The sequence below is a fragment of the Acidimangrovimonas sediminis genome (assembly GCF_002871005.1).
Taxonomy (GTDB): Bacteria; Pseudomonadota; Alphaproteobacteria; order Rhodobacterales; family Rhodobacteraceae; genus Acidimangrovimonas; species Acidimangrovimonas sediminis.
Window position 1 is genome coordinate 55,764 of sequence record NZ_PHSN01000018.1, and the last position, 55,658, is coordinate 111,421.

Annotated in this window: 53 protein-coding genes (2 of these 53 cut by a window edge); 29 read left to right on the plus strand and 24 right to left on the minus strand. The window is 67.1% G+C overall.

The genetic code is table 11. The annotated features are described in order from the left end of the window. The 4 genes from CVV76_RS16935 to CVV76_RS16950 form a co-directional block, all read left to right on the plus strand. Window positions 1-941, plus strand: partial view of a glycosyltransferase gene (locus CVV76_RS16935; protein ID WP_102225865.1) — the 3' portion only. It extends 292 nt beyond the left edge of the window; the window shows 941 of its 1,233 coding nt (coding positions 293-1,233); the start codon falls outside the window, past its left edge; its stop codon occupies window positions 939-941. 72 nt (window positions 942-1,013) lie between these two features. Then, on the plus strand, window positions 1,014-2,000 hold the full coding sequence (locus CVV76_RS16940) for a glycosyltransferase family 2 protein (protein ID WP_408607891.1): 987 nt from the start codon (window positions 1,014-1,016) through the stop codon (window positions 1,998-2,000). Between the two features lie 22 nt (window positions 2,001-2,022). After that, window positions 2,023-3,720 carry a DUF5927 domain-containing protein gene (locus tag CVV76_RS16945; protein WP_102225867.1) on the plus strand — a complete coding sequence of 566 codons (1,698 nt, stop codon included), beginning with the start codon at window positions 2,023-2,025 and terminating at the stop codon, window positions 3,718-3,720. A gap of 4 nt (window positions 3,721-3,724) precedes the next feature. Continuing rightward, complete coding sequence (locus tag CVV76_RS16950; RefSeq protein ID WP_233192995.1) at window positions 3,725-5,167, plus strand: nodulation protein NodH; 1,443 nt, start codon at window positions 3,725-3,727, stop codon at window positions 5,165-5,167. A gap of 134 nt (window positions 5,168-5,301) precedes the next feature. Here CVV76_RS16950 and CVV76_RS16955 read toward each other — a convergent pair whose 3' ends face one another. From CVV76_RS16955 to CVV76_RS16965, 3 genes are read right to left on the minus strand one after another with little or no spacing between them, the layout of a single operon-like run. Continuing rightward, window positions 5,302-6,426, minus strand: a complete 1,125-nt coding sequence (locus CVV76_RS16955; protein ID WP_102225868.1) for a CaiB/BaiF CoA transferase family protein — start codon at window positions 6,424-6,426, stop codon at window positions 5,302-5,304. Between the two features lies 1 nt (window position 6,427). Beyond that, a complete protein-coding gene (locus CVV76_RS16960) occupies window positions 6,428-7,144 on the minus strand; it encodes a DsbA family protein (protein ID WP_102225869.1) in 717 nt (238 codons plus the stop codon). A gap of 13 nt (window positions 7,145-7,157) precedes the next feature. Continuing rightward, window positions 7,158-7,679, minus strand: coding sequence for a DUF721 domain-containing protein (locus tag CVV76_RS16965; RefSeq protein ID WP_233192996.1), 522 nt, complete (start codon window positions 7,677-7,679; stop codon window positions 7,158-7,160). Window positions 7,680-7,790: 111 nt separating this feature from the next. On the opposite strand from CVV76_RS16965, the gene mutY reads away from it, so the two are divergent. The 3 genes from mutY to cls are packed head-to-tail and all read left to right on the plus strand — an operon-like array spanning window position 7,791 to window position 11,510. Next, entirely contained in the window at window positions 7,791-8,861 is a 1,071-nt protein-coding gene (gene mutY / locus CVV76_RS16970) for an A/G-specific adenine glycosylase (protein ID WP_102225870.1), read from the plus strand. A gap of 55 nt (window positions 8,862-8,916) precedes the next feature. Beyond that, window positions 8,917-10,059 (plus strand): alkane 1-monooxygenase, encoded by a 1,143-nt coding sequence (locus CVV76_RS16975; RefSeq protein ID WP_102225871.1) that lies wholly within the window; start codon window positions 8,917-8,919, stop codon window positions 10,057-10,059. After that, window positions 10,059-11,510, plus strand: a complete 1,452-nt coding sequence (gene cls / locus CVV76_RS16980; protein WP_102225872.1) for a cardiolipin synthase — start codon at window positions 10,059-10,061, stop codon at window positions 11,508-11,510. The genes CVV76_RS16975 and cls overlap by 1 nt, the downstream gene beginning before the upstream one ends. Before the next feature lie 10 nt (window positions 11,511-11,520). Here cls and CVV76_RS16985 read toward each other — a convergent pair whose 3' ends face one another. From CVV76_RS16985 to CVV76_RS17000, 4 genes are all read right to left on the minus strand, one after another. Next, complete coding sequence (locus CVV76_RS16985; RefSeq protein WP_146010323.1) at window positions 11,521-12,615, minus strand: methyltransferase domain-containing protein; 1,095 nt, start codon at window positions 12,613-12,615, stop codon at window positions 11,521-11,523. Between the two features lie 220 nt (window positions 12,616-12,835). Continuing rightward, on the minus strand, window positions 12,836-13,963 hold the full coding sequence (locus tag CVV76_RS16990; protein WP_102225874.1) for a site-specific DNA-methyltransferase: 1,128 nt from the start codon (window positions 13,961-13,963) through the stop codon (window positions 12,836-12,838). A gap of 88 nt (window positions 13,964-14,051) precedes the next feature. After that, entirely contained in the window at window positions 14,052-14,678 is a 627-nt protein-coding gene (locus CVV76_RS16995) for a ribonuclease HII (protein ID WP_102225875.1), read from the minus strand. Between the two features lie 282 nt (window positions 14,679-14,960). Then, a complete protein-coding gene (locus tag CVV76_RS17000; protein ID WP_102225876.1) occupies window positions 14,961-15,302 on the minus strand; it encodes a hypothetical protein in 342 nt (113 codons plus the stop codon). Between the two features lie 197 nt (window positions 15,303-15,499). On the opposite strand from CVV76_RS17000, the gene CVV76_RS17005 reads away from it, so the two are divergent. The 7 genes from CVV76_RS17005 (at window position 15,500) to CVV76_RS17035 (ending at window position 23,368) form a co-directional block, all read left to right on the plus strand. After that, a complete protein-coding gene (locus CVV76_RS17005) occupies window positions 15,500-15,811 on the plus strand; it encodes a hypothetical protein (protein ID WP_102225877.1) in 312 nt (103 codons plus the stop codon). Continuing rightward, window positions 15,783-16,496, plus strand: a complete 714-nt coding sequence (locus tag CVV76_RS17010; protein WP_102225878.1) for a winged helix-turn-helix domain-containing protein — start codon at window positions 15,783-15,785, stop codon at window positions 16,494-16,496. The genes CVV76_RS17005 and CVV76_RS17010 overlap by 29 nt, the downstream gene beginning before the upstream one ends. Before the next feature lie 172 nt (window positions 16,497-16,668). After that, window positions 16,669-17,760 (plus strand): carboxynorspermidine decarboxylase, encoded by a 1,092-nt coding sequence (gene nspC, locus CVV76_RS17015; RefSeq protein ID WP_102225970.1) that lies wholly within the window; start codon window positions 16,669-16,671, stop codon window positions 17,758-17,760. A 37-nt stretch (window positions 17,761-17,797) separates the two neighbouring features. Next, window positions 17,798-19,039, plus strand: coding sequence for a saccharopine dehydrogenase family protein (locus tag CVV76_RS17020; RefSeq protein ID WP_102225879.1), 1,242 nt, complete (start codon window positions 17,798-17,800; stop codon window positions 19,037-19,039). 103 nt (window positions 19,040-19,142) lie between these two features. Continuing rightward, window positions 19,143-20,027, plus strand: coding sequence for a formyltetrahydrofolate deformylase (gene purU, locus CVV76_RS17025; protein WP_102225880.1), 885 nt, complete (start codon window positions 19,143-19,145; stop codon window positions 20,025-20,027). A gap of 219 nt (window positions 20,028-20,246) precedes the next feature. Continuing rightward, the gene (locus CVV76_RS17030) at window positions 20,247-21,380 is read left to right on the plus strand and encodes an HlyD family efflux transporter periplasmic adaptor subunit (RefSeq protein WP_102225881.1); all 1,134 of its coding nucleotides are present in this window, start codon (window positions 20,247-20,249) and stop codon (window positions 21,378-21,380) included. 2 nt (window positions 21,381-21,382) lie between these two features. Next, the gene (locus CVV76_RS17035) at window positions 21,383-23,368 is read left to right on the plus strand and encodes a glycosyltransferase (RefSeq protein WP_102225882.1); all 1,986 of its coding nucleotides are present in this window, start codon (window positions 21,383-21,385) and stop codon (window positions 23,366-23,368) included. A gap of 75 nt (window positions 23,369-23,443) precedes the next feature. Here CVV76_RS17035 and CVV76_RS17040 read toward each other — a convergent pair whose 3' ends face one another. Next, entirely contained in the window at window positions 23,444-24,646 is a 1,203-nt protein-coding gene (locus CVV76_RS17040) for a cache domain-containing protein (protein WP_102225883.1), read from the minus strand. A 283-nt stretch (window positions 24,647-24,929) separates the two neighbouring features. Between CVV76_RS17040 and CVV76_RS17045 the strand changes: the two genes are divergently transcribed. Both CVV76_RS17045 and CVV76_RS17050 read left to right on the plus strand, forming a co-directional pair. After that, window positions 24,930-25,550, plus strand: coding sequence for a hypothetical protein (locus tag CVV76_RS17045; RefSeq protein ID WP_102225884.1), 621 nt, complete (start codon window positions 24,930-24,932; stop codon window positions 25,548-25,550). Window positions 25,551-25,661: 111 nt separating this feature from the next. Then, window positions 25,662-26,786: a lysine-2,3-aminomutase-like protein gene (locus tag CVV76_RS17050; protein ID WP_102225971.1), complete on the plus strand. Its 1,125-nt coding sequence runs from the start codon at window positions 25,662-25,664 to the stop codon at window positions 26,784-26,786. Window positions 26,787-26,865: 79 nt separating this feature from the next. Here CVV76_RS17050 and CVV76_RS17055 read toward each other — a convergent pair whose 3' ends face one another. After that, window positions 26,866-27,237, minus strand: a complete 372-nt coding sequence (locus tag CVV76_RS17055; protein ID WP_146010324.1) for a hypothetical protein — start codon at window positions 27,235-27,237, stop codon at window positions 26,866-26,868. Between the two features lie 125 nt (window positions 27,238-27,362). Between CVV76_RS17055 and CVV76_RS17060 the strand changes: the two genes are divergently transcribed. Further along, window positions 27,363-28,136 (plus strand): alpha/beta fold hydrolase, encoded by a 774-nt coding sequence (locus CVV76_RS17060; RefSeq protein WP_102225886.1) that lies wholly within the window; start codon window positions 27,363-27,365, stop codon window positions 28,134-28,136. Window positions 28,137-28,299: 163 nt separating this feature from the next. Here CVV76_RS17060 and CVV76_RS24730 read toward each other — a convergent pair whose 3' ends face one another. Both CVV76_RS24730 and CVV76_RS17065 read right to left on the minus strand, forming a co-directional pair. Continuing rightward, window positions 28,300-28,698, minus strand: a complete 399-nt coding sequence (locus CVV76_RS24730) for a hypothetical protein (protein WP_146010325.1) — start codon at window positions 28,696-28,698, stop codon at window positions 28,300-28,302. Window positions 28,699-28,862: 164 nt separating this feature from the next. Then, entirely contained in the window at window positions 28,863-29,195 is a 333-nt protein-coding gene (locus tag CVV76_RS17065; protein WP_102225887.1) for a hypothetical protein, read from the minus strand. A gap of 136 nt (window positions 29,196-29,331) precedes the next feature. On the opposite strand from CVV76_RS17065, the gene CVV76_RS17070 reads away from it, so the two are divergent. The 4 genes from CVV76_RS17070 to CVV76_RS17085 all read left to right on the plus strand — a co-directional run bounded on the left by CVV76_RS17070 (window position 29,332) and on the right by CVV76_RS17085 (window position 32,323). Beyond that, complete coding sequence (locus tag CVV76_RS17070) at window positions 29,332-29,469, plus strand: entericidin A/B family lipoprotein (RefSeq protein WP_102225888.1); 138 nt, start codon at window positions 29,332-29,334, stop codon at window positions 29,467-29,469. A 199-nt stretch (window positions 29,470-29,668) separates the two neighbouring features. Continuing rightward, window positions 29,669-31,468: a translation elongation factor 4 gene (gene lepA, locus CVV76_RS17075; RefSeq protein WP_102225889.1), complete on the plus strand. Its 1,800-nt coding sequence runs from the start codon at window positions 29,669-29,671 to the stop codon at window positions 31,466-31,468. An 88-nt stretch (window positions 31,469-31,556) separates the two neighbouring features. Next, entirely contained in the window at window positions 31,557-31,760 is a 204-nt protein-coding gene (locus tag CVV76_RS17080) for a heavy-metal-associated domain-containing protein (protein WP_102225890.1), read from the plus strand. 263 nt (window positions 31,761-32,023) lie between these two features. After that, window positions 32,024-32,323, plus strand: a complete 300-nt coding sequence (locus tag CVV76_RS17085) for a hypothetical protein (RefSeq protein ID WP_102225891.1) — start codon at window positions 32,024-32,026, stop codon at window positions 32,321-32,323. A gap of 61 nt (window positions 32,324-32,384) precedes the next feature. Here the strand turns inward: CVV76_RS17085 and CVV76_RS17090 are convergent, their stop codons facing one another. Continuing rightward, window positions 32,385-32,852: a low molecular weight protein-tyrosine-phosphatase gene (locus CVV76_RS17090; protein WP_102225892.1), complete on the minus strand. Its 468-nt coding sequence runs from the start codon at window positions 32,850-32,852 to the stop codon at window positions 32,385-32,387. 27 nt (window positions 32,853-32,879) lie between these two features. Between CVV76_RS17090 and CVV76_RS17095 the strand changes: the two genes are divergently transcribed. Beyond that, the gene (locus tag CVV76_RS17095) at window positions 32,880-33,572 is read left to right on the plus strand and encodes an NAD-dependent deacylase (protein WP_102225893.1); all 693 of its coding nucleotides are present in this window, start codon (window positions 32,880-32,882) and stop codon (window positions 33,570-33,572) included. Between the two features lie 69 nt (window positions 33,573-33,641). Then, window positions 33,642-34,805, plus strand: a complete 1,164-nt coding sequence (locus tag CVV76_RS17100) for an alpha-hydroxy acid oxidase (protein WP_102225894.1) — start codon at window positions 33,642-33,644, stop codon at window positions 34,803-34,805. A 73-nt stretch (window positions 34,806-34,878) separates the two neighbouring features. Here the strand turns inward: CVV76_RS17100 and CVV76_RS17105 are convergent, their stop codons facing one another. Further along, entirely contained in the window at window positions 34,879-36,090 is a 1,212-nt protein-coding gene (locus CVV76_RS17105; RefSeq protein WP_102225972.1) for a citrate synthase family protein, read from the minus strand. A 250-nt stretch (window positions 36,091-36,340) separates the two neighbouring features. Between CVV76_RS17105 and CVV76_RS17110 the strand changes: the two genes are divergently transcribed. Next, window positions 36,341-37,717, plus strand: coding sequence for an MFS transporter (locus CVV76_RS17110; protein ID WP_102225895.1), 1,377 nt, complete (start codon window positions 36,341-36,343; stop codon window positions 37,715-37,717). A gap of 37 nt (window positions 37,718-37,754) precedes the next feature. Then, window positions 37,755-38,729 (plus strand): 2-hydroxyacid dehydrogenase, encoded by a 975-nt coding sequence (locus CVV76_RS17115; protein ID WP_102225896.1) that lies wholly within the window; start codon window positions 37,755-37,757, stop codon window positions 38,727-38,729. A gap of 106 nt (window positions 38,730-38,835) precedes the next feature. Here CVV76_RS17115 and CVV76_RS17120 read toward each other — a convergent pair whose 3' ends face one another. The 3 genes from CVV76_RS17120 to araD form a co-directional block, all read right to left on the minus strand. Beyond that, window positions 38,836-40,350, minus strand: a complete 1,515-nt coding sequence (locus CVV76_RS17120) for an aldehyde dehydrogenase (NADP(+)) (protein ID WP_102225897.1) — start codon at window positions 40,348-40,350, stop codon at window positions 38,836-38,838. 67 nt (window positions 40,351-40,417) lie between these two features. Beyond that, window positions 40,418-41,143, minus strand: coding sequence for a ribonuclease activity regulator RraA (locus CVV76_RS17125; protein WP_102225898.1), 726 nt, complete (start codon window positions 41,141-41,143; stop codon window positions 40,418-40,420). Between the two features lie 10 nt (window positions 41,144-41,153). Further along, a complete protein-coding gene (gene araD / locus CVV76_RS17130) occupies window positions 41,154-42,887 on the minus strand; it encodes an L-arabinonate dehydratase (RefSeq protein ID WP_102225899.1) in 1,734 nt (577 codons plus the stop codon). 293 nt (window positions 42,888-43,180) lie between these two features. Between araD and CVV76_RS17135 the strand changes: the two genes are divergently transcribed. Continuing rightward, window positions 43,181-43,828 carry a GntR family transcriptional regulator gene (locus CVV76_RS17135; protein ID WP_233192997.1) on the plus strand — a complete coding sequence of 216 codons (648 nt, stop codon included), beginning with the start codon at window positions 43,181-43,183 and terminating at the stop codon, window positions 43,826-43,828. Between the two features lie 206 nt (window positions 43,829-44,034). Here CVV76_RS17135 and CVV76_RS17140 read toward each other — a convergent pair whose 3' ends face one another. The 4 genes from CVV76_RS17140 to CVV76_RS17155 all read right to left on the minus strand — a co-directional run bounded on the left by CVV76_RS17140 (window position 44,035) and on the right by CVV76_RS17155 (window position 48,211). Then, window positions 44,035-44,361, minus strand: a complete 327-nt coding sequence (locus CVV76_RS17140) for a hypothetical protein (protein WP_102225901.1) — start codon at window positions 44,359-44,361, stop codon at window positions 44,035-44,037. Window positions 44,362-44,851: 490 nt separating this feature from the next. Continuing rightward, on the minus strand, window positions 44,852-45,793 hold the full coding sequence (locus CVV76_RS17145) for an NAD(P)-dependent oxidoreductase (protein WP_102225902.1): 942 nt from the start codon (window positions 45,791-45,793) through the stop codon (window positions 44,852-44,854). Then, window positions 45,768-46,853 carry an isocitrate/isopropylmalate dehydrogenase family protein gene (locus CVV76_RS17150; protein WP_102225903.1) on the minus strand — a complete coding sequence of 362 codons (1,086 nt, stop codon included), beginning with the start codon at window positions 46,851-46,853 and terminating at the stop codon, window positions 45,768-45,770. The genes CVV76_RS17145 and CVV76_RS17150 overlap by 26 nt, the downstream gene beginning before the upstream one ends. Before the next feature lie 152 nt (window positions 46,854-47,005). After that, on the minus strand, window positions 47,006-48,211 hold the full coding sequence (locus CVV76_RS17155; RefSeq protein WP_102225904.1) for an iron-containing alcohol dehydrogenase: 1,206 nt from the start codon (window positions 48,209-48,211) through the stop codon (window positions 47,006-47,008). A gap of 246 nt (window positions 48,212-48,457) precedes the next feature. On the opposite strand from CVV76_RS17155, the gene CVV76_RS17160 reads away from it, so the two are divergent. Then, entirely contained in the window at window positions 48,458-49,915 is a 1,458-nt protein-coding gene (locus CVV76_RS17160; RefSeq protein ID WP_102225905.1) for an aldehyde dehydrogenase family protein, read from the plus strand. A gap of 85 nt (window positions 49,916-50,000) precedes the next feature. Here the strand turns inward: CVV76_RS17160 and CVV76_RS17165 are convergent, their stop codons facing one another. The 4 genes from CVV76_RS17165 to CVV76_RS17180 form a co-directional block, all read right to left on the minus strand. After that, on the minus strand, window positions 50,001-51,011 hold the full coding sequence (locus CVV76_RS17165; protein WP_102225906.1) for an Ldh family oxidoreductase: 1,011 nt from the start codon (window positions 51,009-51,011) through the stop codon (window positions 50,001-50,003). Between the two features lie 36 nt (window positions 51,012-51,047). Further along, on the minus strand, window positions 51,048-52,322 hold the full coding sequence (locus tag CVV76_RS17170) for a TRAP transporter large permease (protein ID WP_102225907.1): 1,275 nt from the start codon (window positions 52,320-52,322) through the stop codon (window positions 51,048-51,050). Next, window positions 52,319-52,813, minus strand: a complete 495-nt coding sequence (locus CVV76_RS17175; RefSeq protein WP_102225908.1) for a TRAP transporter small permease — start codon at window positions 52,811-52,813, stop codon at window positions 52,319-52,321. The genes CVV76_RS17170 and CVV76_RS17175 overlap by 4 nt, the downstream gene beginning before the upstream one ends. An 89-nt stretch (window positions 52,814-52,902) precedes the next feature. Next, on the minus strand, window positions 52,903-53,889 hold the full coding sequence (locus CVV76_RS17180; protein WP_233192998.1) for a TRAP transporter substrate-binding protein: 987 nt from the start codon (window positions 53,887-53,889) through the stop codon (window positions 52,903-52,905). Window positions 53,890-54,172: 283 nt separating this feature from the next. On the opposite strand from CVV76_RS17180, the gene CVV76_RS17185 reads away from it, so the two are divergent. Both CVV76_RS17185 and CVV76_RS17190 read left to right on the plus strand, forming a co-directional pair. Then, entirely contained in the window at window positions 54,173-54,832 is a 660-nt protein-coding gene (locus CVV76_RS17185) for a GntR family transcriptional regulator (RefSeq protein ID WP_102225909.1), read from the plus strand. 287 nt (window positions 54,833-55,119) lie between these two features. Next, window positions 55,120-55,658, plus strand: partial view of a phosphogluconate dehydrogenase C-terminal domain-containing protein gene (locus CVV76_RS17190; protein ID WP_102225910.1) — the 5' portion only. Its footprint extends 295 nt past the window's final position; the window shows 539 of its 834 coding nt (coding positions 1-539); the start codon lies at window positions 55,120-55,122; the stop codon falls past the right edge of the window.

Below are 55,658 nucleotides of genomic sequence, written 5' to 3' on the forward strand. Positions count from 1 at the left end.
CCGAGGCCGACCTGCGTCGCCTCGCGCTCGACCGCGCGCGGCCCGCGGGGCTGACGCGGCTTCTGGGGCGGCTGCCCGAGGGGTTCGCCTATGTCAACGTCGGCCATGCCAACTTGTCGGCGCGGGTCTTTGCCGCGGTGAGGGAGGTGGGCGGACGTGTCTCGGTGCTGATCCACGACACGATCCCGCTCGATCATCCGCAATTCGCCTCTCCGGGCCTGCCCGAGGCTTTCGCCGCCCGGATCGCGGCGGTGGCCCGCGGCGCCGACCTGGTGATCTGCAATTCCGAGGTGACCCGCTCCGATGCCGCCCGCCACTTTGCCGCCACTGGCCGGGTGCCGCCGATGATTGTTTCTCATCTGGGAACGGACAGGCCGAGGCCCGACCCCGCGGCACTTCCGCCAGGGCTTCCGCCCGAGGTGATCGGGGGCGCCCCCTATTTCGTGACGCTGGGCACGATCGAGCCGCGCAAGAACCTCGATTTGCTGCTCGACATCTGGGAGGCGGCGGCGGGCGCACTGCCGCCACTCCTGATCGTAGGGCGGCGCGGCTGGGCCGGGGCGGCGACGCTTGCCCGGCTCGATGCGCCGCCGCCGGGGGTGCATCTGGCCGGCGCGCTTTCGGATGGCGCCGTGGCGGCGCTTCTGGCGGGGTCTGCCGGCCTGCTGTTCCCTAGCTTGGCCGAGGGCTACGGTCTGCCACCGGTCGAGGCCGCGGCCCTGGGTGTGCCGGTGCTCTGTGGCGATCTTGCCATCTACCGCGAGACACTGGGTGATTACCCCGTTTACGCGGACCCGACCGACCGCTATCTTTGGCGCGGAAAAATCGACGCCATGGCGGCACTTGCGAGCAAGACCAAGGGGAAGAGCAGCACGGTGCGGAGAAGCCCGCGCCTTCCGACCTGGGGGGATCATTTCAAGCCGGTGTTAAGCTTGACGTGATAGCCGGGCTTGATCCTTCGCTTGCGGCTGTCGGGAGGCTGGGGACGCTTGGGACTGTGGAATTCATATGTGCTGCGCCTCGCGCGGAGGCGCTGGCGGTTCCGTGCCTTCCGCAAGCGGCGCGAGCTGAAGCCAGTCGTCAACCGCACCGGCATCATCGGCCGCCACGACATCCTTGTCTTTTCGACCCTCAGGAACGAACGGGTCCGGCTGCCCTATTTCCTGCAGTACTACCGCGACATGGGGGTCAATCATTTCCTGTTTGTCGACAATGACTCGGACGACGGGTCGCGCGAATACCTGATCGAGCAATCCGACTGCTCGGTCTGGACCACCAAGGCAAGCTACAAGCGGTCGCGCTTTGGCGTCGACTGGCTGAACTGGCTGCAGACGCGGTACGGCCACAATCACTGGTGCCTTGTCGTCGATCCGGACGAATTCCTCGTCTACCCGTTCTGCGACACCCGCTCCATCCGGGCGCTGACCGACTGGCTGGACGCGTCGTCGATCCGGTCGTTCGGGGCGATGCTTCTCGACATGTATCCCAAGGGGCGGCTGGATGCGCAGCCCTACCGCGAAGGCACCGACCCGTTCGAGATCGCGAACTGGTTCGACAGCGGCAATTACACGATCCAGCGCAACCACCGCTTCGGCAACCTCTGGATCCAGGGCGGGCCCCGCGCCCGGGCCTTCTTTCCGCAGGAGCCGGAGCGTGCGCCGGCGCTCAACAAGATCCCGCTGGTGAAATGGCACCGGCATTATACCTACACCAGCTCCACCCACATGCTGCTGCCGCGTGGCCTGAACCTCGTCTACGACGAATGGGGCGGGGAAAAGGCTTCCGGCTGCCTTCTTCACGCCAAGTTCCTGGATACTTTCACCCGGAAATCGGCGGAGGAGCTGACCCGGCGTCAGCACTATGCCAACAGCCACGAATACCGCGCCTATGCCGCGGGCTTGAAGGACGATCCGGACCTGTGGTGCAAGTGGAGCGAGAAATACATCAACTGGCGCCAGCTCGAGATCCTGGGGCTGATGTCGAAGGGCAACTGGGCATGACACCGAAAGGGGACCCGGCGGCGTGAGCATCGGCTTCATCATGCTGTGCCACACCGCGCTGGACCGTGCGGCCGAGGTTGCCCGCCACTGGGCCGGCCGCGGCTATCCCGTCGTCCTCCACGTCGACCGGCGTGTCAGCAAGCAGGGGTATGCCCGGCTGACCCGACTGCTGGCCGATCTCGACAACGTCCGCTTTTCGGCCCGTCATCGCTGCGAATGGGGCACCTGGTCGCTGGTCGCCGCGACCCAGCAGGCATCCGAGCTGATGCTGCGGGAATTCGCGGGCGTCCGGCATGTCTACCTTGCCTCGGGTTCCTGCCTGCCGCTGCGCCCGGTCGAGGAGCTGGAGGCCTATCTTGCCGCCCACCCGCGGACCGATTTCATCGAATCCGTGACGACCGAGGATGTCGGCTGGACAGTGGGTGGCATCGACGTCGAACGCTTCACCCTGCGCTTTCCCTTCTCGTGGAAGAAGAACCGCGCCGCCTTCGACTGGTATGTGAGCTTTCAGCGCCGCATCAAGTTCAAGCGCCGCATCCCCGACGGCCTGGTACCGCACCTCGGCAGCCAGTGGTGGTGCCTGACCCGGCAGACGCTTTCGGCCATCCTGCAAGACCCCGACCGGGAGGCTTATGACGCCTATTTCAAGCGCGTCTGGATCCCGGACGAGAGCTATTTCCAGACCCTGACCCGGCTTTATTCCACGAATATCGAAAGCCGGTCGCTGACGCTGTCGAAGTTCGACTTTCAGGGCAAGCCGCACATCTTCTACGACGATCACCTCCAGCTTCTGCGCCGCTCGGACTGCTTCGTCGCGCGCAAGATCTGGGCGCATGCCGACAAGCTCTACGATACGTTCCTGCACGGCACCGGCGCCCAGCAGCCGAAGGCCGAGCCAAACCCGGGCAAGATCGACCGCCTCTTCGCCAAGGCGGTGGAGCGCCGGACCCGCGGGCGCCCGGGCCTTTACATGCAGTCGCGCTTTCCCAACGAGAACTGGGAGAACGGTCGCACCTGCGCGCCCTATTCGGTCTTCGCCGGTTTCACCGAGCTTTTCGAGGATTACGAGACCTGGCTGTCCAAGACCACCGGCAGCCGGGTGCACGGCCATCTCTACGCCGCCAAGCGGGTGGAGTTCGCGGGGGGCGAGACGGTCTACAACGGCGCGATGTCCGACAGCGCCAAGCTGCGCGATTACAACGCCCAGGCCTTCCTGACCAACCTGATCTGGAACACCCGGGGCGAGCGGCAGTGCTTCCAGTTCGGCCCCGCCGATACACAATACCTTGGCTGGTTCATGGCGCTGGACCAGAATGCCCAGATCTCGGTCATCTCGGGGGCATGGGCGGTGCCGCTGTTCCGCTCCAACCTCGATTTCGCGGCGATCCGGAAAGAGGCCGCCCGGCTGCAGAAGATCGAAGGCGATTTCCTGAACGTCCTGCGCTCGCCCTACGTCAAGGCCCGTATCCGAATCTGGACCATGGCCGAATTCGTCGAAAGCCCGATGGAGCCGCTGCAAAGCATCATCGACGAGATCAACCCCCGGGCGCTGCGCCGGCTGGCGGAGGCGCCCAAGATGGTTGACCTCACCGGCTTTGGCCAGTTCCTCCAGAACCTCAAGAACCAGGGCATGCAGCCGCTGCTGATGGGCGATTTCCCCGTGGGCGACCTGCCGCGCAGCCCCGGTGCCCGCCGTTCCCGGCCCTATCTGGTGAAGTGATCCCGTGACCGACCAACCCGCCGCAAGCCCCTCCGCCGCCATCTCCCCCGCTGCCGCGCGCCGCGGGCGGTTCGATTTCTTCGTCATCCTGGCCGAGATGCGGACCGGGTCGAACTTTCTCGAGGCGAACCTGAACGAGTTCGCCTCGCTGCGCTGCCTGGGCGAGGCGTTCAACCCGGTCTTCGTCGCGCACAAGAACCAGGACGACCTTTATGGCATCGACCTTGCCGCGCGCGAGGCCGACCCGCTGGAGCTGGTACGTCGGATGGTCGAACATTGCGACGGTCTGCCGGGGTTCCGCTTCTTCCACGACCACGATCCGCGGGTGTTGGAACACATCATGGCCAACCCGCGCTGCGCCAAGGTGGTGCTGACGCGGAACCCGCTGGAAAGCTACGTCTCGCTCAGGATCGCGAACGAGACGGGACAGTGGAAGCTGACCAACGTCAAGCATCAGCGGCAGGCGCAGGTGCGCTTCGACCCCGTCGCGTTCGAGAGCCACCTCGAGAAGATCCAGGCCTTTCAGATCGAGATCATGCACGCGCTGCAGATCACGGGCCAGACTGCCTTCTATATCGATTATGAGGATATCGGCGATGTCGAGGTGCTGAACGGGCTGGCCGCGTTCCTGGGCACCGACGAGCGGATCGAGGCGGTCTCGACCAAGCTCAAGGTGCAGAACCCCGAGGCCACCGCCGACAAGGTGCGCAACCCCGAAGAGATGGAGGCGGCCCTTGCCCGCCTCGACCGGTTCAACCTGTCGCGCACCCCGAACTTCGAACCGCGCCGCGGGCCTGCGGTGCCGGGATTCTGGGCCGGGGACGGGGCAGGCATTCTCTACATGCCGGTGAAGGCGGGGCCCGAGGCACAGGTCTGCGCCTGGCTGGAGGCCGCGGGCGGCGGCCTCGTCGGCAGCTTTACCCAGAAGTCGCTGCGCCAGTGGAAGCGGCGCCACGACGGGCACCGCAGCTTCACCGTCGTGCGCCACCCGGTGCCCCGCGCCTACGCGGCCTTCTGCGCCGATGTGCTGGGCGAGGAGAACCGCGACTTTCGGGTGATCCTGAAACGCTACCAGGTCGCGGTGCCCGAGGAAGGGGCGGATCTGGCAACCCTCCGCGCCGGCTTCGTGTCGTTCCTTGGGTTTCTGAAGAAGAACCTCGCCGGTCAGACCTCGGTCCGGATCGATGGCGCCTGGGCCAGCCAGTCGGTGGTGCTGCAAGGCTTTGCGAAATTCCAGGGACCGGACCTCGTGATCCGCGAGGAACGGCTGGCCGAGGGGCTGGCCTATCTTGCGGCGGAAGTGGGCATCGCCCCGCCGGCGCTGCCTGCGGATCCCGACGTAGCGCCCTATCCGCTGGCCGCGCTCTACGACGAAAGCGTCGAGGCCGCGGCGCGGGAGGCCTATCAGCGGGACTACATGTCCTTTGGCTGGGGCAAATGGGGGTAGGTCTGCACTGCGGGGGCATACCCTCGCACCCTCTGCATCCGCGGGGGTTTCACACCCCCGCACCCCCGTGGGATATTTTCACTCAGAAGAAGGCAGCGGGGGGCCGGCGGGGTGCCGCAGCGGGCCCGGACGGGTCATTCCAGCAGCTCCTGGTCGGCGCCGAGTTTCGGGGAGGGACGGTCGAGCGACAGGTCTGCCTCCGAGAAGGTGAAGGGGGAGCGCACGCCGGGGACGCCGTCGAGATCCAGTTGCAGACCGCGGGCCCGGATCTGCGGGTCGGCGAAGACTTCGGCCAGGTCGTTGATCGGGCCGGCGGGGATGCCGCGGGCCTCGCAGGCGGCCAGGAGGTCGGCCTTGGTCCAGCGGGTGGTCGCTGCGGTCAGGAGCCGGGTCAGTTCCTCGCGGTTGCCGACCCGGTCGGCATTGGTCGCGAAATCCGGCGAGGCGGCCATGCCGTCGAGGCCCAGCACGTCGCAGAGCCTGCCGAACTGGCCATCGTTGCCGACCGCGAGGATGATCCAGCCGTCGGCGCAGTCGAAGACCGCGTAGGGCGCGAGGTTGGGGTGGGCGTTGCCCATCATCCGCGGCGGCGTGCCGGAGGAGAGGTAGTTCATCGCCTGGTTCGCCATTACCGAGGTGGCAACGTCGAGAAGCGCCATGTCGATCTGCTGGCCGCGGCCCGTCGACTGGCGCTGGTGCAGCGCGGCGAGGACCGCGGTGGCGGCATAGAGGCCGGTGAAGATGTCGGTCACCGCGACGCCCACCTTCTGGGGCTGGCCATCGGGGGCGCCGGTCACGCTCATCAGCCCCGACATGCCCTGGATGATGAAATCGTAGCCCGCGCGGTGGGCATAGGGCCCGGTCTGACCGAAGCCGGTGATCGAGCAATAGACCAGCCGCGGGTTGACCGCCGAGAGGCCGGCATAGTCGAGGCCGTACTTGGCCAGGCCGCCGACCTTGAAATTCTCGATCACCACGTCGGCATCGGCCACCAGCCGCTTCACGGCCGCCTGACCCTCGGGCGTGCGGAAATCGCAGGTGACGGATCTCTTGCCGCGGTTGGCGGCGTGGAAATAGGCCGCCGTGCGATCACCCTCGCGCTCGATGAAGGGCGGGCCCCAACGGCGGGTGTCGTCGCCTTCCGGGGCCTCGACCTTGATCACCTCGGCGCCGAGGTCGGCCAGCGTCTGACCGGCCCAGGGGCCGGCCAGGATGCGTGCCAGTTCGACGACGCGGATGCCCTCGAGAGGAGCTGCCACGTTACTTCTTCAGCAGGCCGTCGAGGGTCTTGGAAAAGTCCTCGTAGCTCATGTTGTTGTATTTCTTGCCGTTGATGATGAAGGTCGGTGTGCCGTCGATCTGGTCTTTCTGGCTCAGGGTCTGGAACTTCAGCACCATCGCCTGCAGCATCTTGCCATCGGACAGGCAGGTCTGGATCTGGTCCTTCGACAGCCCGGCGGAAAGGCCGATCTTGGTCAGCTTGGCGATCACCTCGTTCGGGTCGTTCGAGGCGGCCCAGTCGCGCTGCTGGTCGTAGATCATGTCGGAGATGCCGTAGAACCGCATCTCGCCGCCGCAGCGGGCGATCGCGTCGGCCCAGAGGCCGTACTTGTCGAAGAAGAAGGCGCGGAAGGTGAACTTCACCTTGCCGGTGTCGATGTAGTTCTTCTTGAGCTGCGGGTAGACTTCCTTGTGGAACTCGGCGCAGTGCGGGCAGGTGAAGGCGCCGTATTCGATCACGTGGATCGGCGCGTTGGCGTCGCCCTCGGAATAATCGGGCACCTTGGGAAGATCGGCGGCCTCTTTCGCGCGGGCGTCGGACTGGGCCTTGGTTTCGGGCGCCTGGGTCGCGGCCTTGGTCTGGCCGGTGTCCGAACTGGTCTGGGCGTTCGCGGCGGGCGCGGCCACGCCGGTCCAGAGCGCGGCGGCGGCAATCAGCGCGGTCGCGCGCAGGACGCCGGGAAGGGTCTTCAGCATTGGTCTGCCTCTCTCATTTTCGGGGGCGAGTTAAGACGTTTTGGCCCAGGGCTTCAAGGGCGGCCCGAAGACCCGGGTCCTGCACCTCGCCCGAGGCCTGGGCCGCGCGCTGCCGCACCTCCGGCGGGGGCGCGGCGGGGGGGGCCTTGGGCGCGGGGGTGAATTCCACCTGCCCCTCGGAGAAACCGGTGGGCGCGGTCTGGGTGATCAGCACGCGGCTGATCGCGGCATAGCCGTAGCACGCGTTCACCCGCTCGACGATCCGGGTCTTCTGCATCTCGACCTCGGGCGCGCGGGCGCCGGTGGTCAAGAGCGTCAGCGTGGCGCCGAAGCCGTCGCGGGGGTAGGTCACCTTCACCGGGCGGGCGCAGGCGGCGATGTCGGCCCCCGCGATCTCGGCCCAATGGGTCAACAGCCGGGTGACGGCGAAGCCGCGGCTTTCGCCGGCCTTGCGGATACGTTCCTTCAACAGGCCCGAGGCCGGTTCGAAGCCGCGCATCCGGCGGGCAGGGGGCTTGTTCGAGGGCCTGGGCATGGTCTTCCTGATGATCCGGCTGTCAATCTCCGAGCCTCACCCTATTCTAAGGAGCGGCGGAGCGGAGACCAGAGGTTTGCAGGGGGACGTGGCATAAAATCGCGTGACGAAATGGCGGAGGCCAAGGCCGAGGAAAAGGCGGAGGCGGCGGCGCTCTTGCGCTGGTACGACGTGCATGCGCGGGTGATGCCCTGGCGCGTGGGGCCTGCGGCGCGCGCGGCGGGGGAACGCCCCGACCCCTACCGCGTCTGGCTGTCGGAGGTGATGCTGCAGCAGACCACGGTGGCGGCGGTGCGGGACTATTTCCACCGTTTCACTGCCCGCTGGCCGGATGTCGGCGCGCTTGCAGCCGCCGACGAGGCCGAGGTGATGGCCGAATGGGCAGGACTTGGCTACTATGCCCGGGCGCGCAATCTGCTGAAGTGCGCCCGCGTCGTGGCGGGCGATCTGGGCGGGACGTTTCCCGATACGGCTGACGGTCTGCGCGCCCTGCCGGGGATCGGGCCCTACACCGCCGCCGCCATCGCTTCGATCGCCTTCGACCGGGCCGAGACGGTGGTCGACGGCAATGTCGAGCGTGTGGTTGCCCGGCTCGACCGGGTCGAGGCGCCGATGCCGGGGTCGAAGCCGGAGCTCGCCCGCCGGGCGGAACGGCTGACCCCACCCGCGCGCCCCGGCGATTTCGCGCAGGCGATGATGGACCTCGGCGCCACGATCTGTACCCCGCGCAACCCGGTCTGCGCGCTCTGTCCACTGGAAGGATTCTGCGCCGCCCGCGCGGCCGGCGTGCAGGCCGAGCTTCCGCGCAAGGCGGCGAAGGCCCCGAAGCCCACCCGCCAGGGAATCGCCTATGTGGCGCGTACGGAAGACGGCGGCTGGCTGCTGGAAGAGCGCCCGGACCGGGGGCTTCTGGGCGGAATGCTCGGCTGGCCCGGAACCGACTGGGCCGAGGCGGCGCCCGCTGCCGCGCCGCCCGTGCCTGCCGATTGGCAGGACGCGGGCGAGGTGCGTCACACCTTCACCCATTTCCACCTGGTCCTGACGGTGATGGCGGCCAGCCTGCCCCCCGGGGCCGCACCGGAGAGGGGAGAGATCGTGCCGGGATCCCGCTTCGACCCCCGCGCGTTGCCTACCGTGATGCGCAAGGCGCATGCCGCCGCCCGCGTGCTGGTGGAGAATTGAGCGCGGCCCGCGTGCCGGGCTATAGTTCCGCCATGGGGCAGAGAGGACAGGGGCGATGACACCGGCGAACGACGTCGCAAGCTTGCGCAGCGCACTCCCCTTCTGGCTGTCGCTGGGCATGGTGCCGCTGGCGGCGATCGGCGCGATCTTCGGTGGCTGGACGGTGGTGTTGCTGCCGGTCTACGGCTGGATGCTCGTCACGCTGCTGGACGCGCTCCTCGGCCTGAACGAGGAGAACCCCGATACCGACACGCCCGAGGAGGGCCTGTTCTGGTACCGGCTGATCACCATGATCTGGTTCCCGATCCAGGCCGTCACGATCTATGCGATGATCTGGTGGGTCACCCATACCGGCCATCTCGGCGCGCTCGAGATCATCGTGCTGTTCTTCGGTGTCGGCGTGATCTCGGGCACCGTGGGAATCGTCTACGCGCACGAGCTTCTGCACCAGAGGAACCGGGTGGAGCGGTGGCTGGGCGACCTGTTGCTGGCCTCGGTCCTCTACAGCCATTTCCGGACGGAACACCTGCTGGTCCATCACCGCCACGTCGGCACCCCGCGCGACGCGGTGACGGCGCGCTACAACGAGGGGTTCCACCGCTATTTCGCGCGGGTGCTGCGCGATTGCCCGCCCTCGGCCTGGCGGGCCGAGGTGGCGATGCTGAAGCGCGCGGGCCGGGGCTGGTGGCACCGCTCGAACCCGTTCTGGCGCTATGCCGCGCTGCAACTGGCGACGCTGGCGCTGGCCTTCGCGATCGGCGGCTGGCTGGGCCTCGTGCTGTTCCTGTGGCAGGCTCTGGTCGCGGTCTGGCAGCTGGAGCTGACCAATTACATCGAACATTACGGCCTGACCCGCCGCTACCTGGGCGAGGGGCGGTACGAACACGTCCTGCCGCGCCACAGCTGGAACGCGGCGCATACCGCGTCGAACTGGCTGCTGATCAACCTGCAGCGCCATTCCGACCACCATTACAAGCCCGACCGGCGCTTTCCCCTGCTTCAGACCTATGACGAGGAGGAGGCGCCCCAGCTGCCCTTCGGCTATCCCGCGATGACGACGCTGGCGATGATCCCGCCGCTCTGGCGGCGCCGGATGAACCCGCGGGTGCGGGCCTGGCGGCGCAAGTACTACCCCGATGTCGAGGACTGGAAGCCCTACAACAAGGGTACCAACCCGATGCCGCGCGGCGCCGCCTGATGGACGCTCTCGTCTACGCCTTCACCCATACGACACTGGTCGTGGTCATCCTCGCCGCCTTCCAGGTCGCGGCGGTCTATTTCGCCTTCCGCGCGGTGAAGACGGCGCGCACCCCGCAGGGCGCGGTCGGCTGGGTGGTGTTCCTTTTCGCCGCGCCGCATTTCGCGGTGCCGGCCTTCCTGTTCTTCGGCCACGCCCGCTATCCCGGCTACATCCGCACGCGGCGGGCCATGGCGGGCATCATCGCCGCGCTGCGCCACGACGGAGAGGAAGAACTTCCCGCGCTGCCCGATCCGGAAGCCGCGGCGATCGCGCAGCGGCTGGGGGCGTTCGAAAGGCTGGTGGGCATTCCCGCGGCCCGCGGCAATGCCACCCGCCTGCTGATCGACGGCGACGCCACCTTTGCCGCAATGTTCGAGGCGATCGACGCGGCGCAGGATTACATCCTCATGCAATTCTACACGATCCGCGACGACGAGATCGGCCGCGCCATGGGCGAGCGGCTGATCGAGCGGGCCGAGGCCGGGGTGAAGGTACGGGTGCTCTATGATTCGATCGGGTCGAGCAGCCTTTCCTCATCCTATATCTCGAGGCTGCGCGAGGCCGGTGTCGACATTCGCAACTTTCACGCCATCCGCCACACGCGGAACCGCTTGCAGGTGAACTTCCGCAATCACCGCAAGATCCTGGTGATCGACGGTGCGACCGGGTTCATCGGTGGTCACAACCTGGGCGACGAATACCTTGGGCGCGACCCCAAGCTGGGCCATTGGCGCGACACGCATCTGAGGCTGGACGGCCCGGCCGTCGCGCAACTGCAACTCGCCTTCGCGGAGGATTGGCTCTGGTCCTCGGGCGAGAAGCTGGCGCTTGAATGGCGCCCGGACGAGGTGCCCGAGGATCGCCGGGTGCTGATCCTGTCGACCGGGCCCGCGGACAAGTTCGAGACCGGCAGCCTGTATTTCGCCAATGCCATCGGCGCGGCGCGCAGCCGGGTCTGGATCGCGACGCCCTATTTCGTGCCTGACGGCGATATCCTGACCGCGCTGAAGCTGGCCGCGATGCGCGGCGTCGACGTGCGCATCCTGCTGCCCGAGCGCCCCGACCACCTGCTGGTCTGGCACGCTGGCCTTGCCTATTTCGACGAGGTTCGCGCCGCCGGGGTGAAGGTGATGCAATACGGCAAGGCCCAGGGCTTCCTGCATCAGAAGGTGGTGCTGGTCGACGAGGATTTCGCTGTCGTCGGCAGCCACAACCTCGACAACCGCTCGTGCCGGCTGAACTTCGAGGCGTCGGCCCTCGTCTACGATGCGGATTTTGCGGCAGAGGTCGCGCAGATGCTGTCGCGCGACATGGATCTGGCCCACGCGGTCGACACGCCGCTGGCGAAGATGGGGTTCTGGCGGTCGAACTTTGCGCTTGCCGCGCGGGTCTTCGCGCCCGTGCTCTAGGCGGGGAACCTCAGACCGGAAACCCCCGGGCCCAGAGCGCGGCCAGCAGCGGCCCGAGGTAGCCGGTGTCGGGCGAGACCGGGCGGCGGCTGTCGTAGATGCCCACGCCGGACCGCTCCGCTGCATCGTGCAGCGCCTCGGCCGCGGCCTCGTCGGCGCCCACGACATGCACCGCCCCGGCGATCCGCGCCACCGGGCGCGGCTGGTTCGCGGGATCGAATTCGCGGTAGGGGGCGATCAGCAGGGTGCCCTCGCGCGCCTCGGTCACGATCCGCGCCTCGAGCGCGCGCATCCCGGCGTCGTCGCGCATCGGGCGGAAGAAGTAGATCACGTCATAGCTGCCGTAGCCGTCGAAGGTCAGCCCGTCGCCCTCGAACGCGTGGCACCCCGGGGTGCCCGCGCGCGCAAGCGTCTGTTCGGCGTTCAGCGCATAGCCCGGGTCGTATTCCAGCCCGTGGCTGACCTCGAAGAACTCGGCCGCCATCAGCACCTTGATCCCGCCGCCGCAGCCGACGTCGAGGAACCGCAGTGGCCGCGGGCGCCGCTGGGCGATCGCCACCCGCGACGCGGCATGGACGTGGGCTGCGAAATCCGATGGCGGCAGCGGGATGTCGGAGAAGCAGCCGTGATCCTCTGCGCTGGCGTTCTGGTCCGTCGGGTTGGCCAGCCGGTGCATCGCCATGAAGGCCGCATCCATCGCGCGGTAACGTTCGCGCAGCGCTGTATCTTCGGGCCGGAAGGCGGGGTAGAGCGGCACCCTGCGTCCCGCGCGCAGGTCGGCCATGGCCTCGGACGCGCGCAACCACAAGGCGCGGCGGTGCGCGAGACCGCGCATGTAGATCTGACGCTCCATCCGTTGCTGGTTCTCGCGCGGGCCGATCTCCGCGCTTGCTCCGGCCTGCGCCATCACCAGCGGGTGGCTGAACTGCAGCCGGAGGAGTTCCAGCCGCTGCGCCGTGCGGGTCGCTTCCTGCAACAGCGGGCCGAGGGTTTCGGGGGTCTCGGCATGGTCGGCAAGCACCCGGGCCACGCGACCCACCGAAACCGCAAGCTCTGCCTCGATCCGCCGCGCGTCGCGCTCAAGCACCGAAATGTCCATCGTCAAATGCGACCTCCCCAGGGCGGGGCGAGGCTAGCACGCGCGGGAGGCGAGGGTCATGCGGAAAGATCGGCGGGTTTTCGGGGCCGGGCGGGACAGGGCATCGCGCGGCCCCGTCAAAAAAAATGGCCCCGACCTGCAAGCAGGCGGGGCCAGTTGCGCCGTGCAGGTCGCACACGGCGCAGGCGGTAACTGCACGTATTATCCGGAAATCAGTGAGGCCAGATCAGTGAGGGCGATCCTGCATCTCGGCGCGGATCTGCTGGCGCAGCAGGTCGATCGGGATCATCTTGCCGTCGCGTTTGAAGTGCCAGTAGGTCCAGCCGTTGCAGCTGGGGGCGCCTTCCAGTTGCGCGCCGACCTGGTGGATCGAGCCCTTCACATCATTGCCGATCAGCGTGCCGTCGGCGCGCACCTTGGCCTTGTGGCGATTGCCGATGGAGAACAGCTCCTCCCCCGGGCGCAGCATGCCGCGTTCGACCACCTGGCCGAAGGGCACCCGCGGCTCGGCCCGCTTCGAGGTCGAGACCTCAAGCGCGGACTTGTCGAAGCGGCGCACCTTGGCGATCCGCGCCGTCGCGGCGTTGCGGTAGGCCTCTTCGCGCTCGATCCCGATGAAATCGCGGCCCAGCATCTTGGCCACGGCGCCGGTCGTGCCGGTGCCGAAGAACGGATCCAGCACCACATCGCCCGGGTTGGTCGTGGCGACCAGCACCCGGTGCAGCAGGCTTTCGGGTTTCTGTGTCGGATGCGCCTTGTCGCCGTTCGCATCCTTCAGGCGTTCATGCCCGGTGCAGATCGGCAGCACCCAGTCCGACCGCATCTGCACGCCTTCGTTCAGCGCCTTCAGCGCCTCGTAGTTGAAGGTGTACTTGCTGGCCTCTTCCTTCGATGCCCAGATCAGCGTTTCATGTGCGTTGGTCAGGCGCTTGCCCCGGAAGTTCGGCATCGGGTTCGACTTGCGCCACACCACGTCATTCAGGATCCAGTATCCTTGGTTCTGAAGTTCGGCGCCCAGGCGGAAGACGTTGTGATACGACCCGATCACCCAGATCGCGCCGTTCGGCTTCAGGATCCGGCGCGCGGCGGCCAGCCATTCGCGGGTGAAGCTGTCGTAGGCGCCGAAGCCCGAGAACTGGTCCCAGTGGTCGTCGACCGCGTCGACGCGCGAATTGTCCGGCCGATGAAGATCGCCCCGCAGTTGCAGGTTGTAGGGCGGATCGGCAAAGATCAGGTCGACCGAACCGGCAGGCAGCCGGTTCATGACCTCGATGCAGTCACCGTCGATAATCTGGTTCAGCGGAAGCGCTTGCGCCTCCGCGGCCGGCGAAGCGGCCTTGGTTTTCGTCTTCATCTCTGCCTCTGGGTGCCGCGCTTTTCGCGCTGTCGGTATGTGGACAAAGATGAGTCAAAGCCGATTCGCCGTCAATTTCTTTTTTGAATCAAGGGGTTGTTGAAAGTCCTTGATACAAGATATTGTGTACCGGCTTGAAGGAACGTCTATGATGAGGCGTAACCCCCAGATCTTGAAGAGCCTGCCTGTGGGCGGCCGTCGGGTAGCCCGCGTTCTGTTCCCAGCCGTAGCCGGGGTGCTGTTGCGCCAAGTCCACCATGATCCGGTCGCGCACCACCTTGGCCACGATCGAGGCCGCGGCGATCGACAGGCTCAGCGCATCGCCCTTGACGATGGCGGTGGCGGGCAGAGCCAGGCCCCTGGGGATCAGGTTGCCGTCGACCAGCACGTGCCCCGGCGGCACGGCAAGGCCCGCGACCGCGCGCTCCATCGCCAGGTGGCTGGCGCGCAGGATGTTCAGGGTGTCGATCTCGGCCACGCTGGCGTGGGCGACCGAGACTTCGGCCATCTCGTGGATCGCCTCGAAAAGCGCGTCGCGGCGCGCGGCGCTGAGCGTCTTGGAATCGCGCAGGCCCTCGGGGATGCGGTCGGGGTTGAGCACCACCGCGCAGGCGGTGACGGGGCCGGCCAGCGGGCCGCGGCCCACCTCGTCTACACCCGCGACGCGGGGCGCGCCGGTGGTGGTCTCGTGGGTCATGTCCGGGATGATCTGCATGATGGCGGGAGGGAAGCCCAACGCCCCGTCCGGCGCAACCTGAAAGTGGCCAGGCGCGGGCCTCCCTCCCTGACCGGCCCCCCGCGATGGCAGGGGAGGCCGGATTCCGGTGTCTCTCAAAGGCGGGGGGCGGACGGGCATATCCGCCCCCCGAAGAGGCGCGGCATGGGGAATAATGCCGCGCGGGGCGCCGGGGCTCTGACGGCCCCGGTCAAGGCTCGGTCGAGGTTTGGGCAAGGCCCCCGTCAGGGCCCTGTCAGGACCCTGTCAGGGGCAGGCCGCTCAGTGACGCCAGTCGCCGCGGTTCCAGTCGCGGCGACCGCGATCGTGATGGCCCCAGTCGCGGCGCGCCTCGCGGCGGTCGTGGCGCCAGTCGTGACGGTCGCGGTGCACGACGACGACTTCGCGGCGGCGCGGGGCGGGCGGCGCGACATAGACGCGACGCTCCTCGACACGGTGGCGGTGATTGTTGCGGCTGGCCTGGTCGACGATGACGGCCAGCGCGGTGGCCCCCAGCACGAAGCGGGCGACGTCGCCGTTATCGGCACGGGCGGGCGCCGAGGTGACGGCGGCGAGGCCGAGGGCGGTGACGGTTGCGATGGTCAGGGTCTTGAGCGTTTTCATCTGGTCTTCCTCTCGTGTCCGTATCCGGTCTGTGTGCGGCGCCTGACTGGTCGTGGTGCAGCGGGTGCCGTGGCGATGGATCGAACTTGGGGTCGAGGGGGAAAGTTAAGCAATATCGCCGCCCTGTTATCCGATAACAGCCGCCCGAACTCCCTGTGGTTATTGAATAACCGCGGGTTTCGGCACATGGTGGGCTCATGACACGCCGCATCCTCATCTCCGCCCCCGTGGTTCTTCTCGCAGCGCTTCTGGCTGCCACGATTGCCGCCCCGGCACGCGCCGATTGCTACGCCGATTACAAGGCGAAGAAGGGCGACCCGCTGCAGCTTTCCTACGGCGTGATCCAGCTTTCCGGCGGGGCCTGTGCCTCGCCCCGGGCCGCCGCGCCGGAGGTTTCCCGCCGCATCGCGAAAGGTGGCTGGACCTTGCTGACCGTCGTGTCCATCTTCGGGCCAGACGGACTGAACCAGAGGAAAGCGAGTGCCGGAGCCAACTTCCTCCGCTACTGACCCGGCCGAGACGCTGCGCGCGGGCAACCGCGTGGTGGCCTTCGGCATCATCGCGATCGTGGCGATCCTGCTGGTCGCCGCGGTGCTGCTGTTCATCAACCTGCCCGACGCCAACGCCTTCAACATGCGGGTGGAGCGGATCTTTGTGCAGAACGGCGATCTGAACACCCAGGGCGAGGTGAAGCTTCTGGAGATCCTGGCGCAGTCGGGCACGGCCTTTGGCGACGTGCTGGCGAGCTACCGCATCGTGATCTTCGTGCTGCTGATCTTTTCCACCGCGCTTCTGCTGGCGGCGCTGGTGTTCCTGGTGACGATCATCACGCTGAACCGGCGGATCTCGGCCATTCAGCGCACCGGGATCCAGGTGTCGTCGCTGATCATCAGCCGGGGGGATCGGGCGGTCTACCTCAACAACATGGAATTCAAGCTGACCGAGGCGGCGATCGAGACGCTCGCCGTGCTGGCCGAGGCGCGGATGGATGACGACGTGCTGTCGGGCGCCGAGATCGAGGCGGTGATCTCGGGGCGGTCGGCTGCCGATTGCGAAGAGGCGGCGGGTGCCACGCGGATCAAGCGGCTGCGCGACGCGCTGGGCAACCAGATGGTGAGCGAGCTTCTGGTCAAGAATATCGCGCGGCGGGGCTACATGCTGGCGATAGAGAAGGACGTGATCCGGATGGTGTGACGGGCCGCGGCTGGTCTGGCAGCCGCTGGTTCGGGAGCCGTTCCGGCAGCCGGGGGCCAGCCCCCGGACCCCCGGAGTATTTCGGCAAGAAAGAAGGGGACGGGTTGTGCCTGCGCGGGGGCGGCTTTATCTCGGGGCCGACCTTACGACCTTTGCCACGGGGGATCCGCCGATGCAGACGCCGTTCTACCTGATCGACAAGGCCGCGCTCCGGCGCAACATGGAGATCGTGCAGCATCTGCGCGAGGCATCGGGGGCCAAGGCGCTTTTGGCGCTGAAGTGTTTCGCGACCTGGTCGGTCTTTGACCTGATGCGCGCGTACATGGATGGGACGACCTCCTCCTCGCTTTACGAGCTGCATCTGGGGGCCGAAACCTTCGGCGGCGAGACCCATGCCTATTCCGTGGCCTGGGCCGATCACGAGATCGACGAGGCGGTGGGCCATGCCGACAAGATCATCTTCAATTCCATCGGCCAGCTGGAGCGGCACGCGGCGGCCTCGGCGGGGATCGTGCGGGGGCTGCGGCTGAACCCGCGATTCTCGACCTCCGGCTTCGACCTGGCCGATCCGGCGCGGCCGTTCAGCCGTCTGGGCGAATGGGACCCGGTGAAGATCGAGCGCGTCCTTGACCGGATTTCGGGTGTGATGATCCACTACAATTGCGAGAACCGCGATTTCGCGCTGTTCGATCAGCAGCTTTCGCGCATCGAGGCGGAATTCGGCCCGATTCTCGAGCGGCTGGACTGGGTGAGCCTGGGCGGCGGCATCCATTTCACCGGCGCGGGTTATCCGGTCGATGCGCTGGCCGCACGGCTGAAGGCGTTTTCCGAGCGGTTCGGAGTGCAGGTCTACCTTGAACCCGGGGAAGCGGCGATCACCAACACGACGACGCTGGAGGTCACCGTCCTGGACCTTCTGGAGAACGAGAAGCAGTTGGCCATCGTCGACAGCTCGATCGAGGCGCACATGCTTGACCTGCTGATCTACCGCGAGAGCGCGAAGCTGCCGCAGGAGGGCGATCACGCCTATCAGATCGCGGGCAAGTCCTGCCTGGCGGGCGACATCTTCGGCGAGGCGCGCTTTGCCGCGCCGCTCAAGGTGGGCGATCGGATTTCGGTGGCGGATGCGGCCGGTTACACCATGGTCAAGAAGAACTGGTTCAACGGCGTGAAGATGCCGGCGATCTGCCTGCGCGAGGAAGACGGAACCATCACCGAAGTGCGCGACTTCGGATACGAGGATTACAAGGCAAGCCTCTCCTGAGGCGACCCACCCTGACACGAGTAGGAGGGATTCCGGCATGAAGCGGAACGTTCTGATCATCGGCGCCGGCGGCGTGGCCCAGGTTGTGGCGCACAAATGTGCCCAGAACAACGACGTCCTGGGCGATCTGCACATCGCCAGCCGTACCAAGGAAAAATGCGACGCCATCGTCGCCAGCGTACACTCCAAGGGCGCGATGAAGGTGCCGGGCCCGTTCGAGACCCACGAGGTGGACGCGATGGACAGCGCCGCCGTGGCGCGGCTGATCCGCGACACCGGGTGCCAGATCGTCATCAACGTGGGCTCGGCCTTCGTGAACAAGTACGTGCTGGACGCCTGCATCGAGACCGGGGTCGCCTATATCGACACGGCGATCCACGAGGAGCCGGACAAGATCTGCGAAACCCCGCCGTGGTACGCCAACTACGAGTGGAAGCGCCGCGACGAATGCGCCGAGAAGGGCGTGACCGCGATCCTGGGTGCGGGCTTCGATCCGGGCGTGGTGAACGCCTTCGCCCGGCTGGCCGCGGACGATTACATCGACGAAATCGAGAGCATCGACATCGTCGACATCAACGCGGGCAGCCACGGCAAGTATTTCGCGACCAACTTCGACCCCGAGATCAACTTTCGCGAATTCACCGGCACGGTCTATGCCTGGCAGAAGGGCGAATGGACCGAGAACCGCATGTTCGAGGTGGGTCGGGAATGGGATCTGCCCGTCGTCGGCAAGCAGAAGGCCTACATGTCGGGCCATGACGAGGTGCATTCGCTGGCCGCGAACTACCCCAAGGCCGACGTGCGCTTCTGGATGGGCTTTGGCGATCACTACATCAACGTCTTCACCGTGCTGAAGAACCTCGGTCTTTTGTCCGAGCAGCCGGTCACCACCGCCGAGGGGCAGGAGGTGATCCCGCTCAAGGTGGTCAAGGCGGTGCTGCCCGATCCGGCCAGCCTTGCGCCCGGCTACACCGGCAAGACCTGCATCGGCGATCTGGTGAAGGGCACCAAGGACGGCAAGCCCGCCGAGGTGTTCATCTACAACGTCGCCGACCACAAGGAAGCCTACGAGGAAGTGGGCAGCCAGGGCATCAGCTATACCGCGGGCGTGCCGCCGGTGGCCGCCGCCATGCTGGTGGCCAACGGCAAGTGGGACGCGGGCGAGATGAAGAACGTCGAGGAACTGGATCCGCATCTGTTCCTTGGCCTTCTGAACGTGATGGGCCTGCCGACCTGCATCCGCGACAGCGAGGGCGAGCGTCCGCTGCACTTCGACTGACGGATTGCGCGAATGCGCGGTAAATCGTCGTTTGCAGACTTGTGACGCGCCGGGGGGCAGCGAATAGTCCCCCGGCACAGTATGCGCCAGAGGAACGCCCGACATGACCGCCTACACGCTTCGCGTCACCTGCCCCTCCACCCGCGGCATCGTCGCCGCGGTCTCGGCCTTCCTGGCCGATCACGGCTGCAACATTACCGACAGCGCGCAGTTCGACGACGCCCTGACCGGCAAGTTCTTCATGCGGATGTCCTTCGCCTCGGAAACCGGGGCGACGCTGGAAGATCTTCAGACCGGGTTTGCCCCGGTGTCCGAGAAATTCGGGATGGAGTCGGAGATCGTCGACGCCTCGCGGCGCAAGAAGGTGATCATCATGGTCTCGCGCTTCGGGCATTGCCTGAACGACCTTCTCTACCGCTGGCGGATCGGGGCGCTGCCGGTGGACATCGTCGCCGTGATCTCCAACCACATGGATTACCAGAAGGTCGTGGTGAACCACGACATCCCGTTCCACTGCATCAAGGTCACGAAGGAAAACAAGCCCGAGGCCGAGGCGCAGCAGATGCGGATCGTGCACGAGACCGGGGCCGAGCTGATCGTGCTTGCGCGCTACATGCAGGTGCTGTCGGATCAGATGTGCCGCGAGATGTCGGGGCGGATCATCAACATCCACCACTCCTTCCTGCCGTCGTTCAAGGGCGCGAACCCCTACAAGCAGGCCTATGAGCGCGGTGTAAAGCTGATCGGCGCGACCTCGCATTACGTCACCGCCGACCTCGACGAGGGCCCGATCATCGAACAGGACACGACCCGGGTGACCCATGCGCAAAGCCCGTCGGACTACGTGGCACTGGGGCGCGACGTGGAAAGCGCGGTGCTGGCGCGCGCGGTGCACGCGCATATCCATGACCGGGTGTTCCTGAACGGCGACAAGACCGTGGTCTTCCCCGCATCGCCGGGTGGCTACGCCTCTGAACGCATGGGCTGACCCGGCCCCGCTTCCGCAAAGACGAACAGGGCAGGCGCGCCGCAAGGGCACGCCTGCCGTAGTCGTGCCCACCGTAGCGCGCGGCGCCGGCGGCGGGGTTTCGCCGATTGGGCGGGTCGCAGATGGCAGGCCTCAATCTTGGCACATTCTCGTTAAAGTGTTTTCAGAATGTAGGTTTACGGCTGAGGGTCCGAGCAGTCGGGCAGTGGGGATTCGTCGATGATGCGCTACGTGAAGCTGGTTGTCGGCGTCATGCTGCTTCTGCTCGTCGTCTGGATCGTCGTCGGAGAGCAGCTTTCGGGGGCAAGCGCGGATGCGACGATCAACGCCCCCGTCGTCACGCTGCGGTCGCCCGTCGCCGGGATCGTCGACATGCCGCGGCGGCAGGTCGGCAGCTCGGTCGTCGACGCGGACGTGATCGCCACGGTGAACGATCCCGCGCCCGATCGGATCCGGCTTTCGGACCTGCAGATGGAACGGGACAAGGCCGCCGCGCAATTGCAGATGTTGCAGGCGCAGCTTGGGGCGAACTCGGCCCAGGTCGCCCGCATGAAGGCCCGCACGAGGAGCTATCAGACCGATCTCGAGGCCGAGCTGGAACTGGAACTGACCGCGGCGCAGAAGCGGCTTGCCCTGATGCAGCGGACGGAGCCGCCGACGAAGGGACAGGCCGGACATCCGGGCACCGCCGTGTCGCTCGACCTCAACCGCGCGCAGGAGCGCGTCGATCTGCTGACCAACCGCCTGTCGGCCGTGCGTGATGGGGTCTTCCTTGGCGACGGGTACAATGACGCGCCGTTTTCCGAACAGCACGCCCAGCAGCTTGGCGCGGCCGGGCTGGACCTGACCGCCCGGATCGTCGCGGCCAAGGCGGACGTGGCCGCGGTGGACCGCCGCCTCAAGGCCGCGCGGCAGGACGTGAGCCGCGGGTCGAGCGCCCGGATCGAGGCGCAGGTCGATGGCCTCTACTGGCAGCCGCTGACGGCCGACGGCAGCTATGTCAATCGCGGCGATCCGGTCGCACGGATGGTCGATTGCCGCGCCGAACTGGTCACCGCCTCGGTGTCCGAGAACATCTACCAGCGCCTCCACCGCGGCATGAGCGCCCGGTTCCGCGTGCTCGGACAGGACAAGACCTTCGATGCGGTGATCGTGCGGCTGGCCGGGGCAGGGGCCCAGACGGTGAATTCGGACATGGCCGTCGCGCCGAGCGAGAAGCACCTTCAGCGCTACGACGTGGCGGTGGCGGTGCCGGGCCTCGCCTCTGACCCCGATCTGTCCTGCGCCATCGGGCGCACCGGTCGGGTGTTCTTCGAAGCGCGGCCGCTGGACTGGCTGCGCGGCCTGTTCTGACGATGTATCCCTATCTCCATCTCGATGCGGTGGAAACGGCGATCGTCCATGTGCTCGGGGTGCTGGCACTGTCGATGGTGCTGCCCTACGTGATCCGTCCGACGCGGATCAGCCACAGGGTGTTTCTCTACCTCGGGGTCTATGTTTTCGCGCTGCGCTATGTCTGGTGGCGCGGGACCGAAACGCTGGCGCCGCCGGGGTTCACGCTGGATTTCCTTGCCAGCTGGTCGTTCTTCGGGATCGAGCTGGTGTCGATCGTCGGCGCGCTCAGCGCCTCGGTGATCATGATGCGCCACCGCGACCGCCGGGCCGAGGCGACGGCCAATACCGGCTGGTGGCGCCCGGACGGGGCGCCCCGCGTCGCGATCATGATCGCCACCTACAACGAATCGCTCGAGGTGCTGGAACGTACGATCGTCGGCGCCAAGGCCCTGCGCCACACCAACAAGCAGATCGTGGTGCTGGACGACGGCAAGCGCGACTGGCTGCGCGACTACTGCCGGGCGCAATCGGTGCGCTACATCCGCCGGCCGGACAACAAGGGGGCCAAGGCCGGCAACCTCAATCACGCGCTCGACGTGCTGGCCGCAGACCGGGTGCCGCCCGATTTCGTCTCGGTGCTCGACGCCGATTTCGTGCCGCACCAGGGCTTCATCTCGCGCACGCTGGCGCTGTTCCACGATCCCGAGGTCGGGCTGGTGCAGACGCCGCAGCACTTCTTCAACCCCGACCCGGTGCAGCACAACCTTGGCCTCTCGGCCTCGTTCCCCGACGAGCAGCGCTTCTTCTTCGACCACGTGCAGCCCGCGCGCGATGCCTGGGGCATCACGATCTGCTGCGGCACTTCGTCGATGATCCGCTGGTCGGCGCTGCGAGAGGTGGGCGGCTTTTCCACCCTCAGCGTGACCGAGGATTTCCTGCTGACGCTGGTCTTGCGCGATGCGGGCTATTCAACGGTCTACCTCAACGAGGCGCTGACCGAGGGCCTCGCGCCCGAGGGCCTCAAGGAATACGTGACGCAGCGCGGCCGCTGGTGCCTTGGGACGCTGCAGATCGCGCGCACGAAATACGGGCCGCTGGCGCGCAACAAGCTGCGGCTGCGCGACCGGTGGAGCGTTCTCGACAGTTCGCTCTACTGGTCGGCGTCGTTCCTGTTCCGCCTGGCGGCGCTGGTCTATCCGCTGTTCTACTGGTTCGGCAACGTCATCGTGGTGAATGCGCCGATGAGCGGCGCGATCGACTATTTCGGCTGCTACTATGTCTGGACGATGATGACGTTCAACCTGCTGGCGCGGAACATGATGGTGCCGGTCCTGAACGACGTGCAGCAGATCCTCGGGGCGATCCCGATCACCAAGGCCGCCGCGATTGGGCTGTTCGGGCGCCGCGACCAGGCCTTCAAGGTGACCGCAAAGGGCGGAGAGCGCGACCGTGTCGTCGTTCAATGGGGAATGATGCGGCCGTTCCTGATCCTCTTCGGGCTGACCTTCGCGGGCCTCTGGGCCGGGATCGTCAGCGACAGCTTCGCCTTCAACGACGCAGGCGACGGCAAGGTCGTGATCCTGTTCTGGTCGGTCTACAACCTGTTCGTGCTGGCCGTGACCATGGTGACCTGCGTGGAGCTTCCCCGCCAGGAGATGCACGTCGGCGACAAGCCCGAGCGGTCGATCGCCGTGCTCGACGGCACGCCACGGCGGATCTGGATCGTCGGGCTGACGATCGACACGGTGCGGCTGCGCGGCTTTCCCTACGGCGCGGGGGCGCGGGGCCGGATCCGCATTCGCGACGTGGGCGATGTCGAGGGCTACGTGGTGGCCGAGACCCGCGACGGCGCCCAGCTGCACCTGCTGCCCACCGCGGCACAGCGCGAGGCGCTGTTCGAACGTTTCTACGCGCAGGGCGACAGCCCCGGCGTCACCAGTGTCCGCCGCGCCGCCGTGCTGCGCGACATCACCGAGCGGCTGGCCCTGGGGCGGCGCGTGGGGTGAATGCGTGGAGCTCTGTGGCTGGGCCGGGGCGATTTGGTGCAAGCGGACGCTGGCGCCAGGAGGCCGATCCGCGGGTCAGCCCGTCCTGGTGATCCGCCGGCGCTTGCGCGCGGACTTTGCGTCTTCGCTGTCATCCTCGTCAAGGTCGTCGGCCTCGTCGGGCAGGAGCGGTTGCGCCTGCTTGCCGTACTTCACCTGATCGGTGCGGCGGTTCATCGCGCGGGAAGCCTGCGACAGCAACTCGTCGACCCGGGTCTGCAGAAGTGCGAGGGCCTCGCCCAGGTCGCGCGCCTCGCGGCTGCTGGAGAATTCCCGCGGGTAGGTCACCTCGCCCCGGGCAAAGCCCAGCAGGGCGCGCGATTGCTGCTCGATCGGCCCGAGGTAGACACGCAGTGCCGCGATCAGCACCAGCGCGATCAGCCCCGCGATCGCGAGAAAGGCCATCTGCGCCTTGTGCCATGCCGCCCGACCGAGCGGGACCGGCAGCGTGTCGGGGGTGCGGACGATCAGGCTCCAGTCGTTCGACGGGATCGTCGCGCGCAGGACTTTCGGCACCGTGGCGCTGACATAGCCCTTTTCGCGCGTCTCGACCGCGGACAGGCCCGTGGACAGGTTCAGGCGCGAGGCCAGGAGCGCGGCCTGCGACGGTGGCGCCGTCGAAATGCGCGTGGCCGAAAGGATGATCCGGCCGGTGGGATCGGCAATGAACGCGTCGAGGTTCAGCGCCTCGGCGGCCTGCGAAACGAAGGCCTGCATCCAGCTCATGCGCAGCCGGAACAGCACGACCCCGTCGAGGTTGCCCTGTTCGTCCATGATCGGATGGGACATGTTCATCACCGTCTCGCGCGCGTTGCCGCTGTCTTCGGTGACGGGCTGGCCAAGGTAGGGCCCGCTCAGCGTCTTCCGGAACCAGCGCGTCGCGGCGACATTGGTGCCAACCCCGGCCCCGCCGGTCGCGGCCAGCACGGTGCCGTCGGACGAGATCACCTCAGCGCTGGCGACCCGGTTGCTGGCCTGCGGGATCGTGTCCGTCATCGACTGCATCCGCGCGGCCGATCGCAGGTCGGTGTTATGGGCGATGGCGGAGATACTGGTCCATTCGCGTTCGAGCACGCGATTGAGGATCTGCCGCAGCGCCTGCCCGCTACGCTGTACCTCGGCGGCCTGTACCCGTTGTTCGAAACTGGTCCTGTAGCTGTCGAGCACCCACCAGCCGGTCGCGCCGAACACGACCGCGACGGCGAGGACGATCAGTGCAAGCTTGCTGGAGACGCGCATTCTGCCCCGCCCTGACAGGCATGATCGTTCCCCTGCCCGATGCACGATCGCATGCGGCACCAACACCAGCCTTAATCTTTCTTTAACCAAGTTGGCGGGTCATTTTCTGGGCGGAAATGTGGTCGTTTCGGCATATTTCGGCGCGACCGGATCACGTCGGCGAGATCTCGGAAGCCTATGCAAAACAAACGGAATTTCGCTGGATTGACGCCGGGACTCGGCGCAAGGTGGGCGCGTGCGGCACAGCTGCGCGCGAACGGACAGTGAAGGCAGGATAGCGCTGATGGAACGCAGACAGGACGCAAGGGCACGCACCGGCCCGCGGCGGCAGGGCAGGGTGGCCGCGGGGCTCGTGCTTGTCGCAGGGTTGGGATTTGCCGGCCCGGCGCTTGCCGACGGCAGCTTCTTCCAACTCGATCTTTCGGACAAGTCGACCACCGGCGTCCTCGCGGTGGAGCGCGGGTCGCTGCAGTTCGGGCTCAACCGATCCAAGTGGAACGGCGGTTTCCACTGGACCGGGCGGGTCACCTGGAAGTTCCCGGTCAAGGTCGGGTCGGTTCCGGTCACCTTCCGCGCCGGGCCGGCGGTTCAGTACAACCACGAGGACAGTTCATGGGACGGCGGCGCCGCGGTTGTCGCCGAAAGCTACAACCCGACGTCGTGGGGCAGCCTCTACCTGCTGGCCGATTTCAGCACGATCGACGCCAGCTATTTCGTCATGAGCCAGTTCAACCACAAGTCCGGCTTCAGCCTGGAGCTGGCGGCGATGGGCAACAATGACGGCTACGACGACAAGACGGTGGCGATCGACTACCGCTTCCGGGACTCCCCCGTCAGCCTGCGTGTCGGCCGCAAGATCCGCGCTCGGGAAACCTTCATCGGGTTTTCGATCAACACGTTCTGAGCGGCGGCCCCCGGGGAAGGGGGAATTTCGCGCCGCTTTGCCGCTGTCTTTTCCCGCGAAGTCTTCTATGAACCCGGGCCTGACGAGGCGAACGAACGCGGGGTGATGGTCATGGCAGGATCCGAGAGCGCGGAAGCCGAGAGCGCAGGGCGCAACCGTCGCGCGCCGCAGGAAACGCCACGCAGGCCGCGGGACCGCGCGCTGACCTCGGTGGCCGATCTGCGCGAGGCCGGTCTGTTCGACGGCGACCCGAAAACGCTCGAGCCGGTGGTGGAGGAGTTCCGCCTTGCCATCACGCCGGATCTTGTCGGCCTCATCGACCCCACGGCGCCCGACGATCCCATCGCGGCACAGTTCGTCCCTTCGCCCAGGGAGCTTGCTGTGGAGGCGTGGGAACTGGATGATCCGATCGGCGACGACGTCCACGAGGCCGTCAGGGGTGTCACCCACCGCTATCCCGACCGGGTGCTCCTGAAACCCACGCATGTCTGCCGTGTCTACTGTCGCTTCTGTTTCCGGCGCGAAAAGGTCGGCGATGCCGAGCAGCAGCTGACGGAAGGGGAGCTGACCGCGGCGCTGGATTACATCGCCGGGCACCCCGAGATCTGGGAGGTGATCCTGTCCGGCGGCGATCCGCTGGTGCTCTCCGATCGGCGCCTTCACGACCTCATGCGCCGGCTCGAGGCGATCGAGCATGTCAGGGTCATCCGGCTGCACACGCGCGCGCCGGTCGCCGCGCCGGACCGGGTTGGCGACGGCCTGCTGAAGGCGCTGGCCCTGCGCAAGGCGGTGACTGTCGTCATCCACTGCAACCATGCGCGCGAGCTTACGCCGGAGGTCCGCGCGGCGATCGCCCGGCTGGTCGGGGCCGGCATCCCGGTGCTTTCCCAGACCGTCCTGTTGAAGGGGGTCAACGATTCCGTCGAGGCGTTGGGTGAACTCATGCGGGCCTTTGTGGAGAACCGGGTGCAGCCTTATTACCTGCATCACCCCGACCTTGCGCGGGGCACCGGGCATTTCCGGGTGTCGCTGAAGCGCGGGCTGGGTCTGGTCCGGGCGCTGCGCGGTGTTCTTTCCGGTCTCTGCCAGCCGACCTATGTCCTCGATATCCCGGGCGGGTTCGGCAAGGTGCCGCTCACGCCCGGGTCTCTCGTCGACCGAGGGGCTGGGGTCTACGAGGTGCAGGACTTCCGCGGCGCGATCCACCGCTACACCGATCCCGGCGAGCAGCCCTAGGCGGGGCGTCCCGCGCCGCCCCGCCTGGCACCGTCCCGCATCGGGGCTCGGCCGGAGAAGGGCGCTTCAGATCGGACCCTCAGACCAGGCCGCGCCAGACGACGACGGTCAGGAAAAGCCCGAGGACGACCAGAAGGGCGAAGGCCGCGCTAGTGATCATCGAGCGCCAGAGCGCGGTGCGCCGCTCGCTCCGGCCGAGCGGGCCGAGGTGGCGCACCAGCGCGTCGTAGGCCTGGGCAAGCCGCGCCTCGTCCAGCTGCTGCGCGAGGCGCGGGTTCCCGGCCCGGTCCGCGGCGTCGGCCAGAAGCGCCGCCTCGGGGCGCAGCTTGCGCGGCAGCCGCTTTCCGCCACGGCGGATCTTGGTGGAAAGGTCCCGGCCCCGGACATGCAGCCGCGCCACCATCAGACCTGCCACGCGGTCCGCCATCTGCTGGATCGTCATTGCGCTCATGCCACCGGCCCCCTTTCGTCCGCGATACTAGCTGGCCATGCCCCGGGCCGCGAGAGGCAATCACCCCTTCGCGTGGTGCCGTTCGCCCCTGTTGCCCGGGCGGCGCGGCGGGTTATATGGCAGGCATGCTGACGACCATCATCCAGGGCACCCCGGGTGCCGCGCCGCCCCTGCTGATCGCCCACGGCCTGTTCGGGTCGGCCCGGAACTGGGGGGCGATCGCCAAGCGGCTGGGCGCCGACCGGCAGGTGATCTCGGTCGACATGCGCAACCACGGCACCAGCCCCTGGCGCCCGACGCACGGCTACGACGGGCTGGCCGGAGATCTGGCAGAGGTGATCGGGCTGCACGGGGGCAAGGCCGATGTCGTGGGGCATTCGATGGGCGGCAAGGCCGCGATGATGCTGGCGCTGACCCGGCCTGGCCTTGTCGGGCGCCTGATCGTCGCGGATATCGCGCCGGTCACCTACAGTCACACCCAGACCCATCTGATCCACGCCATGCGCGCGCTTGACCTCGAAGGGGTCGAGACGCGGATGGAGGCCGACCGTCGGCTGGCGGCCACGGTGGACGACGCCGCGACCCGGGCCTTCCTGCTGCAATCGCTCGACCTCAAGGCCGAGCCGCCGCGCTGGCGGCTGAACCTCGACGTGCTCGAATCCGAAATGGGGCGCATCGTCGGCTGGCCAGACGCGGGTGGGCGCAGCTTTGACGGCGAGGTCCTGGTGATCGAGGGCGGGCAGTCGGATTATGTCGGCACCGCCCGGCACGATCTTTTCCCGCCGCTGTTCCCGCAGGTGGAATTCGCGACGCTGGAGGGTGCGGGCCATTGGCTGCATGCCGAGAAACCGCGCGAATTCGAAGCACTGGTCGCCGACTTCCTCAACCGCCCACGCTGATCCGTCCTCGCAGAACTGCCCAGAGGTGACCTCGGCGTCAGCCGCGTTGCGTGTCTCAGCCGGCGGAGCGCATCACCCGGGCGAGAAGATTGTCGCGCAGCAGGAGCTGGTGGAAGAGCGCGGCCAGAATGTACAGCCCGATCAGGACCCGCAGAAGAGCACTTCATGCACCTCGCCCGCGGCGTGGAGATGGCCGAACCAGGCGACACGGCCGATGCCCATCAGCGCCAGCAGTACGAGGTAAAGACCCCAATGCACGACGGCCGCCGCGGCATTCCGCCAACCCGGCGTGCCGGACGGCACCTCGGGGGCGCCGCGAGTGCCGCGCCAGCACCAGAAGGCCGATCTCCGCGCCCGAAACGATGTGCCGAAGTGTCATCGCGTCGATGCCGCTGGCGACATCGGCCATGATGACGCCCCCCGACCCGGCGACGGTGGTACGGAAATGCTGGTGGAAGGCGTGCGAGACCGCGTCGCGAAACAGGACCCGCCAGGCGACGAGGATCACCACGATCCACTGCATGGCAATCTGTGTGCTGGAATATTCTGGGTCGACCGGCATGACCGCTCCTGCATCTGGCTTGTGCATGAGGGATCGGCGGTCGAAGGAGCGGGCGAGCAAGGGATCTGGCGCAGGCACAATCCGCTTCCGTCACGGAACGTTGCCCTGCGGGGACCTCGCCGCGGGGGTAATGGAGGGGGGCAGGGGTGTCCTGCCCCCTGTGGTCAGCTTCTGCCGCGCGAATGGCAGCGGGTCACCCGGCCCCGCATCTCGCCGCTGTCGCCGCGCAGCGAACCGGCGACCAGCCGGCACCCGGTGATTTCCGGGATCAGCGTGATCATCGTGGCGCGAATGCCCCGGTGTTCCCCGGAATGTGCATAGCCGAGGCGGATGATTTCCACCCGTTTCTCCTTTTGGAACAAGACGTAGGTGCGCCCATCGCGCACCACCTCTGTCCGCTTTGCCCCAATGAAATAAGGGGCGGGTGAGGCGCCGCATCCGACCAGCAGCAGCGCCATCGGAAGGAAGAGGAGCAGACGGAAGGAAAATTGTCGCATTCGTGATCCTTGGCAGGGAACCGGAGGGAACCAGCGTGGACCGAGCTTAGTTAACGGATCGTGAATGAACGCCTTGCCGCATGAGGGTAAAGCGCCTCACGGCAGAAGATAAACCAACAGGAACAAGGAGTTCCCCATGATCCGCATCGCTCTCGTTCTCGCCGTCGCCGTTGGCCTTGCCGGTTGCGACACCGTTGCTGGTGCCGGCAAGGATATCCAGAAAGGCGGGCAGGCGGTCACCAGCTCGGCCAAGCAGACCCAGGCGCAGATGTAATCGCGCGGGGGGTTCCCCATTCGGGGCCGGGCGGTTGCTCCCCGGTCCGGCCCCACCTTACCCGGCACCACCTTCGCCAGTCGCGCGCCTCGCGCGGCGGTCCCACGGCCCCGGGCACATGCAAGGCATGTGCAGATCGGGAGCCGCGCGGCGCTGATACCCCTTCCCGGCCCCTGTTATCCGGGATATATCGCCGCCCATGACCGAGCTTGACCGCATCAGAAATTTCTCCATCGTGGCGCATATCGACCACGGGAAATCCACGCTTGCCGACCGGCTGATCCAGCTGACCGGCACCGTTGCCGAGCGCGATATGAAGGCGCAGATGCTCGACGCGATGGATATCGAGCGCGAGCGCGGCATCACGATCAAGGCGAACTCCGTCCGGATCGAGTATCCCGCAAAGGATGGCAACACCTACATCCTGAACCTGATCGACACCCCGGGCCACGTCGACTTCGCCTACGAGGTCAGCCGCTCCATGCGCGCGGTCGAGGGCTCTTTGCTGGTCGTCGATGCCTCGCAGGGCGTCGAGGCGCAGACGCTGGCCAACGTCTATCAGGCGATCGACGCCGATCACGAGATCGTCCCCGTCCTGAACAAGATCGACCTGCCGGCAGCCGAACCCGACCGCGTGAAGGAGCAGATCGAGGACGTCATCGGCATCGACGCGCAGGATGCCATCCCGATCTCGGCCAAGTCCGGCATGGGTATTCCCGACGTTCTGGAAGCCATCGTTCACCGTCTGCCCGCGCCCAAGGGCGACCGCGACGCGCCGCTGAAGGCGATGCTGGTCGATTCGTGGTACGACGCCTACCTCGGCGTCGTTGTTCTGATCCGCGTCATGGATGGCGTGATCCGCAAGAACGACACGATCCGCATGGTGAAGACCAAGGCGACCTACAAGCTCGACAAGCTGGCGGTGCTGAAACCCCAGATGGTCGACATCGGCGAACTTGGGCCGGGCGAGATCGGCGTTTTCACCGCCTCGATCAAGCAGGTGCGCGACACCCGCGTCGGCGACACCATCACGCATGAGCGCCAGCAATGCGCCGCCGCCCTTCCGGGCTTCAAGCCGGCGCAGCCGGTGGTGTTCTGCGGCCTTTTCCCGGTGGATTCGGCCGAGTTCGACGCGCTCCGCGACGCGATCGAGAAACTGGCCCTGAACGACGCAAGCTTTTCCTACGAGATGGAAACCTCGGCCGCGCTCGGCTTCGGCTTCCGCTGCGGCTTCCTCGGGCTGCTGCACCTCGAGGTGGTCCGGGACCGGCTTGAGCGTGAATACGACATCGACCTGATCACCACCGCCCCCTCGGTCGTCTATCACCTGCACATGCGTGACGGCGAGACGCGCGAGCTTCACAACCCCGCCGACATGCCCGACCTGACCCTCGTCGACCATATCGAGGAGCCGCGGATCAAGGCGACGATCATGGTCCCCGACGAATACCTGGGCGAGGTGCTGAAGCTCTGCCAGGACCGCCGCGGCCTGCAGCTTGACCTGACCTATGCCGGGTCCCGCGCCATGGTGGTCTATGACCTGCCGCTGAACGAGGTGGTCTTCGACTTCTACGACCGGCTGAAATCGGTGACCAAGGGCTATGCGAGCTTCGACTACCAGATCACCGGCTACCGCGAGGATTATCTCGTGAAGATGCAGGTGCTGGTGAACGACGAACCGGTGGATGCACTGTCGCTGATGGTGCACCGCGACCGGGCCGAGATGCGCGGCCGCGCCATGTGCGAGAAGCTCAAGGAGCTGATCCCGCGGCACATGTTCAAGATCCCGATCCAGGCGGCCATCGGCGGCCGCGTCATCGCCCGCGAGACCATCGCGGCGCTGCGCAAGGACGTGACGGCGAAATGCTACGGCGGCGACGTCACCCGGAAGAAGAAGCTTCTGGAAAAGCAGAAGGCCGGCAAGAAGAAGATGCGCCAGTTCGGGAAGGTCGAGATCCCGCAGCAGGCGTTCATCAACGCGCTGAAGATGGATGGGTGAGCGGGCCTGAAAAGGCTGGCTCCTCCCCCTTGACCTTCCCCCGACTGGAACCCCCATCTGACGGGGGTGCTCACAGAAGGAGGGTCCCATGACCGATCTGACGCTCACCATCCCCGACATGTCCTGCGGCCATTGCAAGGCCGCCGTGGAAGGCGCCGTGACCGGTGCCGATCCGGCCGCCAAGGTCGCCGTCGACCTTGAGACGAAGACCGCCAAGGTGGAAACCGCGCTGGCCCCCGCGCAGGTGCTCGCCGCGCTGAACGAGGCCGGATATCCCGCCACCGCGGCCTGACCCTCCTTTTTCGCACCCGCATGCCGGTCACGGCGCCGGCATGGGAACCGAATGCGGTTCCTCGGCAACAATCCGCCGAGGAACCAGTGTACACCTCATATGCCGATCACACCCTGCCCGACCCGTTGAAATACAAGCGATTCTCGGGCAGGGTGTGTCTATCCGATGACAGCGCCGGGAAATAACGGCACATCACGGCAATGCGATAGGCACGAAACCGCGCACGCCCCCCGAAGGGACGGCGCAAGGCACGAGGCAGTGACATGAAGAAATTCCTTCTCTCGACCGTGGTGGTCTGCGCCACGGCCCCCTCGCTCTATGCTGGGGTCATTTCCAACGCTTGCATCAACTCCGACCGGCCCGCCACGGCGCAGCTGTGCAGCTGCATCCAGCAGGCGGCCGACCTGACGCTCGGCTCCTCCGACCAGCGCCGCGCGGCCTCGTTCTTCCGCGATCCGAACCTTGCCCAGGAAGTGCGCGCCTCCGCCTCGGACCGCGACAACCAGTTCTGGGATCGCTACCACAACTTCGGCCAGACGGCCGAGGCGATGTGCGCAAGCTGATCCGCGCCTGGGGCCCGCCCTTCTGAAACGGCCGAGCGTGTCGGGCCTGCGAGAGGGCCCGTCAGGCCTTGCGCAGCGCTGCGAGGAGGCCGTGCGAGGCTGCCTCGATCAGGTCCAGCGCACCGTCGAAATCGCGCGTGAAATAAGGGTCGGGCACCTCGTCCGGCCCGCCGGGGGCGTAGTCGAGGAACAGGCGCACCGGCGTGTCGTTGCCCGCGGGACGCTGCGCCTCGATATCCGCGAGGTTCTCGCGGTCCATCGCGAGGATCAGGTCGAACCGCCCGAAATCCGCCGCCGTCAGCTTGCGCGCCCGCAGGTCCGAGATGTCATACCCTCGTGCCGCCGCGGCCGCGCGGGCCGGGGCGTAGGGCGGCTTGCCGATATGCCAACTGCCGGTGCCGCAGGAATCGGTCTCCAGCCCTGCGCCGGTCTGCGCGGCCAGCGCCCGGACGACCCCTTCGGCCGACGGCGAGCGGCAGATGTTGCCGAGACAGACGAAGAGGATACGTTGGGGCGTGCCGGAGGTCATGCGGGCGTTGTGTCAGAAAGGGCGGGCATGGAAAAGATCGTTATCCTCACCGGGGCGGGCATCTCGGCCGAAAGCGGGCTGGGGACGTTCCGCGACAAGGACGGATTGTGGACTCGCTACGACCTGAATGACGTGGCCACCCCCGAGGGCTTTGCCCGCAACCCGTCGCTGGTGCACGATTTCTACAATGCACGGCGCGCCAATTGCGCCGAGGCGGATCCGAACGCCGCCCACTACGCCCTTGCGCGGCTGGAGCGCGAGCACCGGGGCGAGGTGCTGATCGTCACCCAGAACGTCGACGACCTGCATGAGCGCGCGGGCGCGTCCGCGGTGATCCACATGCACGGAGAGCTGCGCCGCGCGCTGTGCGCCGCCTGTGGGCACCGCTGGAACGCCCCGGCGGTGATGCGCGCCGCCGATCCCTGTCCCGCCTGCGGACGTGCGGCGACGCGGCCCGACATCGTCTGGTTCGGCGAATTCCCCTACCGGATGGAACGGATCGACCGTGCGCTGGGGGCGGCAGATCTCTTCGTTGCGATCGGCACCTCGGGCAATGTCTATCCCGCCGCCGGATTCGTGCGCGAGGCCCGGGCGATGGGGGCGATGACGCTTGAACTGACCCTTGACCCGTCCGACTCCGCGACCGATTTCCACGAGGCCCGCCACGGCACGGCGACCGAGCTGGTGCCCGCCTGGGTGGACGAGATCCTGGCGTGCTGACCGTCAAGCTTGCCTCGGGCGATGCAGATTGGTAACCCGACTTTACCAATTCCCGTGAAAGGGCCCGTCATGGCTGTCATCACCACCGTCGCTGACCTCAAGCGCCTGCACCGCCGCCGGACGCCGAAGATGTTCTACGACTATTGCGAAAGCGGCAGCTACACCGAGCAGACCTTTCGCGACAATTCCGACGATTACGCGAAGATCCGGCTGCGCCAGAAGGTGGCGGTGGACATGTCGGGGCGCACCACCGCCTCGACCATGATCGGGCGCGACGTCACGATGCCCGTGGCGCTGTCGCCCGTGGGGCTGTGCGGCATGCAATGCGCGGACGGCGAGATCAAGGCGGCCCGGGCGGCGGAACGCTTCGGTGTGCCCTTCACCTTGTCGACGATGTCGATCTGCTCGATCGAGGATGTCGCGGCGCACACGACCAAGCCGTTCTGGTTTCAGCTCTATGTCATGCGCGACTGGGATTTCGTCGAACGCATCCTGAACCGCGCCAAGGAGGCCGGCTGCGACGCGCTGGTGTTGACGCTCGATCTGCAGATCCTGGGACAGCGCCACAAGGACCTCAAGAACGGCCTGTCGGCGCCGCCAAAATTCACCCTGCCGACGATGATCGACCTCGCCACCAAGTGGCGCTGGGGCATGGGCATGCTGGGCACCAAGCGGCGGTTCTTCGGCAACATCGTCGGGCATGCCAAGGGGGTCGGGGATACCTCGTCACTGGGCAGCTGGACGAACGAGCAGTTCGACCCCCAGCTCGACTGGTCCAAGATCGCGCGGATCCGCGACATGTGGGGCGGCAAGCTGATCCTCAAGGGCGTGCTGGACGAAGAGGATGCCAGGATCTGCGCCGATTTCGGGGCCGATGCCCTGATCGTGTCGAACCACGGCGGGCGCCAGCTTGACGGCGCGCTGTCGTCGATCCGCATGTTGCCGCGCATTCTGCGTGCGGTGGACGACAAGATCGAGGTGCATGTCGACAGCGGCATCCGCACGGGCCAGGACGTGCTGAAGGCGCTGGCGCTCGGGGCGCACGGCACCTTCATCGGCCGCGCCTACCTGCACGGCCTGGGTGCGATGGGAGAGGCCGGCGTGACGAAGACGCTGGAGATCCTGCAAAAGGAGCTCGACGTCACCATGGCGCTCTGCGGAGAGCGCGACGTCAAGGCGCTGAGCCGCGAGAACCTTCTGGTCCCCGAGGATTTCGAGGGCCGCTGGGCCTGACCGGGCGGCGAAAGCGGCTGACCCCGCGCCCGGGCGCGTCGCCGGGCGGGAGGTGGTGGCCGCAACTGGGCGCTCACGGCGAATCGTTGGGGATGCCGGTTTCGGCGATCTCGGTTTCGGCGATCTCGGTCTCGACAATGCCGGGGCCGATGTAGGTGGCCCGCGGCCGCAGGAGCGAGCCCGAGGTGATCTGTTCGATCGCATGTGCCATCCAGCCGGCGGAGCGTGCGATCGCAAACAGCGCAAAGGCCGACCCTTCGGGCAGATCGCTGTGCGAGGCGAGGGCGGCCAGCGCCACGTCGATCGTCGGCTCCAGCGCCGCCACCGACCGGACATGCGCGATCAGCGCCGCGATCTCGGGCGGCGGGTCAAAGCGGGATAGCAATTCCGCCGCGCGGGGGTCGCCCTCGGGGTACAGCTTGTGGCCAAAGCCAGGCAGGGGGGCCGCGGTCGCGCTCCACCTGCGCAGCGCGGCCTCGGGGCCGATCCGCTGCGCATCCTCGACCAGGGCCTGCACCCGCACCGTCGCGTCGCCATGAAGCGGCCCTGATAGCGCCGCGAACCCCGCCACTGCCGCCGCCCCGAGCGATGCCCCGGTAGAGGCGGTCACCCGTGCAGCGAAGGCCGAGCTGGTAAGTTCCTGATCCGCCAGCTGCACCAGCGTGCGGCGCAGAAGATCGGCCGCCTCGGGCCGGCCCCAGGCCTGCGCGAGCGCGTCGTGCATCGGCAGCGCAGGGTCGAGCCCGGGCACGAGGTTGGCGGCGAGTGTGCCCACCAGCGCTGCCGCCTCGCGCAGCATCGCCGCCGGTGACAGCGTGTGGGCCGGCATGCCCGACGCGGCGCGCAGCCCCAGCGCGATATAGGCGCGGTGCCGCGGGCCTGGCGCCGGCTCGGCGATGGCGATGGCGCTGTCGCCGGGGGGCTGTTCCGCCCCGAAATCCGGCGGCGCGGGGCTTTCCCACAGAAGGGCCGCCGCTTCCTCGAAATTCGCGTGGCGCGACATCAAAACGGCATCCTCGCCCCGGTAGTACAGCCGCCCGTGCACGATTGTGGAAATCCGCGTCTCGATGATCGGTTCGCCCCAGGCCATGGTGCTGGAGGCGATGCGCTGGCGCGCGCGGCCGGTGTCGCGGCGTGCCAGAAGCTCGGCGATATCCTCGCCGCGGTAGAGGTTGCGGCGCGTGCCGTCCGACGCCGGGCGCACGCCGATGAGCTTGCGGCTGACATAGGCATACAGCGTCTGCTGGCGGACCCCCAGCGCCTCGATCGCTTCCTCGCGTGTCATCCAGCCCTTCATGGCGATCCTGACCGATCTATAGTTGATTGCATCAATCAATATTGACGCAATATTGCCCAGGCATCAAGTTTTCATCCGAGCATCGAGGAGGAGTTCGATGTCTCGCCTTCGCGGCCCCGCCGGCAGGTGCGCCGCCTTTTGACGAGGCCGCCGCGCCACCCCTCGGGCCCCCCGCTCGCCGGGGCAGTCAGGGCAGGCGGGGCAACCGGGGCTTCGCGCGCTATTCAGGGAGGAAAGCATGACGATCGAGACGCATGACGCGGGCCACGGCACCGCGACGGTCAGCGGCAAAAGCCGCCCCGCCACAAGCCGGGCCCGGCACTACGTTCTGGCATTGATACTGCTGGTCGCGACCGTCGCCTATGCCGACCGTTCGATCCTCTCGATTGCGGCGCCGGGCATCAAGAAGGAGTTCGGGCTGAGCGCGGTCCAGCTTGGCTACGTGCTGTCGGCGTTCAGCTGGGCCTATGTCGTCAGCCAGATCCCCGGCGGGCTGCTGCTGGACCGGTTCGGGACCAAGAGGGTCTATGGATCCTCGCTGATCCTGTGGTCGCTGGCGACCATCGCCGTGGGCTTCGTCGGCGGCATCACCAGCGATCTGACGATGGCGATCGGCCTTCTGTTCCTGCTGCGCTTTCTGCTGGGCGCGATCGAGGCGCCCAGCTTTCCGGCCAATGCGCGCGTCGTCGTGACCTGGTTCCCCGAGCAGGAGCGCGGGCTTGCCACCGCGCTCTTCGCCTCGGCCTCGTATTTCGCGGTGGCGATCTTCTCGCCCTTCGCCGGCTGGCTCGATTCGCTGGCGGGCTGGCCCGCGCCGTTCTTCGCGCTTGGCGCGATCGGGTTGGTCTGTGCGGTGGTCTGGATCTTCTACATGCGCCCGCCGACGGATCACCCCGGCGTCTCGAAGGCCGAGCTTGAGCGCATGGTTGCGGGCGGCGCCATGGTCGACATCGACAACCGCAGAGGCCTGTCGAAGCCGCGCCCGTTCTCCTGGCCGCTGCTGGGCAAGCTGTTGTCGAGCCGGATGCTGTGGTGCGCCTATATCGGCCAGTATTGCGGCATCGCGCTGAGCTATTTCTTCATCACCTGGTTCCCGATCTACCTGGTGCAATCGCGCGGCATGAACGTGATGGAGGCGGGCTTTTCCACCGTGCTGCCGGCGCTGGCGGGGTTCCTGGGCGGCGTTACGGGCGGCGCCGTTTCCGACGCGCTGATCCGCCACGGGTGGAGCGTGTCGCGGGCGCGCAAGACGCCCTACGTCGTGGGCATGCTGGTGGGGTGCTGCCTGGTGCTGGCGGCCTTCACCTCCAGCAACGTGCTGGTCGTGGCGCTGATGACGCTGGCCTTCTTCGGAAAGGGCGTGGCGGTCGGCGCGGGCACCTGGGCCGTGGTCAGCGACACCGCGCCGAAGGAGGCGGTGGGCCTTGCGGGCGCAGTGTTCAACTGCATCGGCAACGTCGGCGGGATCATCACGCCGATCGCCTTCGGCTATATCGTCCAGGCGACAGGGGGCTATACCGTGGGCCTCTACTTCGTCGCCGCGCACTGCCTTCTGGCCGCGATCGTCTATCTCTTCGTGATGGGTGACATCACCCGCGTGCCGTCCCAAGCCTGAGCGCCTGCCGCGCCGGGTGACTACCAAGGAGATCCCCATGCAAGACAGACCCAAGATCCTGAACGCGGCGGTGCTGCCCGACACGACCGTGGCGGAGCTGGGTCGGCTGTTCGACCGGCTGGACCTGCCCAAGGATCCCGAGGCGGCGCGTGCCTTTCTCCAGGCCCGGGGCAAGGGCGTGCGGGGGGTCGCGCTGCGCAAGACCCGGATCGACGCGGCCTTCCTCGACCTCATCCCGGATGTCGAGATCATCTCGAGCTACAGCGCGGGCCTCGACAATGTCGACGTGGCCGAGGTCGCGGCACGGGGGATCGCGCTGAAGAACACGTCGCACATCCTGGCGGAGGACGTGGCCAACACCGCGCTCGGTCTCGCGCTGGCGGTGACGCGGGATCTGACCGGGGCAGACCGCTACGTCCGCGGCGGGCGCTGGCCCGAAGGCGGGCATTACCCGCTGGGCCGCTCGGTCAGCCACATGCGGGTGGGGATCGTCGCCCTCGGGTCGATCGGGGCGGCGGTGGCGCGACGGCTGGCCGCCCTCGGCAGCGAGGTGGTCTATTACGGGCCGCGCCGCAAGCCGGTGGCACTTCCCTATTACGACGACCTGGTCAGGATGGCGGCCGATTGCGACATGCTGATCCTGACCTGTCCGCTGTCCGAGGCGACGCATCACCTTGTCGACGGGCGGGTGCTGCGGGCGCTGGGGCCGCGTGGCTATCTCGTCAATATCGCCCGCGGGCCGGTGGTGGACGAGGCGGCGCTGATCGACGTGCTTGCCGGGCCGGGCCTTGCCGGGGCCGCGCTCGACGTGTTCGAGCATGAGCCGGAGGTGCCGCAGGCGCTTCGCGACGATCCGCGACTGGTGCTGACGCCGCATATCGGTTCGGCCACCGAGGAGACGCGGCAGGGGATGGCGGATTTCGTCGTCGACAGCCTCGCCGCGCATTTCGACCTGAACGCCCCCGAACGCAAGGCCCGCATGGCCAGACCCGCCAGCGCCGCGGCGGGCTGAGTTCCCCGGGGCGACCCCGGCACGTCCGCCCCCTCGCCGTTCTGTCGGACGAATGAAAGGGGCCGCCCCGGTGGGGGCGGCCCGAACCTGTCGCGCAGTGGGATGGTCAGAGCGCGAGGTCGCCTTCCACCAGCGCCTTGGGCAGGTTCTGGTAGGAGACCGGCCGCAGGAAGCGGCGGATCGCCAGCGTGCCGACCGAGGTCGCGCCGAAGTTGGTGCTGGCCGGGTAGGGCCCGCCGTGGACCATGGAATCGACCACTTCCACACCGGTCGGGAAGCCATTCACCAGCAGCCGCCCGGCCTTGCGTTCCAGCACCGGCAGAAGTTTCCGGGCAAGGTCGGTGTCGCCGTCGTCCATGTGGATCGTCGTGGTCAGCTGCCCTTCGAAACCGCGGGCGAACCCGGGCATGTCTTCGCCCGACCCGATCCGCACCACCAGCCCGAGGGGGCCGAAGACCTCCTCGCTCAGCGTGTGGTCCTCGAGGAAGGCCTCGGCCGCGACCTCGTAGAGGTTGGGTGACGCGGTCCGGCCCTCGCTCTCGGTCGTCATCACCGGGCGGACGGAGTTGCGGCTGTCAAACCGCGCCTTGCCGTCGCGATAGGCCTTGGCGATACCCTGGGTCAGCATGACCTGTGGGCCGGTGTTGCGCAGCGCGGTGGCGGTGGCCTCGACGAAGGCGTCGCCCTCGGCGCCTTCGGGCACCACGGCGATACCGGGGTTGGTGCAGAACTGCCCCGCACCCATCGCCAGCGACGCGGCCCAGCCGGCGCCCAGCTCATGCGCGCGGGCCTTGAGCGCCGCGGGCAGCAGGAACATAGGGTTGACCGAGCCCAGCTCGCCGAAGAACGGGATCGGCTCGGGCCGGGCGGCGCAAAGGTCGAACAGCGCGCGCCCACCGCCGAGCGACCCGGTGAAGCCCACCGCCTTGATGAACGGGTGGGTCACCAGCGCCTCGCCGACCTTGCGGTTGCCGCCCTGTATCAGAGAGAAGACACCCGGGTGCAGCTTGCAGCGCCCAATCGCGGCATGGATCGCCTCGGCGATGATCTCGCCGGTGCCGGGGTGGGCAGAGTGACCCTTGACCACGACCGGGCAACCCGCCGCCAGAGCTGCCGCGGTGTCGCCGCCGGCGGTGGAGAAGGCGAGCGGGAAGTTGGAGGCGCCGAACACCGCGACCGGGCCGATCGGGCGTTCCATCATGCGGATCTCGGGGCGCGGCGGGGTGCGGTCGGTCAGCGCGCCGTCGGTGCGCCGGTCAAGGTACTTGCCGTCGCGGATGTGCTGGGCGAACAGGCGCAGCTGGCCGCAGGTGCGGCCGCGCTCGCCCTCCAGCCGGCCCTTGGGCAGGCCGCTTTCCGAGGTGCCGATCGCGGTCACATCGTCACCGCGCGCCTCGATCTCGTCGGCGATCGTCTCGAGGAAGATCGCGCGCTCCTCGCGGCTGGTATAACCGTAGGTCCAGAAGGCCTCTTCGGCGGCGGTGGCGGCTTGGGCCACCAGCTCGGGCGTGCCGACCGAGAACGGATGGGCCGTGCCCTCCGCAGGGTCCGAAATGAAGGTGGTTTCGCTGGCAACCCACTTGCCGGCGATCAGGTGTTTTCCGTGGGGGGTGAAGGTCATAGTTCCAGCTCCTTTAAGGGGGGACGGAGAGGGGGGGGCACGGAGGCGCCCGCCGTCGCGTCAGCGCCTAGCGGTTGTTGGCCTTGCGCCAGGCTTCATACTTGTCGAGGTTCTCCTGCCTGGTCGGTGGGTAGAGGCCGATGATCGTGGCGCCCTCGGCGACCTGCTCGATCACGAAATCCTCGTAGCTTTCCATGCCGGTGCATTCATCGGCCAGCTCGTCGGCGAGATGCGCGGGCACCACGATCACGCCGTCGCCATCGCCCACGATCACGTCGCCCGGAAACACCGCGGCATCACCGCAGGCGATCGGGCCGTTGATCTCGATCGCCTCATGCAGCGTCAGGTTGGTGGGCGCCGAGGGGCGCTGAAAATACGCGGGCATGCCGATGGCGGCGATCCCCGCCGCGTCGCGAAAACCGCCGTCCGTCACCACGCCGGCGCCGCCACGCTTGGCCAGCCGCTGGATCAGGATCGACCCGGCCGAAGCTGCGCGCGCATCCTTGCGGGCATCCATCACCATGACATGGCCGGGGGGGCATTGTTCCATCGCCACGCGCTGCGGATGCTCGGGGTTGCGGAACACCTCGATCTGGTTGCGGTCCTCGCGCGCGGGGATGTAGCGCAGGGTGAAGGCCTGGCCCACCATGTTCTCGGTCACCGGCGCCACGGGGACGGAGCCCTGGATCACCTGGTTGCGCAGCCCGCGCTTGAACATCGCGGTTGCCAGCGACGCGGTGGAAACCTTCTTCAGCTTGTCGCGTGTGGCGTCGCTCATGACATAGTCGGACATCGTTTTCTCCTCAGAAGATGTCGGGTTCGCCCGGGTTGGGCCCATAGCTGGTTTGCAGGAAGTCGAAGTCGCAGCCCTCGTCGGCCTGGGTGACGTGCTTGGAGAACATCACCCCCCAGCCGCGGCCGAAGCGGGGTGCGGGGGCGATCCAGGCCGCCTTGCGCGCCGCGATCTCGTCCTCGTCCACCAGCATGTCGAGGCGTCGCGCCGCCAGGTCGAGGCGCACGGTATCGCCGTTGCGCAAAAGCGCCAGCGGCCCGCCGACATAGGCCTCGGGCGCCACGTGCAGGACGCAGGCGCCGTAAGACGTCCCCGACATCCGCGCGTCGGAGATGCGCAGCATGTCGCGATGCCCCTGCTTGATCAGCGCCTTGGGGATCGGCAGCATCCCCCATTCGGGAAAGCCCGGGCCGCCGAGGGGACCCGCATTGCGCAGCACCATCACCGTGTCGGGGGTGATCTCCAGATCCTCGTCATCCACCGCCTTCTTCATCTCGGGGTAGCTGTCGAAGACCAGCGCCGGGCCCTCGTGGGTGTAGTATTTCGGGTCGCAGGCCGCGGGTTTGATCACCGCGCCATCGGGGCAGAGGTTGCCGCGCAGAACCGCCAGCGATCCCTCGTGATAGACCGGGTTCGACAGCGGTCGGATCACGTCGTCGTTGTAGACGACCGCGTCGGCGATCCCCTCGCCCAGCGGCTTGCCGGTGACGGTGAGGCAGGAGGTATCCAGCCGGTCGCCCAACTGCTTCATCAGCGCCCGCAGACCGCCGGCATAGTAGAAATCCTCCATCAGGTAATCCTTGCCGGAGGGGCGGACATTGGCGATCAGCGGCGTCTCTCGCCCCAGCTGGTCGAGCGTGTCGAGATCCAGCTGCACGCCCGCGCGCCGCGCCATGGCGATCAGGTGGACGACCGCGTTGGTGGAACAGCCCGTCGCCATGGCCACGATGGCCGCGTTGCGCACTGCGGCCTCGGTGATGATCTTGCCGGGGGTCAGGTCCTCCCACACCATCTCGACGATCCGTCGCCCGCAGGCCGAGGACATCCGGTTGTGGTTGGCATCGACCGCCGGGATCGACGAGGCGCCGGGCAGCGTGAGCCCCATCGCATCGGCGATCGCCGTCATGGTCGAGGCGGTACCCATGGTCATGCAGGTCCCGGCAGAACGGGCGATGCCGCCCTGCACGCCCTGCCAATCCTCGTCGCTGAACTTGCCCGCGCGCCGCTCGTCCCAGTATTTCCAGGCGTCCGAGCCGGAGCCGAGCGTCTTGCCCGCGTAGTTCCCGCGCAGCATCGGCCCGGCGGGGAGGTAGATCATCGGCACGCCCGCGCTGACCGCCCCCAGCACAAGGCCGGGGGTGGTCTTGTCGCAGCCACCCATCAGCACCACGCCATCAAGAGGGTGCGAGCGGATCACCTCCTCCGTCTCCATCGCCAGCATGTTGCGGTAGAGCATCGAGGTCGGCTTGGTGTTGCTCTCATCCACCGACATCACCGGCATCTCGACCGCGAAGCCGCCGGCCTGCGCCACGCCGCGCTTCACGTCCTTCACCCGCTCTGGGAAATGCGAATGACAGGTGTTCAGCTCGGACCAGGTGCTCAGCACGCCGATCACCGGCTTGTCGCGGAACTCCTCCTCGGCATAGCCCAGCTGCATCATCCGCGACCGGTGGCCGAAGCTGCGCAGGTCGTCGGGGCCGAACCAGCGGGCCGACCTCAGGTCGGCGGGCGTCTTGCGTGTCATCCTGTCATCCTTCGAAGGCAAAGCCTGTCCGTGCGGCCCGGTCCGCCACGGCCGGAGGGTCCCGCGGCGCGACCTCGTGTCGGGGCGGGGCCGGGCGGGGCCGCCGGCTTTGGGGTTTCCTTGCAGAAACGGTGGGGAGACCGCTGCCGCTTGGGCTAAACGACTAATATATTAGTTGGTGACTGACAAGGTTGCGTTAGAACAACTCATGCACTTTTGAGAGGATCAGGATGCCGACGTCGCCGAACGCCCCCGACTATGGAATGCCCCCGCAACGGGGAGAGGGCCGCCGGATGCCGGTGTCGTTCATGATTCACAGGGCGCTGCGGGCGCAGATCGTCGACATGCAGCTGCGCCCGGGCGCAAGCTTGAACCGGCAGCAGATCGCCGACCACTACCGTGTCAGCCAGTCACCGGTACGCGACGCGTTCCTGCGGCTGGAGTCGGAGGGGCTGATCGACATTTTTCCGCAGTCGCGTACGCTGGTCGCGCCGATCGACATAGATCAGGCGCGCGAGACGCAGTTCCTGCGCCTGGGGCTGGAGCTGGAGGTCTGCCGCAGCCTCGCACGGCGTGGCGATGCCGGGGCGCTGGCAGAGGCGCGAAACATCTCCGCGCTTCAGAAGGTGGCGCTGGAACAAAACGACCTTAGCCGCTTCTCCCGCCTCGACTGGGAGTTCCACCACGCGCTTTATGCCGCGGCGGGCTATCCCCAGCTGTGGGACATGATCTCGGCCAGGTCCGGTCACATCGACCGGCTGCGCCAGCTCAACCTGCCGGACCCGGGCAAGCCGGCGGCCGTGCTCGATTACCACGAACGGATCCTGGAACGCATTGCGGCGGGGGATGATGCAGGGTGCGAACGCGCGGTGCGCGAGCACCTGTCAGGCACGCTGGGCGCGGTCGAGGATATCCGCGACCGCCACCCCGAGTTCTTCTGAACCACCGGGGCGGGTGGCAGGCATCCAGGGCGCCTCTTGTCGCATCTCGGGGGGGGCAGCCTTGCCCCATGGCCGCGGGCGATCCACATTCGGTGGAAGGCCCTGCGGAGATCCCTTCGCCGGGGCGGCAAAGGGACGTGAGGTCAATGGCGGTGCATGCGGCCCCGGGGTTTGGGCATCGGGGCCGCCGCGCCGCCGCGGGCGGATCAGCTCTTGCCTTCGCCCGAGATCACGGCCGGCACCTGGTACGACCCGTTGGCATGCAGCCAGACGCCCGCGTTGCCGTTGGAGCGGGCCTTGGCGTCACCCGAAAGCGTGCCCATCGGCACGGTGTCGTTCTGGCCCGCAACCTCGGTGTAGGGCACGATGCCATCGCCGTCCGCCGGAACGTAGGGCCCGGTGTCGTGCTGTTTCGCAACCGTGATCACCTGAACCGGAGCAGCCGTCGGCCCCGTCAGGGTCGCGGCACCGGCAAGGGCCGGAGCCGTCAGCAGAAGGGCACAGGTAAGCGCGGCGATCTTAGAGCTATTCATAACTTCCTCGTTCTTTGAAGACGCCGCCTTGCAAGTCGGGGGGAGCGGCGTCCCGTCATTTTGCGAGGCTCTCCCGAGGCCTCTCGGGCTGGATATATAGACTGAACGGTTCAGTGCGATATTCCGAGCTGCACAATGCGTGTGCGCCTGCTGCGTGGACTTGCGGCATCATTGCGCAAGGCGTGTATGGGCAGCGGTTTTCGCGTGGCCGCGACGGCGGATCACTCTCGCCGGATCACGCGCGTACACGCGAATTTCATATGGGAACAATGGTTTGGCGCCTGCCAGGGCGCGCCTCGGGCAGGCGATCGTGTCCATTTTCTCAGGTCGTGCCGGGGGCGGTTCGGATGGCAAGCAATCCCGAGTCGCGTTTGAGGCAGTGACGTTCGCATCGGGCCCAACATGGCCCGGCCCGACGGCGCAAAGCGCGGGGAGCCTGGGTTTCCGCCCCTCGGTCGGGCGGATGGGGGCGCCTGCCCCATCCGGCGCCCTATTCCGGCTTGGTCTCGCGGAAAAGGGTCGGGCCTTCGACGATGAACGACGCCTGCCGGCCGGCGTTCATCAGGGCCTCCAGAGCGCCCAGGGCCCCCTCGGCCGTCGACCTGGCGCAACCGAGGTCACGCGCCATCGCGGTGTAGTACGAAAGATCCTTGTGGGCGTTTGCGACCGAGAACTTCATCTTCGACGGGTCCCGGTCGAGGATGTAGGGGCCCACGCGATCAAGGGCGGCGCCGTAACCGCCGCCCTTGGTCAGCACGTCCACCAGGACGTCAGGCGCGATGCCGCCCTCCGCCGCGCAGGCCGCCGCCTCGCCAAGCAGCGTGGCGAAGCCGAGGGAGACGAAGTTGTGCAGAAGCTTCAGCTTGTGGCCCGAGCCCGCGGGCCCGGCATAGAACCGGTTTTCCGAGAAGCATTCGAGCAGGGGCAGGGCGGCCTCGTAAGTGTCGCTGTCGCCCCCGATCAGCAGGTTCAGGCGCCCCTGTGCCGCCTCGAGCGGCGTCCGGGTCATCGGCGCGTCCAGAAACCGCGCGCCGGCCGCCATGGCCTTCTCTGCTAGCCGCTCGGTCGAGCTTGGGATCGCGGTCGAACAGTCGATGACGATCATGCCGGGCCGGAGCGCTGCCAGCATGCCGTCGGGGCCAAGCAGCACCTCCTCGACCTGCGGCGTGCCGTTCACGCACAAAAGGATGATGTCGCTGTCGCGCGCCAGATCCTGTCGATCGGCCACGCCGGCGCCGCCAAGCGCGACAAGATCCTCCACCGGCTGATTGCCGGGGTGCTCCAGAAAGCGCAGGGTCCAGCCCTTGCGCAGGATGTTCAGCGCGATGCCATGGCCCATCAGCCCCACACCGACAATGCCAACCGTCTTGTCGCTCATGTCGTCTCCTCCCTCATCCGGCCAGCGGTCAACCAAGCGCCCGGCAGATCGCATCTGTCATCTCGGTGCATCCCGCCGTGCCGCCCAGATCCCGGGGCACGGCCGCGCCCTGGGCCAGAACCTTGTCGACGGCTCCGTCGATGCGCGCCGCAGCCTCGGAAAGTGTTGCATCGCCATGCCGGTCCGACAACCAGCGCAGCATCATCGTGGCTGACAGGATCGTGGCCAGCGGGCTTGCCACGTCCTGGCCCGCGATATCGGGGGCCGATCCGTGGGCGCCCTGGAACAGCGCCTGATTGTCGCCGATCTCGCCCGACGGCGAGATGCCCATGCCCCCCACCGTGGTCGCGCCGAGGTCCGAGATGATATCGCCGAACATGTTCTCGGCGACGATCACGTCGTAGAAGTCCGGGCGCTTGATCAGGTGAACGGTGATCGCGTCGGCATAGGCGTAGTCGATCTCGACATCCGGGTAATCCGCCGCGACCTCGTCGCAGACGCCCCGGAAGAACGCGTAGCTGCGCAGGATGTTGGCCTTGTCGCAGACCGTCACGCGGCGCTTGCCGTCGCGCGGGGCGCCGTTGCGCTTGCGCGACAGGTCGAACGCAAAGCGCGCGACCCGCTCCGTCCCCTTGCGGGTCACCATCAGGGTATCGGTCGCAACCTCGCCACGCAGCAGGACACCGGCCCCGCGGCTGGCATAGAGACCCTCGGTGTTCTCGCGGATGATGACATAGTCGATGCCGCCCTCCTCGAATGCGCGCAGGGGCGATGTCACCCCGGACAAAAGCTTCACCGGGCGCACGTTGGCATAGAGGTCGAGACGGAAGCGAAGCTGGAGATGCAGTTCGTTGCCCACCTCGGTGCCGTCGGGATAGGTCACGCCGGGCAGGCCCGCCGCCCCGTGCAGCACCGCGTCGAGATCGCGGCAAGCGGTGAACGTGTCTTCGGGCAGCACCTCGCCGGACTTGCGATAATGCGCGGCGCCGCCGTCGAGCATCTCGAAATGCAGGGCGTCGCGGCCAAGGGCCGCCTGCAGCACCTTGACCGTCGCGTCGGTCACCTCGGGTCCGATGCCGTCGCCGGCGATGGTTGCGATCTTGTAGTGCGTCACCTTCCGCTCCTCGCGCGTTTTGCCATCACCCGTCGGTGGCGATGTATTTTGCTTCCGTGAATTCGGGCATGCCGTGATGCGCCCTCTCGCGCCCCGGCCTGCTTGCTTGACGCCGCCGAAGGGCGCCGTGGGTCGCTCCTCTTGATCTTCAGTCAGGACGGGACAAGCGCGGCTCGGATCAGCCTGGCCACCGCCGCGGCGCTCAGTTCCCGGGGGTTGTTCTCGACAAGGCGGGCGGCGTTCATTGCATTCTCGGCCGCCCAGTCGATGCGATCCTCGGGCATGCCGATCGCGCCAAGGTCGGGGGGCATGCCGATCGTCCGGAACAGCTCGCGCACGGCGGAGATCGCGTCACTTGCGGTGTTGCCGGCGCCGATGGCCTTCGCGACCTCGGCATAGGCTTCGGGTGCGGCTTCGGCGTTGTATTCCATCGTGTAGGGAAGCAATACGCCCACCCCGAGCCCGTGGGCCGTATGTGTCAGCGCGCCGATCGGGTACTGGATGGCATGCGCCGCCGCGGTTCCTGCCGTGGCGAACGCGAGGCCCGCAAGCGTCGACGCCAGCATGATTGCGCTTCGGGCCTCCAGGTCGCTTCCGTCCGCGACGGCACGGGGCAGCCAGTCGAAGATCAGCCGGATCGCCGCCAGCGCGTGGTGATCGCTCAGCACGTTCTTGCCCACGAACACGCGGGTCATGGCGATTTCTGGATCGGGCTTGCGGCGGATGGCGCAGAACGCCTCGATTGCATGGGCCAGGGCATCGGCCCCCGAGGCCGCGGTCAGCCCGAGAGGGCAGCTCAGCGTCAGCTCCGGGTCGCAGATCGCCGTATGCGGGATCAGCTCGGGGCTGGAGATGCCGACCTTCATGGCCCGGTCGGGATCCGCGACGACCGCAACGGGCGTCACCTCCGATCCGGTGCCCGAGGTCGTGGGCACCGCGATGACGGGTCGTATGGGGCCCGGCACCTTGAATTCGCCGTAGTACCGCGACAGCGGTCCCTCGTGGCTCAGCGACAGGCTGACCAGCTTGGCAAGGTCGAGGCAGCTTCCGCCGCCCAGCCCGACGATCACCTGCGGGTCGAAGGCCGCATGCTGCGCGACGCAGGCGCCGATGTTTCCAAGCGGCAACTCCGCCTCGGTGTCCGAAAAGACCCGGGCGTCCAGTCCCGCCGCCTTCATCCGGGCAAGGATATCCGCCATTTCCGGCAGTTCGGCAAAGCGCGCGTCGGTGCAGATCAGCACGCGGGCCCCAAGAGTCCGTGACCCAAGCGTACGGGCTGCGGCGGCAAGGGCGTGGCGCTGCCCCACCCCGAACAGGATGCGGGCCGGCGCACGCATGACGCCGAGGTCGAAATTCATAGGCTGTCCTCCCTGCCGCCGGATCCGTCTGCCGGTGCGCTGCGCTCTCCCTCGCGGCGACCGGATCAGGCACGTCAAACTTCCTATTGACGATCCGATATGATATCTGATTAATCGACACCAAAGTTGATCGTCAAGCGTTATTCTTGACGGGGCAGGGGGCGGCGCAGGGGCTGTCTTCCTGACCGGCCAAAGCCCGAGGTGCGGCGCTGAAGCTGCCCGACCGCTCAATACCGTGGAGGAGACATGAAACTTCGAGACCTGTGGTTCGACCCGAGCCATCTTTATATCGGCGGCACTTGGCGCCCGGCTGCGGGCGGCGACACGATCGGCGTCACCGACCCCTCGACGGGCGAGGAAATCACCCGCATTGCCAGAGGCTTGCCCGAAGATGTCGATGCCGCCGTCGCGGCAGCCCATGAGGCCTTCGCGGGGGAGTGGGGGGCCCTTGACGCGGCCGAGCGCGGGCGGCTTATGATGCGGCTGAGCGAGCTGGTGAAGGCGCGCGGCGACACGCTTGCGATGCTCGAATGCCTCGATGTCGGCAAGCCGCTGAACCAGTGCCACGGCGACGTGAAGCAATTGGCCCGCTATCTGGAATTCTATGCCGGGGCGGCGGACAAGCTGCACGGCGAGACGATTCCCTACCAGCGCGGATACACCGTCATGACGCTGCGCGAGCCGCATGGCGTCACCGGCCATATCGTGCCGTGGAACTATCCGATGCAGATCGTCGGCCGCTCGATCGGGGCCTCGCTTGCGGCGGGCAATGCCTGCGTGCTTAAACCGGCCGAGGATGCCTCGCTCAGCTCCCTCGCGCTGGCCTCGCTGGTCGAGGAGGCGGGCTTTCCCAAGGGGGCCTATAACGTCGTGACGGGTTTCGGCGGCGAGGTGGGGGCGGCACTGTCCGAACATCCCGGGCTGCACCACGTGTCCTTCACCGGGTCGGTCGGCGTGGGCCGCATGATCCAGACGGCGGCGGCAAAGAACGTGGTGCCGGTGACCCTCGAACTCGGGGGGAAGTCGCCGCATATCGTGTTCGATGACGTCGATCTCGACGATGCGCTGCCGACGCTCGTGGGGGCCTGCATGCAGGCCGCGGGTCAGACCTGTTCGGCCGCGTCGCGGGTGCTGGTGCAGCGCGGCGTGTACGAAGAGGTGGTGCGCCGCATGGCGGCGATCTACGAGACGATGGTCGCCGGTCCGGCACCCGACAACCACAACCTCGGGCCGCTGGTTTCGGCCAAGCAGAAGCAGACGGTCGAGGGCTACATCGCCAAGGGCGGAGACCTGACGATCGCCGCACGCGGCAAGATCGCCGACACCGCGCCCAAGGGCGGGTTCTATGTCCGGCCGACGCTCTTCCGCGACGTGGATCCCGACCATCCGCTGGCGCAGGAGGAAATCTTTGGCCCGGTTCAGGTGGTGATCCCGTTCGAGGACGAGGCCGATGCGATCCGCATCGCCAACGGCACCGAATACGGTCTGGTCGCCGGGATCTGGACACGTGACGGCGGCCGCCAGATGCGTCTGGCGCGAAAGCTCGACGTGGGACAGGTCTTCGTCAACAACTACGGTGCCGGCGGCGGGGTGGAACTTCCCTTCGGTGGCGTGGGCAAGTCGGGCCACGGGCGCGAAAAGGGGTTCGAGGCGCTTTATGCCTTCACCCGGCTTAAGACGATCGTCCTGCGTCACGGCGACTGAGGCCTGAGACCGAGGTATTCCAGGGGCCGCTTTGTCTGCAGGGCGGCCCTTTCCCGTGGCCTCGGCTTTCGGGGGGCGCGCGGGATCAGACGGCGGCATGGCCACAGATCGACTCCCATATCTGGCGGGGCAGGGTGAATTCCACCGCGTGCGGCGCGTCGGGCGCGTCCGGGCGGTCGCCGGGGACGCGCACCGGTTTCCCGGGGTCCAACGGCGCCGAGGCGCGGATCTGATCGAGATAGAGGGACAGCGCACCGGCCATCCGGCCATTGGGTTCCAGCACGATGAAAAGGTCGCCCTTGTTGGCGGGGATCTTGGAATCCAGCGTGCCGCGCACCGCATCCCCCAGCGCGCAGCCGGTCAGCGCACCGACGAGGAGTTCAAACCCCAGGCCGAGCGCATATCCCTTGGCCTCGCCAAAGGGCGCGATGGCCCCGGATTTCGCCGCCGTGGCGTCCGTTGTCGGATCGCCCGCAGCGTCAAGCGCCCAGCCGGCCGGGATCGGGGCGCCGCGGTTGGCGTGGTCGTGGATCTTGCCCATCGACACGCGGGAGGTCGCGAGATCGACGACAAAGGGCCGGTCGGCGGTGGGCACCCCGATCGTCACCGGGTTGGTGCCGATCATTGCCCGGCGCCCGCCCCAGGGATGCACCAGCGCCTCGGACAGCGTGAACCCAAGAAGCACCTTGCCGCGCGCCGCCACCCGCCGCGCGTAGAAGGCAAGCGCCCCGAGGTGGTCGCAGTTGCGGATCGCCGCCGCGGCGATCCCGGTCTCGCCCACACGCGCGCAGATCGCATCAAGGGCTGCGATCGCCACCACCGGGCCAAGACCCTGCTGGCCGTCGACATCCACAAGGGAGGTGCCGCGCCAGCTCAGGGCGCCCGAGGCGGCCGGATCGGTCGCGCCGTTCGCGATCCGCTCGAGGATCCGGGGCAGGCGCAAAAGGCCGTGCGACGCGACACCCAGCGTCTCGGCCTCGACCAGCAACGCGACCTGGGTCTCGGCGCTGGCCTCCGGCACACCGGCATTGCGCAGCGCGATCTTTGCGCGCTGTGCGGCCTCGGCGGCGGTAACCCGAACGGATGCCGTGGTCATGTCTCCTCCCTCCCCCCTCGACGGGGCCCGGGGCCGCTACAGCCCCGAGGCATGCAGCGACATCGAGATCGCCGGGACGTAGGTGATGATCAGCACCAGAACGATCACCGTGGTCACCGGCAGCAGCAGCGACTTGAACATCCGCTGGACGGGAATGTCTGCCACCGCCGCCGCGGCGAAAAGGTTCACGCCGAGCGGCGGGGTGATCATCCCAAGCGCCAGGTTGACCACGAAGATCACGCCGAAATGGACCGGATCGACGCCGTAATGCACGGCGATCGGGGTGAGGATCGGCGCAAGGACGAGGATCGCCGCGCTCGTCTCGACGAACATGCCCACGAAGAACAGCAGTACGTTGACGAAGAGCAGGAAGCTCATCGACCCGCTGAAGCTGTGATCCGCCCAGGTGCCGATCAGGTTGGGCAGGCCGGACAGGCTTACCAGGAACGAAAACACCCCGGCGGCCCCGATGATCAGCATGATCACCCCGGTCGACACGCTGGCGGCGCGAAAGATCTGGGGCAGGTCGCGCAGCCGGATCTCACGGTAGACGAAGAGTCCGACGAACAGCGCGTAGACGACGGAAACCGCCGCGGCCTCGGTGGGCGTGAACACCCCGCCATAGATGCCGCCAAGGATGATGACGGGCAGCATCAGCGCCCAGAACGCCTCAAGGAAGCTTTTCATCAGGGGCATCCGCTCTTCTCCGTCGCGCTTGCCGGCGCCGGTCACGCGGCACCAGATCTGCACGAGGATCACGAGCGACAGCGCGATCAGAAGGCCCGGCACGATCCCCGCCACGAAAAGCTGGGTGACCGAGGTCTCGGTTGAGACGGCGTAGATGATCATCGGCACCGACGGCGGGATGATCACGCCAAGCTCGGCCGAGGTCGCCTGGATCGTGGCGGCCATCGCGACCGGATAGCCGTGGCGCGTCATCGCCGGGATCAGGATCGACCCGATCGCGAAGGTGGTGGCAACCGACGACCCCGAGATCGCCGCAAAGATCATGCAGGCAATCACGCAGGTCGAGGCAAGCCCGCCCTGCATCCCGCCCACCACCGACTTGCAGAAATCGACCAGCCGCCGCGACACACCGCCGTGGGTCATCAGGTTGCCGGCAAGGATGAAGAACGGCACCGCGAGCAGTGGAAAGCTGTCGAGGCTGGTAAAGATCTTCTGCGGCACCACCAGAAGCGGCAGATGCGAGAAGAAGGTGACCCCGAACATCGCCGCAAGGCCGATCGAGACGGCCACCGGCACCGAGAGCGCGAAGAAGACGAGAAGCGAGGCGACAAGCGCGATATTCATTCGACCAGGTCCTCTTGCGGTGCATCGACCGGTTTGAGCTGGGCCAGCAGAACCCCGGGGATCGCCAGAAGGGCACCCACCGGGATCGCGGCATAAAAGAGGGACATGCGCACGCCGAGCATCGGCACCTGCTGGCCGTTGACGCGGATCGCCATCTCGGTGCCCTTCCAGACCAGAACCCCGAGAAAGACGAGGGTAAGCGCGGTCACCACCCACATCACCACGTTCCGGGCATTGGGCGGCAGGATCGAGCGCAGGAATTCCAGCGGGATCATGAGGCCCATCCGGAATCCCGCGCCACAGACAAGGAAGACCATCCAGACCACGACGCCCCGCGCGACGAGTTCGGTCCAGGTCGCCGAGTCGCCGAAGATGAAGCGCGTCACGACCTGATAGAAGACGAGGACGGCCCCGACGGCCAGCAGCAGCGCGGCAATGTTGTGGGTTGTCTTGATCAGCAGTTCGCTGGCGGCGTGTATGCCCCTTCGCATGGCCTTGCTCCCTTATCGGCCTTTGAACCGCGCTGGCGCGCAGCCGGTGACGGGCGCGAGGGAAATCCCCCGCGCCCGGGCGTCAGGCATTACTGCTCTTGTGCCTTGCGGATCTTTTCGACCAGGTCGGTGACGCCGAACTTCTTGGCGTATTCGGTGTAGGCCGGTTCCATCGCCTTGGCGAAGGCCGCCTTGTCGACATGTTCCACCACCTGCATGCCGTGGGATTTCATCGTGGCGATGCCGTCGGCCACGGTCTTGTCGACCCAGGCGCGGTCGGCCTTGACCGCCGCAGTGGCGGCATCGCGCACCCAGCCTTGTTCATCCTGCGACAGCGAATCCCAGGTGATCTTGGACATCACGATGAGGGCGGGCGAATAGACGTGGTCGGTCATCGACACGTATTTCTGCGATTCCCAAAGCTTGTTGGACACGATGATCGGGATCGGGTTTTCCTGCCCGTCGATCGTGCCCTGCTGCAGCGCGGTGATCACCTCGGTCCAACTCATCGGCGTGGGGGCGGCGCCGACGGCCTTGAACGCGGCGATATGGACCTGGTTCTCCATCGTGCGCACCTTCAGACCCTTCAGATCCTCGGGCGTCTTGATCGGGTGGACCGAGTTGGTCAGCTCGCGAAAGCCGTTCTCGCCCCAGGCGAGGCCGACGAGGCCGACCTTGTCGAACTTGCCCAGAAGATCCTGACCGATCGGGCCGTCCAGAATCTTGCGCGCGCTTGCGGTGTCCTTGAACAGGTAGGGGAAGTCGAGCGCGTAGATGTCGGGAACGAAGTTGCCGACCGGCCCGGTCGAGGTGATCGCGGCGTCGATCGTGCCGATCTGCATGCCCTCGAGCACCTCACGCTCACCGCCGAGCGCGCCGCCCGGAGAGATATTCACGGTCAGCTTGCCGCCGGATTCCGTTTTCAGGGTTTCGGCGAAGGCCTTGGCCGCCGCACCGTAATGCGACTCGAGCGGCGGGGTCAGTGCAAAGCTGAGCGTCCGTGCCCAGGTCGTGCCGCCGTACATCGTGCCGACCGCAAGCACCGCCCCGGTGGTAATCGCTTTCAGAAAACTCATGTGGTTCCTCCCTATGTTGAGCTTGTTCGTTTCCAGTTCCGGGGCGGCCTGCGCTCCTCCTGCGCCGTGGCCGCACCTTTCTTTGTCACGCGATCAGGTCGCGAAGGCTTTACCTCATATATCCGATACGATATGATATTGATCTATTGGTTCCGCTATCCCTGTGTCAAGCTGTCCCTCCTCTTGCCGCGGGGGTGGGCTGACGGGGAGAGGGGTAACGGAGAAGAGCATGTCGAGAAAAGCACTCCGCCAAGGTGTTGCGACCGTCCCGGAAGAACGCCCGATGTTCGCTAGCCGCACGTCCCTGGGTGACGAGATCTACGAGGTTCTGCTGGCGGACCTGATCTCGCTCAGGATCCCGCCGGGAGAACGCCTTTCGATCGACGCCCTCGTGCGCCAGTTCGGCGTCTCCCAGACGCCGATCCGCGCCGCGTTGATCAGGCTGGAAGCCGAAGGCCTTGTCACGAAGAAGCACAACGCCGGTTACAGCGTCACTGCCCTGCCGTCGGGCAAGCGCTTTGCGGACATCTACGCATTCCGCCTTTTGGTTGAGCCGGCAATGGCCGCAGGGGCCGCGAGCAACACCTCGGAGCGTCTCGTCGCCGAGCTTGAAAAGCTCGAACAGTCGATGCTTGATCTGACGCGCCAGAACACCGAGGCGAGCTATCCCAAGTTCGCCCAGCTTGACGCGGCCTATCACCAGGCGATCGCGGATGCCTGCGGCAACGAGGTGATCGAAGAGGCGCTCAGCCGGCTCTACACCCACATGCACCTGTTCCGCCTGCGCTATCATTCGACGGTCGCGGAAGAGGCGGTGAAAGAGCATCTCAAGATCACCGCCGCGATCAGGGATGGCGATGCCGATGCGGCCGAAGCCGCGATGCGCGCCCATATCGAAGAGTCGCGAAAGCGGATGCGCCCGTTCTACAAGGTCCTGCGCTAGCGCCTTTCCGCGCCGGCACCCTGCGCCGCCCTTTCTCATTCCGGCCTTGCCCACTCCGGGTCGCCACGTCCGTGCGGTCCGGTGCACCGATGCCGCATCGGTCAGGCCGGCGCGGGCCGTCGCGTGTGGCCATGCCCTTCCCGTCTCCATCCGGTCTGAAAGCGTCTCGCTGGTGCCCAAGGTCAGCGCCTCCCCTCGCTTGACATGATCATCACGTTAGTATCTCATCATACCAGTAGTCAATCACCATGCGTTCCATGCTGATCGACGCATGAAGGGAGGATCTCATGACAGTAAGGCTTGCGCTCTACGGGGCCGGCGGAAAGATGGGCGTGCGCCTGTCTCGCAATCTTGCCGCGTCGGGCGAGTTCGAGGTGCGCCATGTCGAGGCGTCGGAAGCCGGCCGCGCGCGCCTCAAGGCCGAGGTGGGTGTCGACTGCATGTCACCCGAGGAAGCCTTGAAGGATGTCGAGGTCGTGGTGCTGGCGGTGCCCGATACGGTTATCGGAAAGGTCGCGGCGGGGCTGGTCGATGCGCTTCCCTCGGGGGCGATGGTCATCTGCCTCGACGCGGCGGCGCCGTTCGCCGGGCACCTTCCCGAGCGCGCCGACATCACCTATTTCGTCACCCACCCGTGCCATCCGCCGATCTTCAACGACGAGACCGATCCGGTAGCGAAGCGCGACTTCTTCGGCGGCTCGGCAGCCAGGCAGGGCATCGTCAACGCGCTGATGCAGGGCCCGGAAGAGCATTATGCGCTGGGCGAGAAGGTGGGAAAGACGATCTATGCCCCGGTTGCCCGTTCGCATCGGGTCACCGTCGACCA

What these genes read in the sequence shown, in the direction of transcription:
- CVV76_RS17175 (WP_102225908.1), bottom strand. Translation starts at nt 52,813, where the DNA reads ATGCGAAGGGGCATACACGCCGCCAGCGAACTGCTGATCAAGACAACC.
- CVV76_RS17065 (WP_102225887.1), bottom strand. Translation starts at nt 29,195, where the DNA reads ATGCGACAATTTTCCTTCCGTCTGCTCCTCTTCCTTCCGATGGCGCTG.
- CVV76_RS16990 (WP_102225874.1), bottom strand. Translation starts at nt 13,963, where the DNA reads ATGAAGACGAAAACCAAGGCCGCTTCGCCGGCCGCGGAGGCGCAAGCG.
- CVV76_RS17000 (WP_102225876.1), bottom strand. Translation starts at nt 15,302, where the DNA reads ATGAAAACGCTCAAGACCCTGACCATCGCAACCGTCACCGCCCTCGGC.
- CVV76_RS17040 (WP_102225883.1), bottom strand. Translation starts at nt 24,646, where the DNA reads ATGCGCGTCTCCAGCAAGCTTGCACTGATCGTCCTCGCCGTCGCGGTC.
- CVV76_RS17035 (WP_102225882.1), top strand. Translation starts at nt 21,383, where the DNA reads ATGTATCCCTATCTCCATCTCGATGCGGTGGAAACGGCGATCGTCCAT.
- CVV76_RS17030 (WP_102225881.1), top strand. Translation starts at nt 20,247, where the DNA reads ATGATGCGCTACGTGAAGCTGGTTGTCGGCGTCATGCTGCTTCTGCTC.
- CVV76_RS17165 (WP_102225906.1), bottom strand. Translation starts at nt 51,011, where the DNA reads ATGACCACGGCATCCGTTCGGGTTACCGCCGCCGAGGCCGCACAGCGC.
- CVV76_RS16965 (WP_233192996.1), bottom strand. Translation starts at nt 7,679, where the DNA reads ATGCCCAGGCCCTCGAACAAGCCCCCTGCCCGCCGGATGCGCGGCTTC.
- CVV76_RS17085 (WP_102225891.1), top strand. Translation starts at nt 32,024, where the DNA reads ATGAAGAAATTCCTTCTCTCGACCGTGGTGGTCTGCGCCACGGCCCCC.
- CVV76_RS16995 (WP_102225875.1), bottom strand. Translation starts at nt 14,678, where the DNA reads ATGCAGATCATCCCGGACATGACCCACGAGACCACCACCGGCGCGCCC.
- CVV76_RS17110 (WP_102225895.1), top strand. Translation starts at nt 36,341, where the DNA reads ATGACGATCGAGACGCATGACGCGGGCCACGGCACCGCGACGGTCAGC.
- CVV76_RS17135 (WP_233192997.1), top strand. Translation starts at nt 43,181, where the DNA reads ATGCCGGTGTCGTTCATGATTCACAGGGCGCTGCGGGCGCAGATCGTC.
- CVV76_RS17100 (WP_102225894.1), top strand. Translation starts at nt 33,642, where the DNA reads ATGGCTGTCATCACCACCGTCGCTGACCTCAAGCGCCTGCACCGCCGC.
- CVV76_RS17045 (WP_102225884.1), top strand. Translation starts at nt 24,930, where the DNA reads ATGGAACGCAGACAGGACGCAAGGGCACGCACCGGCCCGCGGCGGCAG.
- CVV76_RS16975 (WP_102225871.1), top strand. Translation starts at nt 8,917, where the DNA reads ATGACACCGGCGAACGACGTCGCAAGCTTGCGCAGCGCACTCCCCTTC.
- araD (WP_102225899.1), bottom strand. Translation starts at nt 42,887, where the DNA reads ATGACACGCAAGACGCCCGCCGACCTGAGGTCGGCCCGCTGGTTCGGC.
- CVV76_RS17185 (WP_102225909.1), top strand. Translation starts at nt 54,173, where the DNA reads ATGTTCGCTAGCCGCACGTCCCTGGGTGACGAGATCTACGAGGTTCTG.
- CVV76_RS17060 (WP_102225886.1), top strand. Translation starts at nt 27,363, where the DNA reads ATGCTGACGACCATCATCCAGGGCACCCCGGGTGCCGCGCCGCCCCTG.
- nspC (WP_102225970.1), top strand. Translation starts at nt 16,669, where the DNA reads ATGCAGACGCCGTTCTACCTGATCGACAAGGCCGCGCTCCGGCGCAAC.
- CVV76_RS17020 (WP_102225879.1), top strand. Translation starts at nt 17,798, where the DNA reads ATGAAGCGGAACGTTCTGATCATCGGCGCCGGCGGCGTGGCCCAGGTT.
- CVV76_RS17090 (WP_102225892.1), bottom strand. Translation starts at nt 32,852, where the DNA reads ATGACCTCCGGCACGCCCCAACGTATCCTCTTCGTCTGTCTCGGCAAC.
- CVV76_RS17145 (WP_102225902.1), bottom strand. Translation starts at nt 45,793, where the DNA reads ATGCGATCTGCCGGGCGCTTGGTTGACCGCTGGCCGGATGAGGGAGGA.
- CVV76_RS17105 (WP_102225972.1), bottom strand. Translation starts at nt 36,090, where the DNA reads ATGACACGCGAGGAAGCGATCGAGGCGCTGGGGGTCCGCCAGCAGACG.
- CVV76_RS17170 (WP_102225907.1), bottom strand. Translation starts at nt 52,322, where the DNA reads ATGAATATCGCGCTTGTCGCCTCGCTTCTCGTCTTCTTCGCGCTCTCG.
- mutY (WP_102225870.1), top strand. Translation starts at nt 7,791, where the DNA reads ATGGCGGAGGCCAAGGCCGAGGAAAAGGCGGAGGCGGCGGCGCTCTTG.
- CVV76_RS17160 (WP_102225905.1), top strand. Translation starts at nt 48,458, where the DNA reads ATGAAACTTCGAGACCTGTGGTTCGACCCGAGCCATCTTTATATCGGC.
- CVV76_RS17140 (WP_102225901.1), bottom strand. Translation starts at nt 44,361, where the DNA reads ATGAATAGCTCTAAGATCGCCGCGCTTACCTGTGCCCTTCTGCTGACG.
- CVV76_RS17155 (WP_102225904.1), bottom strand. Translation starts at nt 48,211, where the DNA reads ATGAATTTCGACCTCGGCGTCATGCGTGCGCCGGCCCGCATCCTGTTC.
- CVV76_RS16960 (WP_102225869.1), bottom strand. Translation starts at nt 7,144, where the DNA reads ATGCTGAAGACCCTTCCCGGCGTCCTGCGCGCGACCGCGCTGATTGCC.
- CVV76_RS17055 (WP_146010324.1), bottom strand. Translation starts at nt 27,237, where the DNA reads ATGAGCGCAATGACGATCCAGCAGATGGCGGACCGCGTGGCAGGTCTG.
- CVV76_RS17080 (WP_102225890.1), top strand. Translation starts at nt 31,557, where the DNA reads ATGACCGATCTGACGCTCACCATCCCCGACATGTCCTGCGGCCATTGC.
- cls (WP_102225872.1), top strand. Translation starts at nt 10,059, where the DNA reads ATGGACGCTCTCGTCTACGCCTTCACCCATACGACACTGGTCGTGGTC.
- CVV76_RS17180 (WP_233192998.1), bottom strand. Translation starts at nt 53,889, where the DNA reads ATGAGTTTTCTGAAAGCGATTACCACCGGGGCGGTGCTTGCGGTCGGC.
- CVV76_RS17125 (WP_102225898.1), bottom strand. Translation starts at nt 41,143, where the DNA reads ATGTCCGACTATGTCATGAGCGACGCCACACGCGACAAGCTGAAGAAG.
- CVV76_RS17115 (WP_102225896.1), top strand. Translation starts at nt 37,755, where the DNA reads ATGCAAGACAGACCCAAGATCCTGAACGCGGCGGTGCTGCCCGACACG.
- CVV76_RS17095 (WP_102225893.1), top strand. Translation starts at nt 32,880, where the DNA reads ATGGAAAAGATCGTTATCCTCACCGGGGCGGGCATCTCGGCCGAAAGC.
- CVV76_RS17050 (WP_102225971.1), top strand. Translation starts at nt 25,662, where the DNA reads ATGGCAGGATCCGAGAGCGCGGAAGCCGAGAGCGCAGGGCGCAACCGT.
- lepA (WP_102225889.1), top strand. Translation starts at nt 29,669, where the DNA reads ATGACCGAGCTTGACCGCATCAGAAATTTCTCCATCGTGGCGCATATC.
- CVV76_RS17120 (WP_102225897.1), bottom strand. Translation starts at nt 40,350, where the DNA reads ATGACCTTCACCCCCCACGGAAAACACCTGATCGCCGGCAAGTGGGTT.
- CVV76_RS24730 (WP_146010325.1), bottom strand. Translation starts at nt 28,698, where the DNA reads ATGCCGGTCGACCCAGAATATTCCAGCACACAGATTGCCATGCAGTGG.
- purU (WP_102225880.1), top strand. Translation starts at nt 19,143, where the DNA reads ATGACCGCCTACACGCTTCGCGTCACCTGCCCCTCCACCCGCGGCATC.
- CVV76_RS17005 (WP_102225877.1), top strand. Translation starts at nt 15,500, where the DNA reads ATGACACGCCGCATCCTCATCTCCGCCCCCGTGGTTCTTCTCGCAGCG.
- CVV76_RS17070 (WP_102225888.1), top strand. Translation starts at nt 29,332, where the DNA reads ATGATCCGCATCGCTCTCGTTCTCGCCGTCGCCGTTGGCCTTGCCGGT.